The organism is Maribacter aurantiacus (assembly GCF_005780245.1).
Lineage (GTDB): Bacteria > Bacteroidota > Bacteroidia > Flavobacteriales > Flavobacteriaceae > Maribacter > Maribacter flavus.
Genome location: NZ_VBUK01000013.1, coordinates 57,043 through 114,713, shown reverse-complemented (window position 1 = coordinate 114,713; position 57,671 = coordinate 57,043). Strand labels below are relative to the sequence as shown.

The 57,671-nt window shown below is 41.0% G+C and carries 52 protein-coding genes and 5 tRNA genes (2 of these 57 only partly in view); 20 read left to right on the top strand and 37 right to left on the bottom strand.

Annotation, left to right across the window (positions count from 1 at the left end; all coding sequences use genetic code 11):
* From FEK29_RS16680 to FEK29_RS16665, 4 genes are all read right to left on the bottom strand, one after another.
* Positions 1-1,232: the 5' end (the start) of a Calx-beta domain-containing protein gene (locus tag FEK29_RS16680; RefSeq protein WP_138259572.1), read on the bottom strand. 2,506 nt of this gene lie to the left of the window's left edge; 1,232 of the gene's 3,738 nt are visible here — the first part of the coding sequence; the start codon lies at positions 1,230-1,232; the stop codon falls past the left edge of the window.
* Between the two features lie 189 nt (positions 1,233-1,421).
* A complete protein-coding gene (locus FEK29_RS16675) occupies positions 1,422-3,368 on the bottom strand; it encodes an OmpA family protein (protein ID WP_138259571.1) in 1,947 nt (648 codons plus the stop codon).
* Between the two features lie 9 nt (positions 3,369-3,377).
* Positions 3,378-4,331 carry a PorP/SprF family type IX secretion system membrane protein gene (locus FEK29_RS16670; RefSeq protein WP_138259570.1) on the bottom strand — a complete coding sequence of 318 codons (954 nt, stop codon included), beginning with the start codon at positions 4,329-4,331 and terminating at the stop codon, positions 3,378-3,380.
* Positions 4,332-4,343: 12 nt separating this feature from the next.
* Positions 4,344-8,222 (bottom strand): Ig-like domain-containing protein, encoded by a 3,879-nt coding sequence (locus FEK29_RS16665; protein WP_138259569.1) that lies wholly within the window; start codon positions 8,220-8,222, stop codon positions 4,344-4,346.
* 299 nt (positions 8,223-8,521) lie between these two features.
* Here FEK29_RS16665 and FEK29_RS16660 point away from each other — a divergent pair, with 299 nt between their 5' ends.
* On the top strand, positions 8,522-10,111 hold the full coding sequence (locus FEK29_RS16660) for a peptide chain release factor 3 (protein WP_138259568.1): 1,590 nt from the start codon (positions 8,522-8,524) through the stop codon (positions 10,109-10,111).
* A 26-nt stretch (positions 10,112-10,137) separates the two neighbouring features.
* Here FEK29_RS16660 and FEK29_RS16655 read toward each other — a convergent pair whose 3' ends face one another.
* From FEK29_RS16655 to FEK29_RS16535, 25 genes are all read right to left on the bottom strand, one after another.
* Entirely contained in the window at positions 10,138-10,452 is a 315-nt protein-coding gene (locus FEK29_RS16655) for a DUF3467 domain-containing protein (protein ID WP_138259567.1), read from the bottom strand.
* A 59-nt stretch (positions 10,453-10,511) separates the two neighbouring features.
* Positions 10,512-14,810 (bottom strand): DNA-directed RNA polymerase subunit beta', encoded by a 4,299-nt coding sequence (gene rpoC / locus FEK29_RS16650; protein ID WP_138259566.1) that lies wholly within the window; start codon positions 14,808-14,810, stop codon positions 10,512-10,514.
* A 57-nt stretch (positions 14,811-14,867) separates the two neighbouring features.
* Positions 14,868-18,677, bottom strand: a complete 3,810-nt coding sequence (gene rpoB, locus FEK29_RS16645) for a DNA-directed RNA polymerase subunit beta (RefSeq protein WP_138259565.1) — start codon at positions 18,675-18,677, stop codon at positions 14,868-14,870.
* A gap of 132 nt (positions 18,678-18,809) precedes the next feature.
* Complete coding sequence (gene rplL, locus FEK29_RS16640) at positions 18,810-19,190, bottom strand: 50S ribosomal protein L7/L12 (RefSeq protein ID WP_138259564.1); 381 nt, start codon at positions 19,188-19,190, stop codon at positions 18,810-18,812.
* Positions 19,191-19,240: 50 nt separating this feature from the next.
* Entirely contained in the window at positions 19,241-19,756 is a 516-nt protein-coding gene (gene rplJ, locus FEK29_RS16635) for a 50S ribosomal protein L10 (RefSeq protein ID WP_138259563.1), read from the bottom strand.
* 25 nt (positions 19,757-19,781) lie between these two features.
* The gene (rplA, locus tag FEK29_RS16630; protein ID WP_138259562.1) at positions 19,782-20,471 is read right to left on the bottom strand and encodes a 50S ribosomal protein L1; all 690 of its coding nucleotides are present in this window, start codon (positions 20,469-20,471) and stop codon (positions 19,782-19,784) included.
* A gap of 19 nt (positions 20,472-20,490) precedes the next feature.
* Complete coding sequence (gene rplK, locus FEK29_RS16625; RefSeq protein WP_138259561.1) at positions 20,491-20,928, bottom strand: 50S ribosomal protein L11; 438 nt, start codon at positions 20,926-20,928, stop codon at positions 20,491-20,493.
* Between the two features lie 66 nt (positions 20,929-20,994).
* On the bottom strand, positions 20,995-21,546 hold the full coding sequence (gene nusG / locus FEK29_RS16620; RefSeq protein ID WP_138259560.1) for a transcription termination/antitermination protein NusG: 552 nt from the start codon (positions 21,544-21,546) through the stop codon (positions 20,995-20,997).
* A 10-nt stretch (positions 21,547-21,556) separates the two neighbouring features.
* Positions 21,557-21,745, bottom strand: a complete 189-nt coding sequence (gene secE / locus FEK29_RS16615) for a preprotein translocase subunit SecE (protein ID WP_138259559.1) — start codon at positions 21,743-21,745, stop codon at positions 21,557-21,559.
* Between the two features lie 127 nt (positions 21,746-21,872).
* Positions 21,873-21,945, bottom strand: a tRNA-Trp gene (locus FEK29_RS16610).
* A 107-nt stretch (positions 21,946-22,052) separates the two neighbouring features.
* Entirely contained in the window at positions 22,053-23,240 is a 1,188-nt protein-coding gene (tuf, locus tag FEK29_RS16605; RefSeq protein WP_138259558.1) for an elongation factor Tu, read from the bottom strand.
* A gap of 55 nt (positions 23,241-23,295) precedes the next feature.
* A tRNA-Thr gene (locus tag FEK29_RS16600) sits at positions 23,296-23,367 on the bottom strand.
* Between the two features lie 148 nt (positions 23,368-23,515).
* Positions 23,516-23,588, bottom strand: a tRNA-Gly gene (locus FEK29_RS16595).
* Positions 23,589-23,634: 46 nt separating this feature from the next.
* A tRNA-Tyr gene (locus FEK29_RS16590) sits at positions 23,635-23,716 on the bottom strand.
* Positions 23,717-23,857: 141 nt separating this feature from the next.
* A tRNA-Thr gene (locus tag FEK29_RS16585) sits at positions 23,858-23,931 on the bottom strand.
* A 102-nt stretch (positions 23,932-24,033) separates the two neighbouring features.
* Positions 24,034-24,336 (bottom strand): ribosome hibernation-promoting factor, HPF/YfiA family, encoded by a 303-nt coding sequence (gene hpf, locus FEK29_RS16580; RefSeq protein WP_138259557.1) that lies wholly within the window; start codon positions 24,334-24,336, stop codon positions 24,034-24,036.
* Positions 24,337-24,389: 53 nt separating this feature from the next.
* Positions 24,390-25,283, bottom strand: a complete 894-nt coding sequence (locus tag FEK29_RS16575; protein ID WP_138259556.1) for a tyrosine-type recombinase/integrase — start codon at positions 25,281-25,283, stop codon at positions 24,390-24,392.
* 87 nt (positions 25,284-25,370) lie between these two features.
* Positions 25,371-25,565, bottom strand: coding sequence for a 30S ribosomal protein S21 (rpsU, locus tag FEK29_RS16570; RefSeq protein WP_138259555.1), 195 nt, complete (start codon positions 25,563-25,565; stop codon positions 25,371-25,373).
* Between the two features lie 97 nt (positions 25,566-25,662).
* Positions 25,663-26,832 carry an acyl-CoA dehydrogenase family protein gene (locus tag FEK29_RS16565; RefSeq protein ID WP_138259554.1) on the bottom strand — a complete coding sequence of 390 codons (1,170 nt, stop codon included), beginning with the start codon at positions 26,830-26,832 and terminating at the stop codon, positions 25,663-25,665.
* 4 nt (positions 26,833-26,836) lie between these two features.
* Positions 26,837-27,712: a helix-hairpin-helix domain-containing protein gene (locus FEK29_RS16560; RefSeq protein WP_240042774.1), complete on the bottom strand. Its 876-nt coding sequence runs from the start codon at positions 27,710-27,712 to the stop codon at positions 26,837-26,839.
* A 17-nt stretch (positions 27,713-27,729) separates the two neighbouring features.
* Positions 27,730-29,403: an alanine/glycine:cation symporter family protein gene (locus FEK29_RS16555; RefSeq protein WP_138259552.1), complete on the bottom strand. Its 1,674-nt coding sequence runs from the start codon at positions 29,401-29,403 to the stop codon at positions 27,730-27,732.
* A gap of 78 nt (positions 29,404-29,481) precedes the next feature.
* The gene (locus FEK29_RS16550) at positions 29,482-30,495 is read right to left on the bottom strand and encodes a potassium channel family protein (protein WP_138259551.1); all 1,014 of its coding nucleotides are present in this window, start codon (positions 30,493-30,495) and stop codon (positions 29,482-29,484) included.
* A gap of 2 nt (positions 30,496-30,497) precedes the next feature.
* Entirely contained in the window at positions 30,498-30,725 is a 228-nt protein-coding gene (locus FEK29_RS16545; protein ID WP_138259550.1) for a PspC domain-containing protein, read from the bottom strand.
* Positions 30,726-30,735: 10 nt separating this feature from the next.
* Positions 30,736-32,016 carry a DUF2851 family protein gene (locus FEK29_RS16540; RefSeq protein WP_138259549.1) on the bottom strand — a complete coding sequence of 427 codons (1,281 nt, stop codon included), beginning with the start codon at positions 32,014-32,016 and terminating at the stop codon, positions 30,736-30,738.
* A gap of 58 nt (positions 32,017-32,074) precedes the next feature.
* On the bottom strand, positions 32,075-32,386 hold the full coding sequence (locus FEK29_RS16535; RefSeq protein ID WP_138259548.1) for a rhodanese-like domain-containing protein: 312 nt from the start codon (positions 32,384-32,386) through the stop codon (positions 32,075-32,077).
* A gap of 132 nt (positions 32,387-32,518) precedes the next feature.
* Between FEK29_RS16535 and FEK29_RS16530 the strand changes: the two genes are divergently transcribed.
* The 11 genes from FEK29_RS16530 (at position 32,519) to FEK29_RS16475 (ending at position 43,019) form a co-directional block, all read left to right on the top strand.
* Entirely contained in the window at positions 32,519-32,965 is a 447-nt protein-coding gene (locus tag FEK29_RS16530) for a MarR family winged helix-turn-helix transcriptional regulator (RefSeq protein ID WP_138259547.1), read from the top strand.
* Positions 32,966-32,969: 4 nt separating this feature from the next.
* A complete protein-coding gene (locus tag FEK29_RS16525; RefSeq protein WP_138259546.1) occupies positions 32,970-33,602 on the top strand; it encodes an NAD(P)H-dependent oxidoreductase in 633 nt (210 codons plus the stop codon).
* A gap of 35 nt (positions 33,603-33,637) precedes the next feature.
* Complete coding sequence (locus tag FEK29_RS16520; RefSeq protein ID WP_138259545.1) at positions 33,638-34,219, top strand: YceI family protein; 582 nt, start codon at positions 33,638-33,640, stop codon at positions 34,217-34,219.
* A gap of 231 nt (positions 34,220-34,450) precedes the next feature.
* Complete coding sequence (locus FEK29_RS16515) at positions 34,451-35,848, top strand: anthranilate synthase component I family protein (RefSeq protein ID WP_138259544.1); 1,398 nt, start codon at positions 34,451-34,453, stop codon at positions 35,846-35,848.
* Positions 35,849-36,436, top strand: coding sequence for an anthranilate synthase component II (locus tag FEK29_RS16510; protein ID WP_138259543.1), 588 nt, complete (start codon positions 35,849-35,851; stop codon positions 36,434-36,436). It begins immediately after the preceding gene.
* An 87-nt stretch (positions 36,437-36,523) separates the two neighbouring features.
* On the top strand, positions 36,524-37,519 hold the full coding sequence (trpD, locus tag FEK29_RS16505) for an anthranilate phosphoribosyltransferase (RefSeq protein WP_138259542.1): 996 nt from the start codon (positions 36,524-36,526) through the stop codon (positions 37,517-37,519).
* A 106-nt stretch (positions 37,520-37,625) separates the two neighbouring features.
* Positions 37,626-38,408 carry an indole-3-glycerol phosphate synthase TrpC gene (gene trpC, locus FEK29_RS16500; protein WP_138259541.1) on the top strand — a complete coding sequence of 261 codons (783 nt, stop codon included), beginning with the start codon at positions 37,626-37,628 and terminating at the stop codon, positions 38,406-38,408.
* Positions 38,409-38,416: 8 nt separating this feature from the next.
* Positions 38,417-39,157: a phosphoribosylanthranilate isomerase gene (locus FEK29_RS16495; protein ID WP_394347777.1), complete on the top strand. Its 741-nt coding sequence runs from the start codon at positions 38,417-38,419 to the stop codon at positions 39,155-39,157.
* Between the two features lie 3 nt (positions 39,158-39,160).
* Positions 39,161-40,381, top strand: a complete 1,221-nt coding sequence (trpB, locus tag FEK29_RS16490; protein ID WP_138259540.1) for a tryptophan synthase subunit beta — start codon at positions 39,161-39,163, stop codon at positions 40,379-40,381.
* 98 nt (positions 40,382-40,479) lie between these two features.
* A complete protein-coding gene (trpA, locus tag FEK29_RS16485; protein ID WP_138259539.1) occupies positions 40,480-41,241 on the top strand; it encodes a tryptophan synthase subunit alpha in 762 nt (253 codons plus the stop codon).
* A 275-nt stretch (positions 41,242-41,516) separates the two neighbouring features.
* Positions 41,517-43,019 carry a M20/M25/M40 family metallo-hydrolase gene (locus FEK29_RS16475; RefSeq protein ID WP_138259537.1) on the top strand — a complete coding sequence of 501 codons (1,503 nt, stop codon included), beginning with the start codon at positions 41,517-41,519 and terminating at the stop codon, positions 43,017-43,019.
* 3 nt (positions 43,020-43,022) lie between these two features.
* On the opposite strand, the gene FEK29_RS16470 is transcribed toward FEK29_RS16475, so the two are convergent.
* Positions 43,023-43,667 carry a TonB-dependent receptor plug domain-containing protein gene (locus FEK29_RS16470; RefSeq protein WP_138259536.1) on the bottom strand — a complete coding sequence of 215 codons (645 nt, stop codon included), beginning with the start codon at positions 43,665-43,667 and terminating at the stop codon, positions 43,023-43,025.
* Between the two features lie 281 nt (positions 43,668-43,948).
* On the opposite strand from FEK29_RS16470, the gene FEK29_RS18070 reads away from it, so the two are divergent.
* Complete coding sequence (locus FEK29_RS18070) at positions 43,949-44,092, top strand: hypothetical protein (protein ID WP_162850221.1); 144 nt, start codon at positions 43,949-43,951, stop codon at positions 44,090-44,092.
* A 72-nt stretch (positions 44,093-44,164) separates the two neighbouring features.
* Here FEK29_RS18070 and FEK29_RS16465 read toward each other — a convergent pair whose 3' ends face one another.
* Both FEK29_RS16465 and FEK29_RS16460 read right to left on the bottom strand, forming a co-directional pair.
* Positions 44,165-46,711, bottom strand: coding sequence for a phosphoenolpyruvate carboxylase (locus FEK29_RS16465; protein ID WP_138259535.1), 2,547 nt, complete (start codon positions 46,709-46,711; stop codon positions 44,165-44,167).
* Positions 46,712-46,988: 277 nt separating this feature from the next.
* On the bottom strand, positions 46,989-47,648 hold the full coding sequence (locus tag FEK29_RS16460; RefSeq protein WP_138259534.1) for a uracil-DNA glycosylase family protein: 660 nt from the start codon (positions 47,646-47,648) through the stop codon (positions 46,989-46,991).
* 281 nt (positions 47,649-47,929) lie between these two features.
* Between FEK29_RS16460 and FEK29_RS16455 the strand changes: the two genes are divergently transcribed.
* The gene (locus FEK29_RS16455; protein ID WP_138259533.1) at positions 47,930-48,058 is read left to right on the top strand and encodes a 30S ribosomal protein THX; all 129 of its coding nucleotides are present in this window, start codon (positions 47,930-47,932) and stop codon (positions 48,056-48,058) included.
* Between the two features lie 2 nt (positions 48,059-48,060).
* Here FEK29_RS16455 and FEK29_RS16450 read toward each other — a convergent pair whose 3' ends face one another.
* The 4 genes from FEK29_RS16450 to FEK29_RS16435 form a co-directional block, all read right to left on the bottom strand.
* Positions 48,061-48,426, bottom strand: a complete 366-nt coding sequence (locus FEK29_RS16450; RefSeq protein ID WP_138259532.1) for a hypothetical protein — start codon at positions 48,424-48,426, stop codon at positions 48,061-48,063.
* A 57-nt stretch (positions 48,427-48,483) separates the two neighbouring features.
* Positions 48,484-49,245 (bottom strand): peroxide stress protein YaaA, encoded by a 762-nt coding sequence (gene yaaA / locus FEK29_RS16445; protein ID WP_138259531.1) that lies wholly within the window; start codon positions 49,243-49,245, stop codon positions 48,484-48,486.
* Positions 49,246-49,454: 209 nt separating this feature from the next.
* Positions 49,455-50,483 carry an RluA family pseudouridine synthase gene (locus FEK29_RS16440; protein ID WP_138259530.1) on the bottom strand — a complete coding sequence of 343 codons (1,029 nt, stop codon included), beginning with the start codon at positions 50,481-50,483 and terminating at the stop codon, positions 49,455-49,457.
* Positions 50,484-50,485: 2 nt separating this feature from the next.
* Positions 50,486-51,073: a PASTA domain-containing protein gene (locus FEK29_RS16435; protein ID WP_138259529.1), complete on the bottom strand. Its 588-nt coding sequence runs from the start codon at positions 51,071-51,073 to the stop codon at positions 50,486-50,488.
* A 149-nt stretch (positions 51,074-51,222) separates the two neighbouring features.
* Between FEK29_RS16435 and FEK29_RS16430 the strand changes: the two genes are divergently transcribed.
* The 5 genes from FEK29_RS16430 (at position 51,223) to FEK29_RS16410 (ending at position 57,021) form a co-directional block, all read left to right on the top strand.
* Positions 51,223-52,197 carry a D-alanine--D-alanine ligase gene (locus FEK29_RS16430; protein ID WP_138259528.1) on the top strand — a complete coding sequence of 325 codons (975 nt, stop codon included), beginning with the start codon at positions 51,223-51,225 and terminating at the stop codon, positions 52,195-52,197.
* Between the two features lie 129 nt (positions 52,198-52,326).
* Positions 52,327-52,785 carry a pantetheine-phosphate adenylyltransferase gene (gene coaD / locus FEK29_RS16425; RefSeq protein WP_138259527.1) on the top strand — a complete coding sequence of 153 codons (459 nt, stop codon included), beginning with the start codon at positions 52,327-52,329 and terminating at the stop codon, positions 52,783-52,785.
* 168 nt (positions 52,786-52,953) lie between these two features.
* The gene (locus FEK29_RS16420; protein ID WP_138259526.1) at positions 52,954-54,804 is read left to right on the top strand and encodes a PAS domain-containing sensor histidine kinase; all 1,851 of its coding nucleotides are present in this window, start codon (positions 52,954-52,956) and stop codon (positions 54,802-54,804) included.
* Positions 54,791-55,195 carry a response regulator gene (locus FEK29_RS16415; RefSeq protein WP_138259525.1) on the top strand — a complete coding sequence of 135 codons (405 nt, stop codon included), beginning with the start codon at positions 54,791-54,793 and terminating at the stop codon, positions 55,193-55,195. Before FEK29_RS16420 ends, FEK29_RS16415 begins: the two co-directional genes overlap by 14 nt.
* Before the next feature lie 77 nt (positions 55,196-55,272).
* A complete protein-coding gene (locus tag FEK29_RS16410; protein WP_138259524.1) occupies positions 55,273-57,021 on the top strand; it encodes a M14 family metallopeptidase in 1,749 nt (582 codons plus the stop codon).
* Positions 57,022-57,053: 32 nt separating this feature from the next.
* Here the strand turns inward: FEK29_RS16410 and FEK29_RS16405 are convergent, their stop codons facing one another.
* A complete protein-coding gene (locus FEK29_RS16405; protein WP_138259523.1) occupies positions 57,054-57,644 on the bottom strand; it encodes an NUDIX hydrolase in 591 nt (196 codons plus the stop codon).
* 7 nt (positions 57,645-57,651) lie between these two features.
* On the opposite strand from FEK29_RS16405, the gene pyrE reads away from it, so the two are divergent.
* Positions 57,652-57,671, top strand: the start of a protein-coding gene (gene pyrE, locus FEK29_RS16400) for an orotate phosphoribosyltransferase (RefSeq protein WP_138259522.1). Its footprint extends 622 nt past the window's final position; 20 of the gene's 642 nt are visible here — the first part of the coding sequence; the start codon lies at positions 57,652-57,654; the stop codon falls past the right edge of the window.

The following is a 57,671-nucleotide window of genomic DNA, read 5'->3' as shown; positions in this document are numbered from 1 at the left end:
ATATCTAAATCCGTAAACGTGAAATCAGCCGTGTTTAAATTTGCCTTTGCCTGTACAATGGAAGTTACATCACTTACATAGCCGTTAAACTGCCTTGTAGTAATGAAGGAAGTATAGGCCTGGTCCGCTGTAACGTTTTGTCCTTCAAAGGTCACATTTGTATCCAATGTACCATTGGAATGGGCCCAATACAGATATGCCTTTTCAATAGTGGCACCTACAGGAACATCAACCAAAAGGGGTGCCTGAGAAGTTGCTTGTATCTGACAAGCATCGTTGTTGGAATTATTATTAGGAAGGGTTCTTAATGATCCTCCCGTGGAAGTGTAGTCAAAGTTACCATTGAACTCTCGAACCAGTACTAAAGGAGGGTTAACTTGAACTTCATCATCGTTAATAGTAATCGTTCCGTTATCAGTAATATCAACCGAAGGATTACTTGAGCCAGTTAGGTCCAAAATGAAACTTTCCGGCCCCTCAAGTAAACTATCATCCAATATTGTAACCGTCACCGTTTCAGTATCTCCAACGGTACCAGAAAAATTTAGAGTTCCAGAATTAAAGTTATAGTCCGACCCACTTACAGCAGTATTGTCAACAGTTTGAAAGTTAACGCTAAAACTACCTGTATTAGTTGCTGTATGGGTCACCGTAATGTCAACAGTACCAGCAGTTTCATCTACGGAAACATCGGTGATTTCAACTACTGGGTCATAAAATGCCGTAAATAACACATTATCGATAAAAATAGTATCTCCATTTTGCCAGTCAGTATCCCTGGGATAAAAAATGATTGCTGGATTGGAATCGATTTCGGCAGCGGTGAGATTGTATGTTATGGTACCAGTAGTATTACTGTCTACACTCCCTACCAAATTCCAAAACGCCGTATTACTGTTATAAATGTATACATCCATGATTTCTCCACCCCTAGATGTACCGTCAAAATCCAAGGTCAGTTGAACACTTGATGCTCCTGCCAATGGTACAAATCGATAAATCCAATCATCATCACTATTAGAAAAGCGCAAACGCCCTGAAGTAATTCTTGTAGAACCACTACCGGGATTGTTATTATCATTGTTCTCAATCCAATTAGAACTAAAATTCTGACTACCATCATTATTTGAATATGAAGCAGAACTAAAATTATCCCTAAAGGTCTCCTGACTCCAGGAAACATCAGCAGCTACCATTAAAGAGATAATCAAAAGCAGTTTAAAGAACTTCATTTCTATACAACTTTTTGCAATTAAACGAAGTTAAAGCTTGAAAAAGGTATCAATAAACAATTGTTGTGAAAGGGCTAATCGATGAAGTGTGGCCCTTAAAAAACGTTATTGGGTTATATTCAAAGCGGCACCCAAACAGAAAAAGGCAGCCAATTTGGCTCCCTTTTCGTATTAGTATTATTGTTCACTTTATTCAAAAATAATGAATTCAGATCTTCTATTGACGTCATGATTGGCCGCAGAGCATGGAACTCCATCGGCGCATTCGTTCAAAAGCTTGGATTCACCGAATCCTTCGCTCAATAATCGGTCTTTGGAAATACCCTTCTTGATCATGTAATTTACCGTAGATTCCGCCCTTTTCTGTGACAGCCATAAATTATAGGCCGCAGGCCCCCTACTGTCCGTATGGGAATTGACCTTGATTTTTAGACTGGGATATTTTTCCATGGCCGCGATTACCTTTTCAATCTCGACTTCGGAGTCTTTTCTAATATTGTACTTATCGAAGTCGAAATAGATGGTACTCAATTGTAGGAGTTTTGCCAAATCATCGCCGTAACCTGCTGTCACCCTATCCCTTTCCAAATAAAAGTCGATGATTTTTGGTTTGCCATCGGATACGCCAATATACTCCTCATGGGGAGTATATCCTTCCATCAAAGCCCGTACAAAGTTGCCTTGGTTACAATCCAATACCAAACTATAAGTACCCTTGGAATCCGTAATCGTGGACAAAAGTTCTTCGTTGTCCTCATTGATCACTTTTACCGTGGCTCCCACCAGAACCTGATTTGAAATTTTGTCCCTAACCGTACCTGTAACCTGTTGTATGCAATCAAAAACCAAGGGTTCGTTTTCAATAAAGGCGTAGATATCGTCATAGCCCATTCCGTCATCCCTATTGGACGCAAAATAGCCTTCTCTGTTCTCCTCATTAAAGATAAACGTAAAATCGTCCTTAACGCTATTTACGGGTTCACCCACGTTCATTATGTTCCCGTTGAAGTCCTTCCTTTTTATTTTTGTTCCGAAAACATCCAAGCCACCTAAGCCCGGGTGGCCATCCGATGAAAAATAGAGAATTTCCTCCTCAGTCACGAACGGAAATGTTTCTCTAGCCTCCGTATTTATGTTACTCCCTAAATTTACGGGGGTACCAAAAGTACCGTCCTTATTGATTTCTACCATGAAAATGTCCGAGGCGCCGAGGGTACCTGGCATGTCCGAAGCAAAATACAATGTTTTTTCATCCGGACTCAGCGCAGGGTGCGCCACAGAATAGGAGTCGCTATTAAAAGGAAGTTCCTCCACCTCGCCCCAAATGCCATCATCCATCATTTGGGCCCTAAAAATTTTTAGCCGAATAATACCCTCCTCATCCTTTTTATATTTTCCCTCCACGATATTGTTTCGGGTAAAATAAAGGGTTTGGCCATCTTTAGTGGTTATGGAAGTGGATTCATGTAGCCGGGTATTCACATAGTCGTCCAATTTTACCACCTTGCTCCGTGTAGCACTATCGGCATTCACTTTATACAAATCCAAAAAATCCTTGCCGTTCCAGGTGTGCCTGTTTCGGGCAAAGTTTCCTGTATCCCTATCCGAAGAAAAAATTAAGCCTTCCTTGTAAAAAGATGGGGCAAAATCCGAATAGGGCGAATTATATTCAAAAGTTTTCAATTCATACCTTCCCGAGTTCTTTCTTATTTCTGCAAGGTAATCTTCCGCGCTCTTAAATTGCTGGGCCCTGACATCGTTGCCCGTTATTTGGGTAAATTTGTTCATTATCTCACCCGCCTTTTCATATTCTTCCAAGGATTTTAAGGTTTGGGCGTATTTGAAATAATCCTCAGCACTCACTTCAGATTCAAATTCATTCACCAATCTGTCAAAGGTTTCCCCGGCTTCTTTGTAGTCTGCATTGTAATAATAGGAATTCCCCAATTTTCGCAGCAAATCTGCCGAAACAAAACCTTTGTCCAAGACTTTTTTATAAATATCTATGGCAGGACTAAAGGAATATTCATCGTACTTTTCATTTCCTTTTTTTAAAAACCGTTCCTGGGCAACCGCAGTTCCCGAAACAAATTGGGCCATTATTAGCAAAAAAAGGATATGTACTTTTTTAAACATGTGCATATTTTAAAAGAATCGGGGTGATACCAAACGTTGAAAAGATCTGACCAATTCAAATCTTAAAAAGACCTCAAAAGAACCGTCATTGAACTGGGTTCCACCAAGTTCCGTCGTTTCCCTATCATAGGCCAATCCTAACATAAATTGTTCGGAAACTTGAAACCCTACCAAGGCACTAAGCGCAGCGTCCCAGCGATAGGCCGCACCAAAGGTAAACTTATCGTTGAACATGAAATTGGCGGACAGGTCCACTTGTAATGGGGCTCCTCCCACCATCTTGGTCAATAAAGCGGGTTTGAACTTTAAGTTGCCGTTCAGGTCAAAAACGTAACCTGTTATAAAGTAAAAGTTGATTCTTTCCTGTGAAACAAATTGAACGGAACTTGCGTCCCTGTTGGTATTATCAAAATATTCCGTCTGCAACAAGTTGGGGGCGGATAATCCAGCATAAAAACTATTGGTGTGGTAATACATTCCCAATCCGAAATTTGGAGAAAATCTACTGTCAATATTATCGGTACGAACCACCTCGTTGTCAAAATTTCTAAGCTTGGCAAAATCTAGACTTAAAATGTTTCCTCCAGCCTTTAATCCAAATGAAAGTTTTGCATCCCTGGAAACATCAATGGTATAGGAAACCATAGCATCCAGATAGGTTTCTTGAACGGTTCCATCACCAATTTCGTCATTGACAATGGACACCCCATAACCCAGTTTACTATTTCGTATGGGGGAATGAAGGTTTAGTGTAAAGGTACTTGGGGCACCTTCCAATCCCACCCATTGGGAACGGTACAGACCCGCCATACTCAATTGACCCCGAGATCCCACATACCCCGGATTCACGGTCATGGTATTATACATGTATTGGGTGTACTGCGCATCCTGCTGCGCACTTGCTTCCGCTAGAAAGATAAAAGTAATAGCTAAAAAAGTTAGTATCCTGTATCTGATATTCATATAGTTATGCTTTTATCTGCTGATGTAAATATACTCACTATCCACAACATTCTCTCCGTCCATAGTGGTGTAATTAAAAATGTAAAAATAGACTCCCGATGGCAAATATTCCTCCACACTTAAGGTTGACCTACCTCTTGAACGCCCATCAAAAACGTTGGTCTGATTGTTATAGTTTTCCCCTTCGTAGACCGATACGCCCCATCTGTTAAAAATTCGCAAGGTACTCTGTCTGATATTTTCGGTACCACGGATGAATAGAAAATCATTGCGTCCATCCCCATTGGGAGTCAGCATTTGATTAACTTCCACTTTTAGGCTCGTAATTTCCTCCACGGTAATACTGACTGTTGCCGTGTCGCAGTTCCCATCCGTATCGCAAACGGTATATTCGAAACTGTCGGTTCCGTTAAAACCTTCCCGTGGAGTATAGGTTACCGTATCATCTGAAATATCATCCGGGGTTCCGCCGTCGTTTATTTCTACTGTTCCATTTGAAGGGGCAGTCACCGTTAATTCTCCATCCAGAGGTATTGCGGAATCATTGTTTAGAATGTCAATTTGAATGGATGTATCCTGTGGAGTGGAAACTTCATCGTCCACAAGATCCAATACTGGTGGTGTCCCCACGGTTATGGTTACCGTAGCCGTGTCGCAGTTCCCCTCCGTGTCGCAAACGGTATACTCGAAGCTATCGGTTCCGTTGAACCCGGCATCCGGGGTGTAGATAAGTACATCATCCGTGATGTCGTCCGGAGTTCCATTATTGTCAATCGCTACAGTTCCGTTGGTGGGTTCGGTGACGGTCAACTCCCCATCCGACGGAATTCCCGTGTCATTGGCCAACACATCGATATCAATAACCGTATCCTGTGGGGTGGAAACTTCATCGTCCACCGCATCCAACATTTCTGGTGTGCCCACCGTTACGGTTACAGTAGCCGTGTCGCAGTTCCCTTCCGTGTCGCAAACGGTATACTCGAAACTATCAGTTCCGTTGAAACCATCTTCTGGAGTATAGATCAATACATCATCCGTGATATCGTCCGGAGTTCCTCCATCATTCATCTCTACTATTCCATTGGTCGGTTGGGTCACAGTAAGTTCCCCGTCTGATGGTATGTTCATGTCATTTGCTAATACATCGATATCGACAACCGTATCCTGTGGCGTGGAAACTTGATCGTCCACCGCATCCAGCATCTGAGGTGTTCCCACCGTAACGGTTACAGTTGCCGTGTCGCAGTTACCGTTGGTGTCGCAAACGGTATACTCGAAACTATCAGTTCCATTGAAACCATCTTCTGGAGTATAGATCAATACATCATCAGTGATATCGTCTGGAGTTCCTCCATCATCTATCGCTACTGTTCCATTGGTCGGTTGGGTCACAGTAAGTTCCCCTTCTGATGGTATGTTCATGTCATTCTCCAATACATCAATCTCCGTTACAGTATTCTCAGGGATTGAGACCTCATCGTCTACAACATCAACTATCTCTGTCTTTGGATCTAAATAATCAGGCGTACCATCACTATCGGTGTCGTCATTGGTTGGGTCGCCATCCCCGTCCGCATCCTCATCTGGCGTGTCGATACCGTCCCCATCGTCATCAAGGTCACGGTAGTTCACGTCCTCGGTCCCGTCCGTGTCCGGAAGGTCATTGGCCGGGTCGTCGATTTCGTCGTTCACATCAAAACCGTCGTTTACATCGCTGCCCTCGTAACCATTATCCAGACCGTCGCCATCGGTATCGACACCGGTAAATGTCTGGTCCGGGATACCGTCGAAATTGAAGTCGTTGCCTTCATTGTTGTCCGGCACGGAATCATTGTCCGAATCGTTATCCAGATAGTCCACCTCGTCAGTACCGTCCGTGTTCACAGGGGTAAGACCATCTGGATAGGCACTGTTTACGCCATCGTTGCTTGCATAGGTAGCCGCGTCGTCGTCGTTCGGTACTATGTAACCGTCCGTGGTCTGCGCCTCCACATTGTCCGGGATGCCGTCGTTGTCGCTATCGATGTCCAAATGATTTGGGTATCCGTCACCATCGGAATCCAAAGGATCTGTCAGCGGGTCGTTGTCACCGTCGAGGTTTGGGTCTTCAACGGTATCCAAAATCCCGTCATTGTCATCGTCCAAATCGGCGCTATCAGGGACCCCATCACCATCTGTGTCCGTACCTGGGGAATCGGGGTCAAGATAATCGGGCGTACCATCACTATCGGTGTCGTCATTGGTTGGGTCGCCATCCCCGTCCGCATCCTCATCTGGCGTGTCGATACCGTCCCCATCGTCATCAAGGTCACGGTAGTTCACGTCCTCGGTCCCGTCCGTGTCCGGAAGGTCATTGGCCGGGTCGTCGATTTCGTCGTTCACATCAAAACCGTCGTTTACATCGCTGCCCTCGTAACCATTATCCAGACCGTCGCCATCGGTATCGACACCGGTAAATGTCTGGTCCGGGATACCGTCGAAATTGAAGTCGTTGCCTTCATTGTTGTCCGGCACGGAATCATTGTCCGAATCGTTATCCAGATAGTCCACCTCGTCAGTACCGTCCGTGTTCACAGGGGTAAGACCATCTGGATAGGCACTGTTTACGCCATCGTTGCTTGCATAGGTAGCCGCGTCGTCGTCGTTCGGTACTATGTAACCGTCCGTGGTCTGCGCCTCCACATTGTCCGGGATGCCGTCGTTGTCGCTATCGATGTCCAAATGATTTGGGTATCCGTCACCATCGGAATCCAAAGGATCTGTCAGCGGGTCGTTGTCACCGTCGAGGTTTGGGTCTTCAACGGTATCCAAAATCCCGTCATTGTCATCGTCCAAATCGGCGCTATCAGGGACCCCATCACCATCTGTGTCCGGTCCTTGATTATTGTCCACATCCAAATAATTTGGCCTGCCATCATTATCTGTGTCGTCATCGGTAGGATCGTTGTTACCGTTAACATCTTCTTCAGGCGTTGTCAATCCGTCATTATCATCGTCCAAATCCCTAAAGTTCACGTCGTCAGAGGAGTCAGTATTTGGAAGGTCATTGGCCGGGTCGTTAATTTCATCGTTCACGTCGAATCCGTCGTTGACATCGCTGCCCTCGTAGCCATCGTCCAATCCGTCGCCATCGGTATCGGTACCGGTAAATGTCTGGTCAGGGATACCGTCGAAATTGAAGTCGTTCCCTTCATTGTTATCAGGCACCAAATCATCATCACTATCAAAATCTTGATAATCTGGCTTGTCAGGTGGCGGTGTACCATCGGTATTTACAGCTGTCAATCCACCAATATATGCGCTATTGACTCCTTGGTTTGAAATGTAGGTAGCAGGTTCGTCGGCATTAGGAGCAATATAACCCATGGTTGATTGCGCCTCCACATTGTCAGGGATACCGTCATTATCCGTATCAATATCCAAATGGTTGGGATATCCGTCATTATCCCTATCATTAACCGCTATCCCTTCTCCAGCACCCGGATATGATTCATAAACATCATCCAATCCATTCCCGTCTGAATCGACTCCCGATTTTGGTCTGTAGGTATGGAAATTTTGACCTTCCAGATTGTCTAGTATACCATCATTATCTGAATCCAAATCCAAATAATCCGGTACCCCGTCACTGTCCGTATCCGTAGGGTTGGTTGCAGGGTTATTATCCCCATCATGATTTTTATCTTCTACCGAATCAAGAATTCCATCCCCATCATCGTCAATATCTTCATGGTCGTACACCCCATCACCATCATAATCAGTGAAATATGGTGAATAACTAGAACCCCTGTTTGCGCGAATGGCACCAATTAAAAAAGTTCCAATTAATAATAGGATAAAGTATTTATGGGAAAGGGCAGTTATTTCAATTTTGTAAAGTCTAGTTTTCATAATGACAGTTTATTAAAACAATCACCATGACAAGTATGAAATTCAGGATAGGATTTGGGATTTCCTTGATGAAAATTATGCGCAAGATACTTTATAAATATTCAGTTGTTGGGTAATTCGGTCAAGTTGTTAATAATTCTCCATAAACTGTGAAAAAGTTTATTTTCCTAGTATTTATAGTATTGATTAAGACACCTTTAACCTTTTTAAGGTCACAAAAATTCGCATTATTTTTTACTACAAATACTATTGTCACCTAGATGTATAAATTAGCTTATTTTTGCGCCAAATTTTAATGCATGAGCTTTAAGAAAGAGATAGAAAGAAGGAGGACATTTGGCATTATTTCGCATCCGGATGCGGGAAAAACTACCCTTACTGAAAAGTTGCTCCTTTTTGGAGGGGCTATTCAAGAAGCCGGTGCCGTAAAGAACAATAAAATAAAGAAAACTGCCACCAGTGATTTCATGGAAATCGAACGACAGCGGGGTATTTCCGTGGCAACTTCTGTCTTGGCATTCATATACAAGGATAAAAAAATCAATATCCTGGATACCCCCGGTCATAAGGACTTTGCAGAGGATACTTTTAGGACCCTAACCGCAGTAGACAGTGTAATCGTAGTAATCGATGTTGCCAAAGGTGTTGAGGAGCAAACCGTTAAATTGGTAGAGGTTTGCCAAATGCGGAAAATTCCAATGTTGGTATTCATAAATAAGCTCGATAGGGAGGGACAAGATGCCTTTGACCTTTTGGATGAACTTGAGCAAAAACTAGGGCTTTCCGTTACCCCTCTCAGTTTTCCCATTGGCATGGGATATGACTTTAAGGGCATTTACAATATATACGAAAAGAACATCAATCTCTTTAGCGGCGATAGTAAGAAAAATATAGAAGAGACAATTGCCTTTGATGATATTGAAAGTCCTGAACTGGAAAAAATCATTGGAACCAAAGCAGCTGAGAACCTTAGGAGCAACTTAGAATTGGTATGGGGCGTATATCCAGATTTTGACAAAGATCTTTACCTAAAAGGAGAACAGCAACCGGTGTTTTTCGGTTCAGCCCTGAATAACTTTGGGGTGCGTGAATTGTTGGATTGTTTTATAGAAATCGCACCCTCGCCAAAATCAAAAATGGCGGAGGAACGTCTAGTGAATGCCGATGAAAAATCCTTGACAGGATTTGTATTCAAAATACATGCGAACATGGATCCCAAACACCGGGACCGATTGGCTTTTGTTAAGGTGGTATCCGGAACTTTTGAAAGAAACAAACCTTACTTACACGTTAGACTGGATAAAAATCTGAAGTTTTCTAGTCCGAATGCCTTTTTTGCCGAAAAAAAGGAAATTGTGGATATTTCTTATCCAGGGGATATCGTAGGGCTCCACGACACAGGAAATTTTAAAATTGGGGATACCTTGACCGAAGGTGAAGTTCTCCATTATAAAGGCATCCCAAGCTTTTCACCGGAACATTTTAGATATATAAATAATGCGGACCCAATGAAATCCAAACAACTAAATAAAGGTATAGACCAGTTGATGGATGAAGGCGTCGCACAGCTTTTCACTTTGGAGATGAACGGCCGTAAAGTTATTGGGACCGTAGGTGCCCTACAGTTTGAGGTCATTCAATATCGACTGGAGCATGAATATGGTGCCAAGTGTAGCTACGAAAATTTTCCGGTCTACAAGGCTTGTTGGATAGGCACGGAGAATAGGAAAAGTGAAGAGTTCAAGGAGTTTATCCGAGTAAAACAGAAGTTTTTGGCTAAGGACAAGCGAGGGCAATTAGTTTTCTTGGCAGATTCACAATTCTCGCTTCAGATGGCGCAGCAAAAATATCCCTCCGTAAAACTGTATTTTACTTCCGAGTTCGAATAAAAAAATCCACCAAAAGGTGGATTTTTTTATGCTTCTCCCGTGGGCCCAAAATTCATCGGTATTGCTGGCTGTTCGTAATCCCTAATGGTTCCGTGGGCCTTCTCAAAGCGCTGTACATTTTCATTGAGCGCCTTTAAGAACTTTTTGGCATGTTGTGGCGTCAAAATAATTCTACTTTTGACCTTGGCCTTTGGAGCACCCGGCATCATACTTATGAAATCTACAACAAATTCAGAAACAGAATGATTTATAATGGCCAAATTGGAATATGTCCCTTCGGCGGTCTTTTCATCCAGCTCTATATTGATTTGCTTTTGTTTTTGATTTTTAGTTTCACTCATACTTGTAAGTAAAAAAATAACAATTAAAAAAGCCCTCGCATTAACGAGGGCTCTTAACTTTAAAATCTCAAGGCCTCTTTTCTGGCCATTATCTCATCATATTCTTCCTTAGATCCAACTATGATGTTCTCATAGTCCCTCATACCTGTACCTGCTGGTATTTTATGTCCTACAATTACATTTTCCTTCAATCCTTCTAAGGTGTCCACCTTACCACTTACAGCAGCTTCGTTCAGTACCTTGGTCGTTTCCTGGAAGGAAGCAGCGGATATAAACGATTTAGTTTGTAGGGAAGCACGGGTAATACCCTGCAAAATTGGCGTTGCGGTTGCCGCGATGGCATCCCTAGCCTCTACCAACGCCTTGTCGCCACGTTTTAAAATGGAATTCTCGTCACGTAGTTCGCGAAGCGTAACGATTTGACCTGGTTTAAGGTTTTCGGAATCACCGGCATCCATCACCACTTTCTTACCAAAAATCTCATCGTTCTCAATAATGAAATCATCTTTGTGAATCAATTGGTTTTCCAAGAAAATAGTATCTCCCGGATCTTCGATTCTTACCTTACGCATCATCTGCCGTACGACGACCTCAAAGTGTTTATCGTTGATTTTTACACCTTGCAAACGATATACCTCTTGTACCTCATTTACCAGGTATTGCTGTACTGCGGATGGTCCTTTGATAGCCAAGATATCCTCTGGTGTAATAGATCCATCGGATAATGGCATACCAGCTCTAACGTAGTCATTTTCCTGAACAAGAATCTGGTTAGAAAGTTTCACAAGATATTTTTTTATCTCGCCCAATTTTGATTCGATAATGATTTCTCGGTTACCCCTTTTTATCTTACCGAAAGAAACAACACCGTCTATCTCAGAAACTACTGCTGGATTCGATGGGTTACGCGCCTCGAACAATTCCGTTACCCTTGGAAGTCCACCCGTAATATCCCCCGCTTTGGCCGATTTACGCGGTATTTTAACCAAGATCTTACCTTCTTTTATCTTATCGCCATTGTCCACCATAATGTGCGAACCAACAGGTAAGTTATAGGAACGTAGCGTCTCTCCTTTAGTATCCTGAATAAGAAGCGTTGGAATCAACTTTTTGTTTCTTGATTCGGAAATTACCTTCTCCTGGAAACCTGTTTGTTCGTCGATCTCTACTTGATAGGTAACACCTTGCTCAATGTTTTCGTACGCAATTTTTCCTGGAAATTCAGAAACGATAACACCATTATAGGGATCCCAAGAACAAATCACATCACCTTTTTGAACTTTGGCACCATCCTCCACAAAGAGTTGTGAACCGTATGGGATATTGTTCGTACTTAAGGTAATTCCAGTTTTGGCATCCACTACCTTGATTTCGGTTGTTCTGGAAATTACGATATCTACGGGCTTACCTTCAGAGTTTTCACCTTTTACGGTTCTCAAATCCTCAATCTCGGCAATACCGGAGAATCTAGCTTCTAATTTATTATCCTCTGAAATGTTTCCGGCGATACCACCCACGTGGAAAGTACGAAGCGTTAACTGTGTACCTGGTTCACCAATGGACTGCGCAGCGACAACACCAACGGCCTCACCCCTTTGAACCATCTTATTCGTAGAAAGGTTCCTTCCATAACATTTGGCACATATACCTTGTTGCGCCTCACAAGTCAGTGCAGAACGAACCTCAACCGTTTCTATAGGCGAAGCTTCAATTTTCTTGACATCGGACTCCATGATTTCCTGACCGGCCTTCAATAACATCTCCTCAGAAATTGGGTCATACACATCGTGCAAGGATACACGACCAAGTATTCTTTCTCCCAAGGACTCCACTATTTCCTCGTTTTTCTTCAATGCCTGAACCTCTACGCCTCGTAAGGTTTCACAATCCTCGATATTGATAATAACATCTTGGGAAACATCCACCAAACGACGCGTTAGATAACCGGCATCAGCTGTTTTAAGAGCCGTATCCGCAAGTCCCTTACGTGCACCGTGCGTAGAAATAAAGTATTCAAGAATTGAAAGACCTTCCTTAAAGTTGGAAAGAATCGGGTTTTCAATAATCTCTCCACCACCTGCAGTCGATTTCTTCGGCTTCGCCATCAATCCTCGCATACCTGTCAACTGACGAATCTGTTCCTTGGAACCCCTAGCTCCCGAATCAAGCATCATGTACACAGAGTTAAAGCCTTGCTGATCTTCCCTGATACGCTTCATGGCCAATTCGGTCAACATTGCGTTCGTGGACGTCCACACATCGATTACCTGATTGTAACGTTCGTTATTGGTTATAAGACCCATGTTATAGTTGGCCATAATACCATCAACCTGACCATTGGCATCATTGATCATATCGTGCTTTTCTTCGGGGATAATGATATCCCCCAAGCTAAAGGACAATCCGCCTTTAAAAGCGAACTCGTATCCCATAGTCTTGATCTTGTCCAAGAAATCCGCAGTAGTTGGCACATCGGTAACGGAAAGAATGTCACCAATGATATCCCTTAGAGATTTCTTGTTCAATACCTTATTGATATAACCGGCAGCTTCGGGCACTTCCATGTTGAACAATACCCTTCCCACGGTAGTTGGAATAATCTGGTATACCAATTCTCCTGCTTCATTAAAATCCTTCGCCCTAACTTTAATACCGGCGTTCAACGCGACTTTTCCTTCGTTGAAAGCGATTTCCACTTCTTCTGCGGAATAGAAAGTCAAACCTTCACCTTTTACTGGAACTTCCGGCGTAGATTTACGCTCTTTTGTCATATAATACAGACCCAAGACCATATCCTGGGAAGGTACCGTAATTGGCGAACCATTTGCCGGGTTCAAGATATTATGGGAAGCCAACATCAAAAGTTGTGCTTCCAAAATGGCCTCAGGGCCCAACGGAAGGTGAACCGCCATCTGGTCACCATCAAAATCCGCGTTAAAGGCGGTACAAACCAATGGGTGCAAACGAATAGCCTTACCTTCAATCAATTTGGGCTGAAATGCCTGAATACCCAATCTGTGTAATGTAGGGGCACGGTTCAGCAATACCGGATGTCCTTTCAGGACATTTTCCAAAATATCCCAAACAACAGGCTCTTTCTTATCTATTATTTTCTTGGCGGACTTCACCGTTTTTACAATACCCCTTTCAATCAATTTCCTAATTACGAAAGGCTTGTATAGCTCGGCAGCCATATCTTTTGGAAGACCACATTCGAACAATTTCATTTCAGGTCCTACAACGATAACCGAACGTGCGGAGTAATCCACCCGCTTACCAAGAAGGTTTTGACGGAAACGACCTTGTTTACCCTTCAAAGAATCCGAAAGGGATTTTAAAGGTCTATTTGATTCCGTTTTAACCGCCGATGCTTTTCTTGTATTGTCAAAAAGAGAATCCACGGCTTCCTGAAGCATACGTTTCTCGTTTCTTAGAATAACTTCCGGTGCCTTTATCTCAACCAACCTCTTTAAACGATTGTTTCTGATAATAACCCTTCTGTAAAGGTCGTTCAAATCGGAAGTTGCGAAACGACCACCATCCAAAGGAACCAACGGTCTTAATTCTGGCGGAATAACCGGAATAACCTTCATGATCATCCACTCTGGAAGGTTCTCACGATTGTCCTGGGACTCCCTTAAGGCCTCAACAACTTGAAGTCTCTTTAGAGCCTCGGTTTTTCTTTGTTTGGAAGTCTCCGTATTTGCCTTGTGCCTCAATTCAAAAGATAGTTCCTTTAAATTGATTCTGCCCAAAAGATCTATCAAACATTCCGCACCCATCTTGGCGATAAACTTGTTCGGATCGGTATCCTCCAAGTATTGATTCTCTTGTGGAATGGACTCCAAAATGTTCAGATATTCCTCTTCAGTCAAGAAATCCATTTTTTGGATTTCCTCTCCCTCTGGACCTTTGGCGATACCAGGCTGAATTACTACATACCTTTCGTAGTAGATGATCATATCCAATTTCTTGGAAGGCAGCCCTAACAAGTACCCGATTTTATTCGGTAAGGAACGGAAATACCAAATATGTGCGACAGGAACCACTAAATTGATATGACCTACCCTATCCCTACGTACCTTTTTCTCGGTAACTTCAACACCACATCGGTCACAAACAATACCTCGGTAACGGATTCTCTTATACTTTCCACACGCACATTCGTAGTCCTTCACAGGTCCGAATATACGCTCACAGAACAATCCGTCACGTTCCGGTTTGTGGGTTCTATAATTGATTGTTTCAGGCTTTAAAACCTCACCTCTGGACTCTGCCAAAATTGCTTCGGGCGAAGCCAATCCGATTGAAATTTTATCAAACCTTTTTACTTGGTTATTATCTTTTAATCTAGCCATAATAGCGTACTGATAATGATTTTAAATGTGTTTAAAACAGCCTCTTAAAGACCATCGTTATTCTTCCAACCTGATATCCAAGCCTAATCCCTTAAGCTCGTGCATCAATACGTTGAAAGATTCTGGCAAACCAGGTTCCGGCATCGTCTCACCTTTTACGATGGATTCGTAGGTCTTGGCCCTTCCGATAACATCATCCGATTTAACAGTCAATATTTCACGTAAGGTTGCCGATGCACCGTATGCCTCCAAGGCCCAAACTTCCATCTCCCCAAAACGCTGACCACCAAATTGTGCTTTACCACCCAATGGCTGTTGCGTAATCAAAGAGTAAGGTCCTATGGAACGTGCATGCATCTTATCATCTACCATGTGACCTAATTTCAGCATGTAGATAACACCAACTGTTGCCGGCTGGTCAAAACGCTGCCCTGTACCACCATCATAAAGATGTGTATGTCCAAATCTAGGGATACCGGCCTCATCCGTATAGGCGTTGATTTCATCCAAGGATGCACCATCAAAAATTGGGGTAGCGAATTTTCTACCTAATTTCAATCCGGCCCAACCTAACACGGTTTCATATATCTGACCAATGTTCATACGGGAAGGTACACCTAACGGGTTCAATACAATATCAACCGGTGTTCCGTCCTCTAAGAAAGGCATATCCTCCTGACGCACGATTCTGGATACGATACCTTTGTTACCGTGACGGCCCGCCATTTTATCACCTACTTTAAGCTTACGTTTTTTGGCAATATAGACTTTGGCCAATTTCATAATACCCGCTGGTAATTCATCCCCAACGGAAATCGTAAACTTATCCCTTCTCAAGTTTCCTTGAAGATCGTTCAACTTGATCTTATAGTTGTGAAGCAAATCGGCAACAGAATTGTTGGTATCCGTATCCGTAGTCCAGCTTCCGCTCACCAAGTGTGCGAAATCGTCCACGGAGTTCAACATCTTCATGGTATATTTCTTACCCTTTGGTAATACCTCCTCACCCAAATCATTCAATACACCTTGGGAAGTTTTTCCATTTACCAGGGTAAACAACTTCTCTACCAGAATATCCTTTAATTCCTGGAATTTTACTTCGTATTCCAATTCCAATTTGGAAAGTTCCTCCTTGTCCTCTGAACGTTTTCTCTTATCCTTCACAGATCTTGAGAAAAGTTTTTTATCGATTACTACACCGCTTAAGGATGGTGAAGCCTTCAAAGAGGCATCTTTCACATCACCCGCCTTATCCCCAAAGATGGCACGTAGCAATTTCTCCTCTGGTGTAGGATCGGATTCTCCTTTTGGCGTAATCTTACCGATAAGAATATCGCCTGGCTTTACTTCAGCTCCAATACGGATCATACCGTTTTCATCCAAATCCTTTGTGGCCTCTTCTGAGACGTTTGGAATATCATGGGTAAGTTCCTCTGCACCTAATTTAGTATCGCGAACTTCCAAGGAATACTCGTCCACGTGGATGGACGTAAAAATATCCTCGCGTACCACTTTTTCGGAAATCACAATAGCATCCTCAAAGTTATATCCCTTCCAAGGCATGAATGCAACGGTAAGGTTTCTTCCCAAGGCCAATTCACCTTTTTCGGTGGCATATCCTTCGCATAATACTTGGCCTTTTTTGACCCTATCCCCTTTCTTTACGATGGGCTTCAGGTTAATACTAGTACCTTGGTTCGTTTTTCTGAACTTCACCAAGTAGTATGTTTTTTCATCCTCGTCAAAAGAAATCAATCTTTCTTCGTCCGTTCTATCGTACTTTATGGTGATTTTTTCAGCATCCACATATTCAATGGTACCATCACCTTCGGCATTGATCAATACCCTGGAATCTGATGCTACCTGTCTTTCCAGACCGGTACCAACAATGGGTGATTGAGGCTTTAGAAGGGGAACAGCCTGACGCATCATGTTTGAGCCCATCAAGGCACGGTTCGCATCATCATGCTCCAAGAACGGAATCAAGGAAGCGGAAATGGATGCAATCTGGTTTGGTGCAACGTCCGTGTAGTGAATCTCTGCCGGATCTACTACTGGGAAGTCACCCTCCTCCCTTGCAATAACCTTATCCGTATCAATCTGTCCATTTTCCTTCAAAGGAATGTTTGCCTGGGCAATTTTCATTCCTTCCTCTTCCTCTGCACTTAAATAGGTGTAATTTTCCAAATCGACTTTGGAATCTTCTACCTTTCTGTAAGGTGTTTCCAAGAAGCCCATAGGGTTTACTTTGGCGAATACCGATAAAGAGGATATCAAACCAATGTTTGGACCTTCAGGAGTTTCGATAGGACATAAACGTCCGTAATGCGTGTAATGAACGTCACGAACCTCGAAGCCTGCCCTTTCCCTGGAAAGACCGCCTGGTCCAAGAGCCGATAACCTTCTTTTGTGCGTAATCTCCGCCAACGGATTCGTCTGGTCCATGAACTGCGATAACTGGTTGGTACCAAAGAAGGAGTTGATTACAGAAGATAAGGTCTTCGCATTGATCAAATCGATCGGTGTAAATACCTCATTGTCCCTTACGTTCATTCGCTCACGGATGGTCCTTGCCATACGGGCAAGACCTACACCAAATTGTTGCGACAATTGCTCACCCACGGTACGTACACGACGGTTTGAAAGGTGGTCAATGTCATCGATCTCCGCTTTGGAGTTGATCAGCTCAATCAAATATTTTATGATGGTAATGATATCCTCTTTGGTCAAGACCTGCTTGTCCATTCCAATATCAAGACCTAACTTCTTGTTCATTCTGTAACGACCCACCTCACCTAGGTTGTAACGTTGATCAGAGAAGAACAATTTGTCAATAATACCCCTTGCCGTTTCCTCATCGGGCGGCTCGGCGTTACGTAATTGTCTGTAAATATGCTCAACAGCCTCCTTTTCAGAGTTTGTTGGGTCCTTTTGTAAGGTATTGTGGATAATAGCATAATCCGACTGTGCATTGTTTTCTTTGTGCAAAAGAATGGTCTTCACATCAGCCTCCAAAATTTCGGCAATATGCTCTTTTTCCAAAACAGTATCACGGTCCAAAATGATTTCGTTCCTTTCAATGGAAACTACTTCACCCGTATCTTCATCCACAAAATCCTCGTGCCAAGTGTTCAAAACCCTTGCAGCGAGTTTACGACCCAATACTTTTTTAAGTCCGGCATTGGAAACCTTTACCTCTTCAGAAAGGTCAAAAATTTCCAAAATATCCTTATCCCTTTCAAAACCAATGGCCCTGAATAAGGTGGTAACCGGTAATTTTTTCTTTCTATCGATATAGGCGTACATAACACCATTGATATCGGTAGCAAATTCAATCCAAGAACCTTTGAAAGGAATTACCCTGGCAGAATACAATTTTGTTCCGTTGGCGTGAAAAGATTGCCCAAAGAATACACCAGGAGAACGGTGCAACTGTGATACAACAACTCTTTCCGCTCCATTTATAACAAAAGTACCACTAGGTGTCATGTAAGGAATGGTCCCCAGATAAACATCCTGTACTATAGTTTCAAAATCTTCGTGTTCAGGATCGGTACAATACAATTTCAACCTTGCCTTTAAGGGAACACTATAAGTAAGTCCACGCTCGATACATTCTTGGATGGAATATCTTGGCGGGTCAATAAAATAATCTAAAAATTCCAGTACGAACTGATTACGGGTATCAGTGATAGGAAAGTTTTCCATGAAGGTATTGTACAATCCCTCATCACCTCTCTGGTCAGATTTGGTTTCAAGTTGAAAAAAATCTTGAAAGGATTTAATCTGAATGTCCAAGAAATCCGGATATTGCGGAGTATTCTTAGCGGATGCAAAATTTATTCTTTCAGTCTGATTTGTGAACATCTACGGACAGTGTTTTGATCGTGAGTACTATTTGGGTGGTATACCCCTTGATATACCTAATTCTATAAAAAGGCTTAGGTCTAACCGCAAAAAGCGAAAAGACCTAAACCAAAAGTAATATGGTTAAAGCTATTATTTAAGCTCAACTTCCGCTCCTGCTTCTTCCAATGATTTTTTGATACCTTCCGCTTCGTCTTTAGCGATACCTTCCTTAACAGCTTTTGGTGCGCTATCAACGATATCCTTAGCGTCTTTCAAGCCAAGTCCGGTCAATTCCTTAACCAATTTAACTACAGCTAGTTTGGAAGCACCTGCTGATTTCAAAATTACATCGAATTCTGATTTTTCCTCAGCGGCCTCACCAGCTTCAGCGGCACCACCACCAGCAGCAACAGCTACTGCAGCAGCAGCGGGCTCAATACCGTATTCTTCTTTTAATATATTGGCTAGTTCGTTTACTTCCTTAACAGTAAGGTTAACCAATTGTTCTGCGAAATCTTTTAAATCTGCCATTTTCTATCGTTTAATAAAATTTTAAAATATACTTAGTTTTTAGTGCGTACTTATTTTTCTGATAATGTCTTAAGGATACCGGCAAGTTTTCCACCGCCAGATTTAAGTCCGGAAATAACGTTTTTCGCTGGAGATTGTAACAATCCAATTACTTCTCCAATCATTTCCTCTTTAGACTTAATGCTTACTAAAGCATCCAAAGTTTCATCACCCACATAAATTGCTTCCTCAACAAAAGCACCTTTCAATAAAGGTTTATTGGATTTTTTCCTGAAATTCTTAATAAGTTTTGCCGGAGCATTACCTACTTCAGAGAACATTAAAGAGGTATTACCCTTTAATACTTCTGGAAGCTCACCAAATTCCTTTTCGGAAGCTTGCATTGCTTTCGCAAGCAATGTATTCTTAACTACTGCCAGTTTGATATTTGCCTTGAAACAAGCTCTCCTCAAATCGGAAGTTGCTCCAGCGTCCATTCCGGAAATATCCGCTAGATATATTATGGAATTTTCACCCAACTGCGTAGTTAAATCCTGTATAACCGTTGCTTTTTCTTCTCTTGTCATAATTGATATTTTTAACCAGCAGTGCTTAAACTGACTTTGGGTCTAATTGAACACTTGGGCTCATGGTGCTGGACAAGAAAATACTTTTCATGTAAACACCTTTAGCAGCGGTTGGTTTCATCTTGTTCAAGGTTTCCAACAACTCCTTTGCATTTCCTGCAATCTTATCTGGAGAGAAAGAAACTTTCCCAATTGCAGCATGTACGATACCAGTTTTGTCAACCTTAAAGTCGATTTTACCCGCTTTAACCTCAGATACGGCTTTGGCAATATCCATAGTCACAGTACCTGTTTTTGGATTGGGCATTAAACCTCTTGGTCCAAGAACACGTCCTAAAGGTCCAAGTTTTCCCATAACGCTTGGCATCGTGATGATAACATCAACATCTGTCCAACCATTTTTTATTCTATCCAAATATTCGTCCAATCCAACATAGTCAGCACCTGCTTCTATAGCTTCGGCTTCCTTGTCAGGAGTAACCAAAGCCAATACTTTTACATCTTTACCGGTTCCATGGGGAAGTGTAACCACCCCTCGTACCATTTGATTCGCCTTACGTGGATCTACACCCAAGCGCACGGCTATATCAACAGATGCGTCAAACTTAGTGCTTGTTATTTCTTTTACTAAAGCAGAAGCCTCTTCCAAGGAATAAAGTTTATCCTTTTCTATTTTAGAGTGCGCTTCCTTTTGCTTCTTTGTCAACTTTGCCATTTAATTGCTTTTAAAGATTTTAAAAAGGTCTTTTACCTGCAACCTTCATACCCATGGAACGAGCGGTACCAGCAATCATACTCATTGCTGATTCGATCGTAAATGCGTTAAGGTCTGCCATCTTATCCTCGGCGATTGCCTTGATTTGATCCCAGGTTACACTACCCAATTTTACTCTGTTAGGTTCGCCAGATCCCTTTTTAATCTTAGCCGCTTCCAATAGCTGAACTGCCGCTGGTGGTGTTTTAACGACAAAGTCGAAAGACTTGTCCTTATAAACGGTGATAACAACAGGTAATACCTTACCTTGTTTGTCCTGGGTCCGGGCATTGAACTGCTTACAGAACTCCATGATGTTAACACCGGCAGCACCTAAGGCGGGTCCAACCGGTGGCGATGGATTCGCTGCACCTCCCCTAACTTGTAGTTTAACTACTTTACCTACTTCTTTTGCCATTGTTTAAAATTAAATTGAAAGTGTGTTAATGGAAGCAACACTACTTTTAAATATGTAACAATTATCTTAAATCTTTTCTACTTGCATATAGCTCAATTCCAATGGTGTCTTTCTTCCGAAAATCTTCACCATAACTTCAAGCTTACGCTTTTCCTCGTTAATTTTTTCTACGGTACCGTTAAACCCATTAAATGGCCCATCGATAACCTTTACAGTCTCACCAAAAACGAATGGTATGGCCACACTGTCCGTATTCACGGTCAATTCATCAACCTTACCAAGCATCCTATTGACTTCAGACTTTCTAAGAGGAACAGGGTCACCGCCTTTAGTTTCACCTAAAAAACCAATTACATTGGTTATGGAACGGATTATATGGACCATTTCACCTCCTAAATTGGCCTTAACCATTATATAACCAGGAAAATAAACCCTTTCCTTGTTAATTTTCTTTCCATTTCTAATTTGAATCACCTTTTCGGTTGGAACAAGAACCTCCTCCAGATAATCCGAAAAACCATGGCGCTCTACCTCACTCTCGATGTAGCCCTTAATTTTGTTTTCCTGACCACTTACAGCCCTAACTACGTACCATTTCTTTTCCAATACTTCTGACATAGAGCTCAAATTAGTTTAATACATAATCAAAATACAGCTGAACGACTTTACTAAAGACCGTATCCACACCCCAAGTTGCCAAAGCGAACAATATGGAAAAAACAGCAACCACTACCATAAGGTTAGAGGCTTCCGCCCTAGAAGGAAGGGTAACATTATTCCTCAATTCTTCAACGGATTCTTTTATGTATGTAAGCATTTCTACTGTATTAGATTTCAAAAATTAGGATTTGTTTACACGACCAACTTCTTAAAACACGGAAAGGAAAATTGCCCTCAACTTCGCTCAGGCAAAACGTCACTTATCCTGATTTTTCTTTGTTCAGCACGGGAGGAGAGACTCGAACTCCCGACACCTGGTTTTGGAGACCAGTGCTCTACCAACTGAGCTACACCCGTATTTGCGTACCACCAAAACTTTGGATGACACGCCTTTATATTTACATTTAAAGGTATCCGTCAATAGACGGACACCCTTAAAATATATAGTACCTTAAAATATTGGATTAATCCAAAATCTTAGTTACCTGACCAGCACCTACTGTTCTACCTCCTTCACGGATAGCGAAGCGTAGACCTACGCTAAGAGCGATGGGCTGAATCAAATCAACAGTAATTGTAAGGTTATCACCAGGCATTACCATTTCTACTCCCGAAGGAAGGGAAATGTTACCGGTAACGTCAGTAGTTCTTACATAGAACTGTGGACGGTAGTTATTATGGAATGGCGTGTGACGTCCACCTTCTTCTTTTTTCAAAATATAGACTTCAGCCTCGAATTTAGCATGTGGCTTAACAGAACCTGGCTTACAGATAACCATACCTCTTTTGATATCTGACTTCTCAATACCTCTCAACAAGATACCAACGTTATCACCAGCTTCACCTCTATCCAAAATCTTACGGAACATCTCAACCCCAGTAATGGTAGAGGACAATTTCTCAGCTCCCATACCAATGATGTCAACAGCATCACCAGTGTTGGCAACACCTGTTTCAATCCTACCGGTTGCCACAGTACCACGACCAGTGATCGTAAATACGTCTTCAACAGGCATCAAGAAAGGTTTATCCACATCCCTAGTAGGCAATTCGATCCACTCATCAACAGCATCCATCAAAGCCATAACGGTATCAACCCATTTTTGCTCACCGTTCAAAGCACCTAGGGCAGAACCAGAAATTACAGGTCCATTATCACCATCGTACTCGTAGAAAGAAAGCAATTCCCTAACTTCCATTTCAACCAACTCCAATAATTCCTCATCGTCAACCATGTCAACCTTGTTCAAGAAAACAACGATTCTAGGAATACCTACCTGACGACCTAATAGGATGTGCTCACGAGTTTGTGGCATAGGACCATCCGTAGCGGCAACCACCAAAATAGCACCATCCATCTGGGCGGCACCAGTAACCATGTTCTTCACGTAATCCGCGTGACCAGGACAGTCAACGTGCGCATAGTGACGGTTAGCTGTTTGATACTCTACGTGCGATGTATTGATTGTGATACCTCTTTCTTTTTCCTCTGGAGCGTTGTCGATAGAATCGAAACTTCTCTTTTCAGAAAGACCTGCGTTAGACAGAACTTCTGTGATAGCAGCAGTCAATGTAGTTTTACCGTGATCCACGTGTCCAATAGTACCAATATTTAAGTGCGGTTTGGAACGATCGAAAGTTTCCTTTGCCATGTTTATTGAATTTTAATCTTAGTTTATATTAGTGTACAAATTTATACCTTAATTGAGCCAATGACGAGATTTGAACTCGTGACCTCTTCCTTACCAAGGAAACGCTCTACCCCTGAGCTACACCGGCGTAAAGTGTCGAATCTACCTAAATGGTAAATTCCTGCCTTCGCAGGAATGACTATAAAGTCAAGAAAACAGGGCCAGGACAAAATTCCGTCCCAACATAACCCTGTATAAACTTAAGACCTATTAAAAAGGGCTTCCAGTTTATTTTGAGCGGGAGACCGGGTTCGAACCGGCGACATTCAGCTTGGAAGGCTGACGCTCTACCAACTGAGCTACTCCCGCTTGTTTAATTTCAAAATTTCAATTTAATACCGATGCTAAAGCTATGTGGGGAGAGCAGGATTCGAACCTGCGAAGACATAGTCAGCAGATTTACAGTCTGCCCTCGTTGGCCGCTTGAGTATCTCCCCGCCTTATCAGTATTTTAAGAACTTTGGAGCCGATGGAGGGACTTCCTTCGACTTCGCTCAGGATAAACTTCTCGCCCCCACAAACAAAAGCGTATTTATTCACTTTTTGGTTGCATCCTGATGCTTTTTCACTATTTCAAGAGCCGATGGAGGGACTCGAACCCACGACCTGCTGATTACAAATCAGCTGCTCTAGCCAGCTGAGCTACATCGGCACTTTTAATGCTTTTTTCGGCACAAAAAAGTCCGCTATTTCTAACGGACTGCAAATGTATAGATTTATTTGTTTTTTCAAAATAAATTTCGAAAAATTTTAATCAAGCATGTGCCCTTAATTTTTGCTTGTTCTTGATCAATTTACGCTCCAAGGAATTACATGCAGTATCTACCGCTTCCTCAAAGGATTTGCACTGCTTTTTTACTACGAAATGGTTCTTTGGAACATTTAACTTAATTTCCACAATCTTGTTCTCTTTAGAACTAGTATTCTCCACCTTTAAATAAACATCGGAACTTATGACCTTATCATAAAACGTCTCCAACTTATCCAAACGGGTTTGCAGAAAATTTATCAGTTTAATATCTGCATTAAAATTCACGGATTGTGCGTTTACTTTCATAAGCTAAAAAATTTGAACGCCCCTTTATCTAGACCAGGGACCGGATTTAACAATCATTTGTTTTTCCCTCTAGGGTGGGAAGAAGCATGTATTCTTTTGAGTTCCGCTATGCTGTTATGCGTGTAAACCTGAGTTGAGGCCAAACTTGCATGCCCCAGTAATTCCTTCACCGAATTTAAATCGGCTCCCTTATTCAATAGATGGGTTGCAAAGGTATGCCTAAGAACATGAGGGCTTTTTTTAACCTTAGCGGAAACCTTTCTAAAATACTTATTTATAATTCTATAAACAAGGGTTTCATATATTTTATTGCCCTTATTGGTCAAGAATAGATAGTCGGTATTTTTAGCTTCGGCGATTGTGTTTCGTTCAGCTAGATAATCGTCAATAAAACGTATCGTCTCCGGTAATAGGGGAATGATCCGTTCCTTGTTTCTTTTTCCCAAAACCTTTACTGTTTTCTCCCCAAGATCTATATCCTTTACTTTAATATTTACCAATTCTGCCCTTCGGATACCCGAAATATAAAGAATATGGATAATGAGCTGATCCCGCAAACCGTCAAAATCCTTGGAATACGGAATTTCGTTCAAAACTTGTTGCATCTCATTTTCAGAAAAAGGCGTCTCTAATTTTTTAGGGGTTTTCAAGGCCTTGTGCTTCAAAAGAGGACTCACCTGTAGTATGTCAATCTTTTGAAGGAATTTATAATAAGCTTTTAAAGAAGCAACTTTTCGATTGATCGTACGGTTTGAAATGCCGATATCGGACATGGACACGATCCAACTCCTTATTATGGTATAGGCGACATCATCGATATCCCCAATGGAATATTCCGATTCACAAAAATCCCGAAATTCAATAAGATCGGTTCCGTAGGCCTGTACCGTATGAACGGAATACTTTTTTTCCAGGGCGAGATAGTCCGTGAATTGATTTAAGTGCATATACCAAAGTTAGGAATTACCGAGAAGAAAACGTCAAAAACAAAAAATCCCGCAAAGTGCGGGATTTGATGCTGTATGTATAAAAGTCTAAATTTCCTCTTGGTCCCTTAGACTTTGAATATACTGTGCTTTCTGTATTTGGGCTCTGCGCTCTACGGAAGGCTTGGTAAACTGCTGACGTTTTCTCAACTGCCTCATTGTACCTGTCTTGTCAAACTTTCTTTTGAAACGTTTTAAAGCTCTATCTATGTTTTCTCCTTCTTTAACTGGTATTATTAACATGGGCTACAACCTCCTTTCTTTTGTGATTAAGGCCGCAAAGATAATAACTAATTTCACATGGACAACATTAATGCCTAATTTGAACAGGAAATTGTCATTAATTCGTTGTAGGCCGATATTCTTTTTTATCTATGATGATCTTTGCAATAATTTCCCGCAATATCTCAGAGGTTCCACCACCAATAGGGCCCAATCTACTATCCCGTAACAAACGGGCCATGGGGTAATCCTCAATGTATCCGTAACCACCCAGAAATTGCAGGCATTCATAAGCGACCTCATCGGCCATTTTTGTGGATTTAAGCTTAGAAATGGTCGCCTCCTTTACAACGTATTCCCCTTTGTCCAATCGGCCTGCCACAAAATAATTATAATGTTTACAAATTTCCATATCGGCATGAAGGTCCACGATCCTATGACGCAAAGCCTGAAATTGATCGATGGTCTTGCCAAACGCCTCCCGTTCGGACATATATTGCAAGGCATATTCCAAGGCATATTCCGCCCTAGCATGTGCGTTGATTCCCATAACAAGACGTTCCAGAGCGAACGCTTCCATGATATATGAGAATCCCATACCTTCCTCGCCCAATAAATTTTCTTCCGGGATTTCAACATTGTCGAATGCAAGTTCGGCAGTATCCGAAGCCCTCCATCCTAGTTTGTTCAGCTTATTTGCAGTTACGCCCTCCGCTTTTCTGTCGACGACAAAAATACTGATTCCTTTATTCCCTGCCGAAGCGTCCGTTTTGGCCGCCAGAATAATATAGTCTCCATAAACACCATTTGTAATGAAGGTTTTTGAACCATTGATTACATAGGTATTGCCCCTTTTTACCGCCGTGGTTCTCATACCTGCGACATCACTTCCGCCATAAGGTTCCGTAACACCAAGGCAACCAATCAATTTACCAACCGCACTTGGCTCAAGATATTTTTTCCTGATATCACCCTTTGCCCTCTTGTTCAAATACGTCATGGCCAGATAAGCGTGTGCCCACATCGCGGCCGCGAAACCACCGGAATTTATCTTTTGTAGTTCCTCCAAAAAAATAACCGTGTAAAAAAGATCCAGACCTAAACCGCCATCTTCTTCCGGTGTAGCGAGGCCAAAATAACCCATCTCCCCAAACTTTTCCCAAATAAACCTTTCGATGGTACCGGTCTGCTCCCATTTTTCAATATGGGGTACTACTTCTTTCTGTAAAAAATCCTTTAGGCTTTGCCTAAATAAAAGATGTTCTTCAGTGAAGTACATATTCTCCATAGCTTTATTTTTTGAGCGACAAATATAAAGGAAATCTATTTATCCGATTGGTTGGAAAATTCTCGATTTGCCGCAATTCATCGAAGGAAGTTATTTCGCCGTTCTCTTCCCGAAACCTGACAATTCCCTCTGCAAGACTTCTAGAAATATAGCCTATTTTAGATAATTCCTTTGCGCTGGCGGTATTAATGTTGACCTTTTCAATTGCTGGTGCCTTCAATACTTTATATCTTTCAAGGACACGTGCGGCAACTTCGGGTTCCAGTCCAAAAACATCGTACAATTGCTCATCCAACAAAAACCCGCCCAATCTGTCCCTGAACTTTATGATTCTTTCGGAAAGTACATTTCCTATACCACGGATTTCCATTAATTCTTGAACGGTAACTTGGTTGAGGTCCTTCAGTGGAATATCAAGGGGCCTCTTGCTTTTTTCGCCAACCTGGGGATTCCTATCAGTGATGCCACTATTTTTGACCCACTCCGGAAACTTGAAATATGGTGACAGCCTATTCAAAAGAGAATCCGAAACTCCTGTTACCTCTTGAAATTCTTCCGTGTTGTTTATAAACCGATTTTGCTCCCTGAACTCGTGAAGACGATCTATCTCCTCTACAGTCATCCCCAAGGTGTAGCCTTTATAGTCCGAAATAAAATTTGGATTGAAGGGGAATATCACCAAATTATCCCGCTTTTTGGTTTCCTCTTTAAGCGCATCTATCTTACCTTGGATTTCCTTATCCAGATGTAAAGAATGGGTAGCCACACTGGAAGACCGCTTGTAAAACCAAAAGGCACCTTGAACAATGATGATGATCAACAACAAAAAGAAAATCCCACTTCGCTCTTGTTTTGTAAACTTTATGTGGGATTTTCTCAATGTTATTCAATTAATCACTATTCCGTAACTGCTTTTACTTTGAGCCTTATTGCGTCCATGTATCTTTTTAACTCTCCTTTTACTTTTGGCGCCAAGATTACTATCCCTATCATATTAGGCACCATCATACCAAAAATCATGGCATCTGAAAACCCAATTACGGAACTCATACTCGCGGATGCTCCCACGATAACGAATAAACAAAAAATGATTTTATAAGTGTACTCCGTTTTCTTCGTTCTCCCAAAAAGATATGCCCACGCCTGATAACCATAATAAGACCAAGAAATTTGCGTACTAAAGGCAAAAAGGACCACGGCCACCGTTAATACATAGGGGAACCAACTAATAACGGAACCAAAAGCACCGGAAGTCAATAAGATAGCATCTGCATCGTTCAACCCAGCATTACCTGGATCTACATTTCCAGTAATGATAAGTACCAAAGCGGTCATTGTACATACTACCACAGTATCTATGAAAGGCTCCAAAAGAGCAACAAGGCCTTCGGAGGCAGGGTATTTTGTCCTAACTGCAGAGTGGGCAATTGAAGCTGACCCAACACCCGCCTCATTGGAAAAGGCGGCCCGTCTAAATCCTTGGATCATAACACCCACTGCCCCACCAACAATTCCTACAGGTGCAAAGGCCCCTTGGATAATTTCATTAAAGGCCCAACCGATCATATCAAATTTGGCCACAAGGACGAAAATAGATGCACCCACATAAATAATGACCATAAACGGAACGATTTTATCCGTAACCTTGGCAATGGATTTGATACCTCCTATTATTACAATACCGACCAAGATGGCCATAACAACACCGAAGGCCCATCTGTAGCCATATAAGAAAGATTCCGTACCTCCGGTCATATTTTCAAAGAGCTGTACCGCTTGATTCACTTGAAACATATTTCCCCCACCAAATGAACCACCAATGCACATTATAGCGAAAGCACCAGCCAATATTTTTCCTAAAGTTTTGTTTTTTAAACCTTTATTTAAATAATACATAGGACCACCAAATATGGTTCCATCCTTACCTACGTCCCTGTACTTAACTCCCAAGGTACATTCCACAAATTTGGAGGCCATTCCCAAAAGTCCGGCTATAATCATCCAAAAAGTCGCACCTGCACCGCCTATTGAAACTGCCACGGCAACACCAGCTATATTTCCCAAACCTACTGTTGCAGATAGCGCCGCAGTAAGTGCTTGAAAATGGGAAACTTCCCCACTCGAACTCTCATCCCTTATGGTATCCAGAATATCTCCGTCAACCACAATTTCATCCTTGTTGTCTGCCAAGTGCTTGTCCAAACTTTCCACTTTGTTCATATCTACACCTGCGGCAATACCCTCTTCCCCATATAATTCCTTGGCACCGTATTTTTCAATATCCTCATACTTACCCATTACCACCTTTATGGCAGTCCACACACCAGTGAAATTGATAAATTTGAAGTAAAATGTAAAAAAACCTGCACCAAGAATAAGTGGAAACAATACCCAATAAATTTTTATGTTCTCAGAAAAAGGTATTTGATAAAAAATAAAGTTTACGAACCAACCAGTAAGATCTCCGAAAACTTGATCAATTTTTTCATCTATTCCAATTTCTTGGGCCTCTTGGGCCATGGATATAAGTGGTAATAGGAACGTACAAAAACTCAGAAGTCTATACTTCATATTCTTTTTTGGATTTTTTAGTTAGTTAGTTTGGCAATATCACAAAAAAAATGAACCCAATCAAATTATAACGTTGAATTAACTCAACTCAATATGGAACATTTCGTTCAACTTTCGAATTTGCTCTGGCCGGCCCAAAACAATCACCTTACTTTTTGGCTGTAACGGAAGGTCTGCTTCCGGATTTATTATATATTCGCCATCAGGTGCGATGTATCCAATGATGGTACACCCGGTTTTTCTGCGCAAATCCAAATCTCTTAAGGAGCTACAATCCATCTGATCGGAAAAATCCTCGATGGCAACTTCCTCCAGATTCGTTGTATGCTCCCCTTCCACGGAGAGTTTATCCATAAACGTTATAAGATCGGGCATAACGACCAATGAGGCCATATGGTCCCCCCCTATTTTATCCGGCATTATCACTTTATTGGCTCCTGCCAACTGTAGTTTCCGTTGAGAGGTTACCTGGGAAGCCCTGCTAATTATAAAAAGGGTGGTATTTAATTGCCGTGCCGAAAGCACCACGAACAGATTGGCCGCATCGTCCGGCAATGTGACAATCAAGTATTTTGCCCTATCAATTCCTGCCGCTAGCAAAACCTCATCTTCGTTGGCATCTCCCTCCATAAAAAGAATATCGTCATCGTATTTTTCCAAAAGCTCCTTGTCCCGTTCGATTACTACGAACGGCTTTTTGTAGGCTTTTAGCCTTTCTGCCGCCTGCATTCCGTTTCGACCAAAACCACAGACTACTACATGGTTTGATAATTTATCGATCGTATTTTTCACTTTTTTCAATTTTAATTTTTGCGGACTGTTTCTACTCAAAAGATATTCCGTTATAACGGAAATGGCAAAACCAAAGATAAAAACACTGGTGACTATCAGGACGACGGTGAAAATCTTTCCTTCGATATCCATGGGGCGTACTTCGGAAAAGCCAACTGTCGTCACCGTAATTATGGTCATGTAGAGAGCATCTATCCATGAATAATCGGCTATATACCGGTATCCCAAAACCCCAAAAAATAGGACCACTACCATTAATAATAGGGCTACATATAGTTTGGAACGAAAGAGCTTTATCATGATTATAAATCAAATACGGAAGTTCTTTTGGTATAGATCAAATCCTTAATCTTTAACCAAAATGCCAAAAACAAGTACAGGGCAAATCCAAATCCAAGGGTTACGAAGGTCAGGTAAATGAAGGAAGTTCGTACCACCCTTGCCCTAATTCCAAGTCGGTCCGCAATCCTTCTACATACCTCAAAACCCCTTTTCTGAAGATAATGCAACAAATTATATAAAATGTCCATAAAAGTAAAATTAGGATTTTAAATTCAATAATCTGTTCCCAACGGCACAGTCAAGACATTTATTCTTGGTACAATAATTAGTGTACAGTTGTAGGATTGCCTGACTTTCAAAAGCCGTACCCACATGAACGCCCAAAAGTTTGAAATTCCCAATGACACCATTTTTTTCTTCGCCTAAATCTTTCATTATGGAAAGTAAGGAATCTGAATTGTAGTTGCCCTTATGTCTGAAATAACAGAACCGTAAGGGAATAATCGTATTTATAATCAAAAGGTCCACAAAACTTTTCGATATAATTTTGGGCGACTTTTGGGATTCCTTGCCAAAATTGTAATGGGTATCCCAATAGGAACTGGCCTTTACCTTGAAGAGGCCATAAAGTTCGATTTCAGGAATATGTATTAGGTCTTGGAACAAATTATGGGAAGAGGCATACAACATCGCAAATTGGGACAAGCGTATGGTTGGAAAATTTGGCGGTCTTAATTTAAAGAAGGAAACGTTTGAAATTGGAATATTCCCCAATTCATATTTGGCATTTAAAAACCTGTATGTAGTCTGCAGTTCCTTATAATAAAAGTCTAGCCCTTCTTCAGATTCCAATAGCCCTGCCATCCCAAATAACAAGCTTTCCAATTCCAAGGGTTTACCCAGTAAGTGCCTTACCTTGGCAAAATCCAAATTCTGGCCTAACTGGAAAAAGGCGTCTCCATTTATTTTTGAGCCGAAGTTTTTCAACAACAAGGTAAACAATACTTTTTCCCAGTCATTTTTAAAGGTTTGAAGAAGATTCTCGATTACCTTGGATTTTTCCTCCAAGCGTTCCAGAAACATACGCTCCAGCCAATTATTGAATTCGAATTCCGGGATTTCTGCAATGTTCTTTTCGCAATTGATAAATTTCCCTGAATTGGCCTTCATCAGTTCCCGATATGTTGCCATCAAATGGGTATCTATTTGATTTTTTAGTTCTAAGGTAGGTATTTCCGTACCATCTTTACGGTATACCGATATATCATCGTTCCAAACAACATGTAGTATAACATTATCATAATTCGAATCCTTCTCATGATGGTGCGCGTACCAGTCCGATGCATTTATATGGATTTCAACGTTCCCCGCCCAAAGCTGATCTCCAATCCGTACCTGGGCATTAAAAAAATCGGGGCCACGCAAATGATTGTGGGAACCTGTATTGATTATGGAGAGATTATCCCCATTCGTGGTCCTTAATCCCTGTTGGGGATACTTTTTAAAATTCCAGATGTAGTGCAACAGGTCTTCGCGCATGATAGAATAAAAAAGACCCGCTAGATGCGGGTCTCCAAGTTAAGAATTTAAATCCATTTTACTCGGCCACTTCGCCTTCCCAATTCATAAATCCTCCCTCCAGATTAAAGGCGTTTTCAAAACCGAGACTGTTCATTATGGCACATGCCTGACCAGATCTGTTGCCGGACCTGCAATAAACGTAGTAGTTCTTTGATTTGTCCATCTTTTCAAGTTCATCTATAAATCCTTGACCTTTGTAAATATCGATATTGACCGAATTGGGTATAAACCCTTCCTCAACTTCGGTATCGGTACGTACATCCAAAATGATTGCATTGTCGTCCTTCTCTAGCCTAGAGGCCCATTCCTCTTGCGATAAGTCTGCCATAATAGTTTTTTTCAAAAATAACGGATCTATTTGAAATCGGTCAAAAATAATTTTAACAAAAAATTAAATCGGTTGGATTAGGATAATTCCTTTGAATCAACATACATTTGTATATACAAATATTGTTTGTACATGAACGTTGAGAAAATCATAAAAACAAAAAAAGAAATTCCCTTGGAAGCAAGGACCATCATTCATCTGACATTGGTTACCAACAAGATCAATGAAATGATGTCGGCCTCGTTAAAACCCTTTGGAATTTCCATTCAACAGTTCAATGTATTGCGCATTTTAAGGGGCCAGGAAAATAAGCCTGCCAACCTATCCACCATAAATGAAAGGATGGTCACGAAAATGAGCAATACTACAAGGTTGGTTGACAAATTGTTGGCCAAAGATTATGTCATCAGAAAAATATGTCCGCAGAACAGAAGGAAAGTAGAAATCAAAATCACTACAAAGGGTTTGGATGTTTTAAATGAAATCGATGGCATAAAATTTGAAATGGAAAAGGACATTCTTAAGAACTTTTCTACGACAGAGTTAAAAGAGTTAAATAGTCTATTGGATAAATTTTAAGGAAATGAAGGACATTATACATGATTTGAATTGGCGCTATGCTACCAAAAAATTCGATACAACCAAGAAGGTTAATTCGGAGGATTTGGAAACACTTTTGGAAGCAACTAGACTGAGCGCCTCATCCTATGGCCTCCAACCTTACCATATTTTCGTAATCGAAAATAAAGAACTCAGGGAAAAATTAAAACCTGTCACATGGAACCAATCACAAATAACGGATGCCTCCCATGTCATCGTGTTTGCCAACAAAAATTCCTTTGGTGAGGATTTGGTAGACGACTATTTGGACAATGTGGTTCAGACCCGGGGCATTACCCACGAAGCCGTTAAAGGGTATTCGGATTTTATGAAGTCGAAACTAATGGGACTCCCCAATGAACACAAAAATAGCTGGACGGCCAGGCAGGTATATTTGGCCCTTGGTAATTTAATGACCGTGGCCGCCTCCATGAAAATTGATACTTGCCCCATTGAAGGTTTTGAGAATGAAAAGTACAATGAAATATTGGGGCTGAAGGAAGCCAACCTAAATGCTTCGGTCGTATTGGCCATTGGCTACAGGGCGTCATCCGATGAAACCCAGCACCTGCCAAAAGTTCTTTACCCAAAAGAAAGATTATTCACCCATTTATAAACAAAAATTAGTATTCAAACATTTAAATTAGAAACATGAAAAAATCAGTTTTAAGCATTGCATTGGCTCTAGTATTCGGATTTTCCGCAACGGCCAACTCCCCAATTGAAAAAGAGAAGAAAGAAGTGAACGTTAGCGAAAGTAAGATTACTTGGAAAGGGTATAAAGTGACCGGTTCCCACGAAGGAACGATCAACCTTAAATCCGGCCATTTGGAAATGGACGGCAACAAACTTACAGGCGGTGAGTTTGTGGTGGATATGACTTCCATTACCAACTTAGACATGGCCGCAGGTGAAGGAAAGGAAAAATTGGAAGGACACTTAAAATCAGACGATTTCTTTGGTGTTGAAAACCACCCGACCGCAAAATTGGTAATCACTTCCGCAGAATCCATGAACAAGAACTCCTATTCCGTGAAGGGAGACTTGACCATCAAAGGAAAGACAAATCCAGTAACCTTTGTGGTTTCCATTTACGAAAATAAGGCCACCGCTACCCTTAAGGTAGACAGGGCAAAGTACGATGTTCGCTATGGTTCTGGAAGCTTTTTTGACAATCTTGGGGACAAAGCGATTTACGATGAGTTTGACTTGGTCGTTGATTTAGCCTTATAAAAGGTAATACACCCATTTTAAATTAAAGTCCCTTGGAAAGTTTTTCTAGAGGGATTTTTTTTGAAAGAAAATTTGAGACTTTCATTTTCCTTTCTATATTTACACCCATGTTAGTAGTAAAAAATATCTGGTGGTGGAACAACTTACGACGGTATTCGTGAGCTGGTTCTCCATGTAAAAAATATAGAGGCTTGTCATCACGACAGGCCTTTTTTAATTTTCAATCGTATCATGTCATTTAAAATTCAGACATTCTCAAAAAAAATTCTTGCGGATACCATAACCCCCGTAAGCGTCTACTTAAAAATAAGGGATAAGTTTCCCAACAGCATCTTGCTGGAAAGTAGCGACTATCATGCCAACGATAACAGTTTTTCCTATATCTGCTGTAATCCCATTGCTTCCATCAAGGTTCAAAATGAATGTATTTCAAAAGAGTTTCCAGATGGTTCCAAGGAAAAGGTTGAAATCGATGCCCATGTGGATGTCATCCATGAAATGGACACATTCGCAAAAAGTTTCAACACCACAAAACAGGATTTTAAGTTCATTACAAACGGTCTTTTTGGTTTTATGGCCTACGACGCCGTTCGCTATTTTGAGGATGTTGAAATTTCCAAAAAACCAGATTCCGTTGAAATTCCGGATATTTTTTATGCCGTTTACAAGAATGTAATCGCCATCAACCATTTTAAGAACGAGGCCTACATCTTTGCCCACTGTTTTGAATCCGAAAACAACATTGCCGAGATTGAGAGACTATTGAACGTTCGCACATTTGCATCCTATAATTTTTCCAAGGAAGGCGATGCCAAAACCAACCTGAAGGATGAAGAGTACAAGGAACATGTGGAACTGGCCAAAAAGCATTGTAAACGGGGCGATGTTTTTCAGTTGGTACTTTCCAGAAGGTTCTCCCAAAAATTCAAAGGGGACGAGTTTAACGTTTACAGGGCTTTACGCTCTATAAACCCTTCACCCTATCTGTTCTTTTTTGATTATGGCGATTTCAAGATTTTTGGAAGCTCCCCTGAAGCCCAACTTATTGTTAAGGAGGGAAAGGCCGAGATACATCCCATTGCCGGTACCTACAAACGTACCGGAAACGACGAAAAGGATGCGGAACTCGCCAAAAAATTAGCCCAGGATGATAAGGAGAACAGTGAACATGTCATGTTAGTGGATTTGGCCAGAAATGACTTGAGCAGAAATGGAAACTTGGTCCAAGTAGACACCTACCGGGAAGTACAATATTTTTCACATGTAATCCATTTGGTTTCAAAGGTAACTGGGATGAAAAAACCGGATATTTCAACGTTGAAAATAGTTGCCGATACCTTTCCGGCCGGCACTTTGAGCGGTGCGCCAAAACATATGGCCATGCAACTGATAGAAAAGTATGAAAAAACCAGTCGGTGTTATTACGGCGGAGCCATTGGTTTTATGGATTTTAACGGAAACTTTAACCACGCCATTATGATCAGAACCTTCCTCAGTAAAAACCATGAACTTCATTTCCAAGCCGGTGCAGGGCTCGTAGCCGCGTCCGATGCGAATGATGAACTTCAAGAAACCTATAACAAATTGGGCGCATTAAACAAGGCCCTAGAAATTGCTGAAACTATCTAAATGGCACGGAAGATTTTAATGATAGACAATTACGATAGTTTTACCTTCAACCTTGTACACTATCTTGAGGATTTGGGCCGCGAAGTAATCGTAAAAAGAAATGACCAACTTAGCTTGGAGGAAGTGGATAACTATCAGGAAATAGTACTTTCACCCGGTCCGGGTATCCCGGATGAAGCAGGGCTATTAAAACCCATTATTGAAAAATATGGCCCCTCCAAACGGATTTTTGGGGTATGCCTAGGTCAACAGGCTATAGGGGAGGTTTATGGGGGATCCCTTATAAATTTGGACCAGGTTTACCATGGAGTGGCTACTCAAATAAATATTATAGTTGATGACTATATTTTCGATGGACTTGAAACGGAAATAGAAATAGGAAGGTATCATTCTTGGGTGGTGAACCCTAAATTACCCGAATGTTTGGAAGCAACCTCCCTTGATGAAACTGGACAAATTATGTCCCTACGGCATAAAGATTACGACATAAGGGCCGTACAGTTTCACCCAGAGTCGGTTTTAACTCCAAACGGAAAGAAGATATTGGAAAACTGGTTAAACGGCCAGAAAAAGAAAAAAGATTTTTAGACCTGTCAGGTTTTAAAACCTGACAGGTCTAACCAACATAAAACAATAAAAAAATCCCTCCTCCTTGGGGAGGGTTGGGAGGGGCTTATGAAAGAAACACTAAATAGACTCATCAATCACGAAATCCTTGAAAAAGAGGATGCCAAGCAAATATTGGTCAACATCGCCAAGGGCGATTACAACACCAGTCAGATCGCGGCCTTTCTGACAGTGTACATGATGCGAAGCGTCACTATTGAAGAGTTGGAGGGATTCCGTGATGCGCTGCTGGACCTTTGTTTGGCCGTCGATTTATCAGAATACAACCCGATCGATCTTTGTGGAACCGGAGGAGATGGCAAGGACACCTTCAATATTTCCACTCTGGCCTCCTTTGTTACCGCAGGGGCCGGTGTAAAAGTGACCAAACACGGGAATTATGGGGTATCTTCTAAATGTGGCAGCAGCAATGTCATGGAATTCTTGGGCATCAAATTCAGTAACGAGCCAGACTTCCTTCGAAAATCCATCGATGAGGCCGGAATCTGTGTGCTTCATGCACCACTCTTTCATCCGGCAATGAAAAATGTGGCCCCAATTCGAAGGGAATTGGCGGTAAAGACCTTTTTCAACATGTTGGGGCCCATGGTAAATCCGGCCTTTCCAAAGAACCAAATGGTGGGGGTATTCAATTTGGAATTGGCTAGAATGTACGGCTATCTATATCAGAATACTGACAAGAACTTTACGGTTTTACATGCCTTGGACGGGTATGATGAAATAAGCCTGACCGGCGAAACAAAGACCATATCAAATGGTTCCGAGAATATTCTAAAGCCTTCGGACTTTGGTGTATCTGAAGTGAAAGCTACGGAAATTGAAGGAGGCGAGGACATGCCGGAATCGGCACAAATATTTTTGAACGTTCTAAACGGCAAGGGAACGGAAGCACAAAACAATGTGGTATGTGCCAATGCGGGAATCGCTATAAGTACGGTCAATGGGGTATCCCCAAAACAGGGATTTGAATTGGCCATGGAATCCCTAAAAAGTGGCAAAGGACTATCGGCATTAAAGAAATTACAGGAAATAAGCCGATGCTAGATGTTAGATGTTAGATGTTAGATGTTAGATGTTAGATGTTAGATGTTAGATGTTAGAATATATACTTTTCTAATCGATTTTTAAACCATGTATCAAAAATGTATTAATGAATATTCTGGATAAAGTAGTGGCGGATAAACGCAAGGAAGTCGCTTTGAAAAAATCGGTACTACCTAAAGCACAGTTTGAAAAATCGGTTCTTTTTGATAGAAACTGCAATTCTTTGGCTGAAGCTTTACGTAACAGTGAAACCGGTATTATAGCGGAACACAAAAGACGTTCTCCTTCAAAATCCACCATCAACCAGAATACCAATGTGGGACAAGTAGCACAAGGTTATCAAAGGGCTGGTGTGTGCGGAATGAGCGTACTAACGGATATAAAATATTTTGGAGGTTCTATTGAGGATCTTTTGTTGGCCAGGGCCTCGGTGGATATCCCGCTCTTGCGGAAGGAATTTATTATCGATGAATATCAGCTCATGGAGGCCAAGGCCTATGGTGCCGATGTTATTTTATTGATTGCCGCCGTTCTCTCAAGAGAAGAAATCAAGAACCTATCCGAATTTGCCAAGTCCCTAGGGCTCGAGGTCCTTTTGGAAGTGCATGACCAGGAGGAATTGGAGAAATCGGTCATGCCCAGTTTGGACATGTTGGGGGTCAACAACAGAAATCTAAAAACATTTGAAGTTAGTTTGGAAACAAGCAAGGCACTATCGGTATTGATACCTGATGACTTTGTAAAGGTTTCGGAAAGTGGCATTAGCTCCATCGAAGCAATAAAAACGTTAAAGGAGTTTGGATACCAAGGTTTTTTAATCGGTGAAAATTTTATGAAGACCGATAATCCAGGAAAGAGTGCCGAAATGTTTATAAAAAGCCTCCTCTAAATCCTTCAATGAAAGAGAATCACAAAAATATGGATACCAGCAAATACAACACAAGCAAAACTTCCTCCCCTTTGGGGAGGGCCGGGGTGGGGCTTAAAATTTGCGGTATGAAATACAATCCTATGGAGGTTGCCACCTTACGACCCGATTATCTGGGATTCATATTCTGGGAACCATCGGCGAGATATTTTGATGGGGAAATCAAAGCTATACCACCGGACATAGAAAAAATTGGGGTGTTTGTAGATGCGGATATATCCTATGTTTTGGACCAAATTGAAAAGTATGACCTTCAAGGGGTGCAATTGCATGGAAATGAGACCCCGGAATATTGTAAGGAGCTTGTAGAATACACCGGAAGACCTGACAGGTTTTTAAAACCTGTCAGGTGTATCAAGGTTTTTTCGGTAAAAGAGAAGTTTGACTTTTCAGTTCTAAAAGAATATGAAGAGGTTTGCGATTATTTTTTATTTGACACCAAAGGAAAACTTCCGGGCGGAAACGGGTATACTTTTGACTGGTCTTTATTGAAAAACTATCCATCCCAAAAACCCTATTTTTTAAGTGGAGGGATTGGGCCGGAAAATGTGGAAGAAATTAAAAAGTTTTTGCAAACACCCGAGTCAAAATATTGTCATGTCCTTGACGTAAACAGCAAATTCGAGGACAGGCCAGGGTTGAAAAATATTGAGAAATTAGAGGAATTTATAAAGGCGTTAGGCATTAGGCAAAAAAGAAATAAAAATTAGCTCATGAAAAAATCTGGATATGATTCCCTATTTGGGAGCGGAGGGAAGTTTCACGTAAATGAAAAAGGCTATTACGGAGAATTTGGAGGCGCGTTCATCCCCGAAATGTTATACCCCAACGTAGAAGAACTACGCCAAAAATATTTGGAAATCATGAACGAGGAATCCTTTCAAAAAGAATTCCATCAGCTCTTAAAGGATTATGTGGGGCGGCCCTCACCATTATATCTTGCCAAAAGACTTTCGGAGAAGCATGGTGCAAAAATCTACCTAAAACGAGAGGACCTCAACCATACCGGGGCCCATAAAGTGAACAATACCGTTGGCCAGATATTGATGGCCAAAAGACTGGGAAAGACCCGTATTATTGCGGAAACGGGAGCGGGGCAACACGGTGTGGCCACGGCAACCGTTTGTGCCCTAATGGGTATACACTGTGTGGTATATATGGGCGAAATCGACATTGCCAGGCAAGCTCCCAACGTGGCCCGTATGAAAATGCTCGGCGCCGAAGTTAGACCGGCTACTTCCGGGAGCAAGACCTTGAAGGATGCCACGAACGAGGCCATTCGCGACTGGATCAACAACCCCGTGGATACCCATTACATTATTGGATCGGCCATTGGGCCACACCCCTACCCAGACATGGTAACCCGTTTCCAATCGGTTATTTCCGAAGAAATAAAATGGCAGTTAAAGGAAAAGGAAGGCCGGGAAAACCCGGATTATGTGGTAGCTTGTATAGGTGGTGGCAGTAATGCCGCCGGGACCTATTACCACTTTTTGGATGAACCTGAAGTAGGCATTATTGCCGTAGAGGCGGCCGGAAAGGGTATCGATTCCGGGGAAAGTGCCGCTACATCGGCCTTGGGGAAAATCGGGATTATACATGGTTGTAAGACCATGCTCATGCAGACCGCGGATGGTCAGATTACGGAGCCCTATTCCATATCAGCAGGTCTGGACTATCCCGGGGTTGGCCCCATGCATTCGCATTTGTATGTATCGGGGAGGGCGGAATTTTATTCCGCCACCGATGACGAGGCTATGACGGCAGGTCTGGAACTCTCGCAATTGGAAGGAATCATTCCTGCCATCGAATCCGGGCATGCATTTGCCATTTTTCAGCACAAAAAATTCAAGCCGGACGATGTGGTAGTCATGAGTTTATCCGGAAGGGGCGATAAGGATTTACAGACGTATATAGATTATTTTAAAATATAGATGTTAGACATAAGATATTAGAAGTAAGACCCATAATGCCGGTCAAACAATATCCACAAAGCTAACATATCATTTCTAGCATCTCATATCTCTTATTCATGAACAGAATACAACAAAAATTAAGGGAAGACAAGAAACTATTGTCCATCTATTTTACCGCTGGATATCCAGCGCTAGACGATACAGTAGAAATCATCGAGGATTTGGAAAAGAACGGCGTGGACATGATAGAAATTGGTCTACCGTTCAGCGATCCATTGGCGGACGGACCCACTATCCAGGAGAGCTCCACCGCAGCTTTAAACAACGGAATTACAACGGATGTTCTGTTCGATCAATTAAAGGATATCAGAAAAACTGTGTCCATACCCCTTATCATCATGGGCTATTTTAACCCGGTACTTCAATATGGCGTTGAGAAATTTTGCAAGAAATGCCAGGAAATTGGTATCGACGGACTCATTTTGCCCGATTTACCTTTGGATGTCTATGATTCCGATTACAAAGCGATTTTTGAAAAATATGGATTGTTGAATACGTTTCTCATTACCCCGCAAACGAGCGACGATAGAATCCGCCAAATTGACAAAGCCTCCAAAGGGTTTATCTATATGGTAAGTTCCGCAAGTGTTACGGGTTCAAAATCCGGATTTGGTAAAGAACAAGAAGCTTATTTTGAGCGGATAGCTGCGCTTAAGCTCGCTAATCCACAAATTGTAGGCTTTGGCATCAAGGATGCCGAAACATTTGAAAAGGCCACTCGCAAGGCCAAGGGAGCGATTATTGGGTCGGCCTTTATTAAATTCCTAACGGAAAATGGCACAGGAAATATCCATAGTTTTATACATAAAATACGATGAGCTTCATAAACGATTGGCGAGTCATTATACTCTTATGTTTGACCCTTGGCCTGGCCCCCTTTTTTCCTGAACCACATCTTTGGGGCAAAATACGGTGGATACTGGGAGGGGCCAAAGGAATGGCAATTATGGATTGGTTCGATGTACTTTTACATGGTTTTCCTTATGTATTGTTGCTTCGGAAAATTGTACTTTCTCTACTAAAAAAGTAGTTTCATTTCAATTGGTAGCCCTATCTTTAGGCTTCACTTTTTCAATTAGTCAGCTACTACTATATGATAAGAAGCGTTATAACCCTCGTATTTTTCATTGCCACCATAACCAATATTCTGGGGCAGGATTCCATCAAATTAAAATCCCAGGTGCGTAAAACCATCGATGAACTAAAGGATTTTGTGGCCCTACCCAATGATGCCCTAAATCCGGAAGATATAGATAATAACATTATTTGGCTTCGGAATAAATTCAATGCCCGTGGTTTTAATACGAGTATTCTAGAAACGGAAGGACTGCCCCTATTCTTCGCAGCGCTCCCCATGGACGATGCCAAACCCACCATACTTTTTTACATGCATTTTGACGGCCAATCCGTTGATGCGTCCAAATGGAATCAGAAAAACCCCTACGTTCTGGAATTAATGTCCAATAAGGAAGGGCAATGGCAGAAAGAATCCTTTGATGCCTTGGATACCGATATCAATTACGACTGGCGCCTTTTTGGCCGTTCCACTTCAGATGACAAAGGGCCAATTGTAATGTTTTTGAATACGATAGACCTGTTAAAGGAAAATGGTGTTACCCTTCCTTTTAACGTAAAGGTGATCTTGGATAGTGAGGAGGAAAAAAGTAGTGCCCCTTTACCAAAAGCGGTGAAAACCTATCGCGAACTTTTGGAGGCCGATTTTCTGGTAATAAATGATGGGCCGGTACACGCATCGGGCAGACCTACGGTGGTTTATGGATGCCGAGGTATCACCACCTTGTCACTTACAGCATTTGGCCCAATTCATCCGCAGCATAGCGGGCATTATGGGAATTATGCCCCAAACCCGGGTTTTATACTCTCCAAATTATTGGCTTCCTTTAAGGACGACGCAGGTAGGGTTATCATTCCAGGATATTACGATGGGATAGTTTTGGACGAAGACACCCAGACTATTTTAAAAAGTGTTCCGGATAATGATACCGAAATTAGAGAAAGACTTCAATTTAATTCTGCCGATAAAGTGGGGGCATTCTACCAAGAATCCTTACAATATCCTAGTTTGAACATCCGAGGACTGGGCTCCGGTTGGGTAGGTGCCGAAGCGCGGACCATAGTACCAGCATTGGCCACGGTGGAATTGGATTTGAGATTGGTACCGGAATCGGATGGAAACCGACTCAAAAAATTGGTGAAGGATTTTATCAGGGATCAAGGTTTTTACGTAACGGACACGGTACCAACGAAGGAAGAACGTTTAAAGCATGAAAAAGTAATCATGGTAACCGAAGGTTCCGTTACCGATGCCTTTCGCACAGATTTGAGCGATCCTTATGGAAACCACATTGTAAACACCTTAAAGGACACTTTTGAACAGGATGTAGTGCAGATCAGAATCATGGGGGGAACGGTACCCATTGCACCTTTTGTGAACGAACTTCAGATTCCCGCATTCCTAGTGCCCTTGGTGAATCCTGATAACAACCAACACAGTCCCAACGAAAATCTAAAAATCGGTCAGATTGCCTACGGAATTCAAGCCTTTTATGCGCTGTTGAGCACACCCATGAATTAACGGCTATTTTTTTAAATATATTAGAAATACACCATTGGCTCCCCTTGAGCCATATAACGTCGCATCTTCACCTTTCAATAATTTTATGGATTTGACTTCCGCTGGATTTATAAAGGATATGCTTTGCACAAAACTATCATCTACCAAAAACAACGGTGTAGTATCCCCAAAAGAACCTTTACCCCTAACGACAATATCCGATCCATTGACCACAATACCCGTGAACATTTCCCTTATCAATTGGTAGATGTCTGCATAATCCTCAAATCTTGAAGGGTCAATGGTTCCCTTTCTATAAGCGGTAGTATTGAATCCTAAATCCTCCAATTGACGCTCCGTTAAGACAATATGCTCCTTGGGAAAAACAAATTCTACACGCTCTTCCCCATTATAAAACAGGGTAGCCATTCCATGCTCAGTTGAATATATAGAAAGCGTTTTGGTTTGATTTGAAATCTTTGTTTTGAAAACACCCTTTTTATTGGTTTGGACAAAAGTCTTAACCGAATCCTTATAAAGAATGGCCCTTTTTATAGGAGAGCCAAATCCGTCCAGTATAATACCCTCTATATGTATTTTATCGGATGAGCGCCGTTGTGATTGTAAGAAACCTGAAATCAATAGGAAAAAGATAAATAGATATTTCATATAAAACTTATTAAGATACTGGTTCAAAGACTAGTAAACAATTCAAGTAATTCCAAAACAACTAGATTCAAAAAAAATGGAAAGCAATGATGACTATTTGGTCGTTCTAAAGAATAAGATACAAATTTGTACCATATTAGGAGAAATAATAATTATTATCCAATTGAATTAGAACCTATTTCTCAAGACTTTAACATCCAATAACAAAGGTTTAATGGGGCATTAACGGAGTTCCCGACCCATATTTCTTACCTTAAAATGGAATCAAGAAAACAAAAAATATGGGAATTATTAAGGATAAAAGAAAATTTAAACGAACAAAGGAACAGGAAAATCCTACAAATCCGACTGGCAATACAAGAATCGATACCAATAAATTCGATATCGAAGAAAAGACAATAAAAGACCAGCAGAACAAAAAATAATTGTCTGAATAATCATAATACAAAATCCCGGCTGCTATGCCGGGATTTTGTATTATGAATTTAAACCTAGTTTTATGCAGAATTCCTACTCGCGTTGATATTCCCGTAAAGTGACCGGGTTACAATCTTTTCATAGAGTTCCTTTTGCTCCGCCCCTTGGCTTATTTTCTGAAGCGCATATTGCTGGATGACCAATAATGGCAATACGATATCTTCCCTGATTTTTATGGATTCCCTGGATATGGCCTCCTTCTCCATGAGGACTTCCATACCGGAAAGTTGCAATAGCATCTTTTTGGAAAGCTCGTACTCCTGCAATAAAATCTCCCAAAAAGCCCCATATTCCTTATCCTCCTTCATGTAGCTTGTCAGTTCAAAATAACACTTGGAAAGGCTCATCATACTGTTCATCATCAACGCCTGAAAAAATGGGACCTCGTCATATAGTTTTTTGGCCTCATCGAATCGGCCTTCATCCTCCAATTTTTTAAGGGCCGTACCTATTCCAAAATATCCGGGAACATTTTGTTTCAATTGGCTCCAAGAACCCACAAAGGAAATCGCCCTTAAATCTGACAGTTCCAATTTTGCCTTGTTCCCACGTTTGCCCGGCCTACTCCCAATATTGGCCTTAGTATAGTATTTCAAGGTACTCATGTTTTCCAAATAAGGCATGAATTTATCATGGTGCTTCAAGGCGTCGTACTTCTCAAAACTTAAATCGGATAGTTCCTCGATCAACTCCCTAGATGCATCGGAAATCGTAATCTCCTTACCTAAAATGGAATTGGAAAGTCCGGCTGTCAACAATTGTTCGCTGTTATAAATAAACTGCTCCTTGGTGCCATAGGTACTGGTTATCGTCTGCCCTTGGATCGTCAATTGAATTTCATTATTGGCCACTTTGCTGGTCTGTGCCGCATAAAAACGATGTGTCTTACCACCACCCCTAGCCGGTGGACCTCCCCTACCATCAAAGAATATGGCATCTACTCCATTACTTTCACAAACCCCGGACAAAGACTCTTTGGTCTTTAAAATGGACCAGTTTGCCTTGAGGTACCCGCCGTCCTTGGTTCCATCGGAAAACCCGAGCATAATGGTTTGCTTGTCTCCCCTGCTGGCAACATGTTCCCGGTATTCCTTTAAACCGAACAACTTCTGCATGGTGGCTTCGGAATTGTCCATACCTGCCATGGTCTCAAATAAGGGTACGATATCAAAGGATATTTTTTTATCGGCCCAACCACACCATCTGAATAATCCATAAACGAACAGCACACTGAAAATATCCTCGGAGTTACTTATGATATATCTATTGCATCCTTCCTCCCCATTTTTTTCCTGAATCGTCTTCAATTGGGAAATATTGACTATGGTATCCTTTACGATATCCTCGGAGAAATCCTTTGCCGAAAGTTCAAAATCCTCATGAAGCAAAATCTTGACCAGTTCATCTTCGGACAATTCGTTCAAGTCCTCCTTAATAAATTCTTTTTGTTTCAGCACTTCTGTCATTACCTTGGTGTGCATGCTGTGATCTTGACGGATATCGATGGTCGCAAAATGGGTCTTAAAGATTTTTACCTTATCGATAAACTTATCCAAGTCCTTTAAATACAAACTGTTGTATTTGTCGATCAAGGCTTCGCGTATTTGGATTAATGGATTTATAATTTCTTCATAACCAACATCCTTGGTACTATCGAACATGGCCGTATAGAGATTGGAACGTAGTTGGTTCAACGGGTCTTGGACGGCTTTAAACGTCAATTTATGCTGCAATCGCTTTAGGTCATTATAGTAGCACTTCATTAAGTTTAAACGAAGTTCGTTCATGACATCCTTGGTAATTTCCGCGGTTACAAAGGGATTACCGTCCCTGTCGCCCCCAGGCCAAAACCCGAGTTTTACTATATTGTGGTTCTCGAACTTCTTTGAACCTGTACTTCCCTTTATATAGGAATAAAGGTCACCTATGGCATCATAATACACATGTCTCAAGGTGTAAATGATGTTCTTGGCCTCATCCAACGGGGTAGGTTTTTTTGCATTTATCAAAGAGGTAAGGCCCAATTGCTGTAAGGCCACATCGATTTCATCGATACGATCCTCGAGAATCAGCGTCCGTAAATTTGTAATGATATCAAGAACCGCCGGTGTGTAAAATTGGGTAGGGTGCGCCGTCAATACAATGCGTGCACTGAAATTATCCAGTTTTTCACCAATTTGGTCCCAGGCCCCATTGCGTTCCACCAATTGAAAATAATCCTTCAAGGACAATGAACTGGAATGTTTGTGCAATTTTGGAAAAGCGGCATCCTCCACACTGTCGTACAGTACTACTTGGCGTTCCACATACTGGATTACACGGAACATAAAATCGATTTTTTCCTTTTCCGTTTCCAAACTACCAAACTTTTCGAAAAACATATCCAATATTTCCTTTGGATTGAGACCCTGTTTTAGACCTTTTTCAGATTGGTCCATCAGTAAAGGAATCAACATGCCCACATTATCGATATTACTGTATGGCAAGTTTAGAAATAGACTATTGTAAACATTGAACTTATTTTCAACGGATTTTTTAAATTCTTCCAATCTTTCCGACTGCTGCATATTTCAAATAATTTTTTCAATTAATAAGATTGCCTTCCCTCCTTACTACATCCATAAAGATCGATATTCTATGGAAATTGAAAGCACGAAAATGCTTAAATAACAAAATAGATTTCCTTCACCACAAAAACAACAGTTTTGACAACAATAATTAATCCAAGCCAAAAAACCGACTTAATTTTACATCGTAATCAAGTAAATAATTTTTTCATTTTCATATAGTGTTCTCGTAAAAGAGTCTTGCCGCAAAAGCAAGGCTCTTTTTAGTTTTAAGGGTTTAGAAATGTTTGGCGTACTGGAGCACCCTAAAATCTACCGTATTAAAATTGGGGTTGGCCGCTTTCATTTCTTTGTATTCTGGAATACTGCCCACTGCGCGATTTGCAGCGCCGGATGGTGCGATCAAGGATACCGTTTTAATTGCATTGTTGGTTTTAGGATGCACAAATTCATGTATCCTTGGAACTTCATTCGATTTCACCTTCAATTGCAATCCATGGTCCTTCAAGTGTTTTCTAAAAAAGTACTCCGGGCCGTTCTTACTGTTGCCCCCCGTGAATAGCAATGTTTCCACGGTAGGGTATTTTTCCAAATAAAAGAGAAGGTTTCTAAGTTTGATATTTTGCATTCCCAAATCAGAAGCATCTACTTTTTCACGTTCCGCCGATGCAACAATATCACAAATCCCTATTCTGTTCCTGATCAAAAATTCCTTTCGTTGCACAATAGCCCTTTCAGAGGTTTCAAAAAGTAGGTCCAGTTTAAAGATTTCGTTCAAAATAGGCCATAACTGTCCATCTCTGCTTCCATAACAGAAATTCACATCGCCCTCCCTTAGGGCTCCTGTAGTGAATCTTGGTGGCGGTAGGGTACCAACGATCAATTTTTTTACGCCTTCAAAAAGAAAAGGTTCATAGGGATGTGTATGTAGAAACATACTATTGGATATTGAGATTAGGAAGCCAAATCTATTGAAATAGGCGTTTAACTCCAATTTTGTAACTTTAGGAAGTAATACCATTTCTGGCCTAAGCGACCAAAAACATTTGGAGCTAGGCATCCATGTGCGTGGAAGCACAACAGGAGTTTTAAATTTTATAAATAAGTAAAGTTCCTTGGAGCACGTCCGCAAGGCGTTCGATGGAAACGAACTTTTAATCTTGAGTTAAACATCAGGGTACAATACCCGTTGGCGTTGCCAATAAAAACGAAAATGATATGGGAAAAGGGGACAAAAAAACAAAGCGCGGAAAAATTGCCAATAATTCATACGGGGCAAGAAGACCTAGAAAAATAAAGAGAAAACCCTCCGTTGAGGAGAAAATTAAAGTCGGGAAGAAGAAATAGGTTTAATAGTCTATCCTAAAGTTAAAATCAATTTGGTTTTCATCATCAAGACCCAATTCGTAGGTATAAAAGCCTACTGGCAATGAATCTATAATGAGAACCCTAGGGGTATATTCGAAAGTTGCTGAATCTGACACAATGGTCAAGCCCATTTCTTCCGGAGCCGAATCAAAAGCATAATATTCTGAGAATTCACCTGCCAGTACATTGTCGTAAATCGTATCCTTTTCGGTCACCCTGACTTCGCTGAAATTGAAATCCGTATCGTTCTTTATACGGATGTTTACCTTGTTCACATCATCGTCGCGATCGGTACATGATAAAAGGACTGCGGAAAATATAGCGAAAACCAGTAGGAGCCTTTTCATTTTTTTTAGAGTAAGAATAAACTATACTAGCAGAACGAAAAGAAGGAAAATATATTATTACCGGATAAAGACAGGTTCGTTTTCCTTAACTGTATGTTCCTGACTGAATTGATAATCATCCAAATCGAATCCTTTGATATCTTCTAGAGTCGATGCCTTGGAGTCCAGAATATAACGTACCATGGAACCACGGGCTTTTTTGGCAAAAAAGCTTATGACCTTTAATTTATCGTTTTTCCAATCCTTAAAAACGGGACTGATGACAGGAACTTTTAACTTCTTGGTGTCCAGTACGCTAAAATATTCGTTGCTGGCCAGATTCACGAACAGCTCCCCATCTTCCAATTCATTGTTCAAGTGTTCCGTAACCTCCTTTTTCCAAAAATCATAGAGGTTCTTTTTCCTACCTACTTTTAAGGAGGTACCCATTTCCAATCGGTACGGCTGAATTAAATCGAGGGGTTTGAGAATACCATAGAGTCCGGATAATATGCGTAGGGTATTCTGTAGGTCATCAAGCTTTTCATCCCTGATGGTATACGCATCCAGCCCTTGATACACATCACCATTGAAGGCAAATACTGCTGGTCTAGCATTTTCTTTGGTGAAGGGAACGGAAAAATTTTGATTGCGCTCCCAGTTCAATTGGGCCAGATTATCGGAAATTGACATCAATTCTGACAGGACCTTAGGTTTTTTCTTGGCCAGCACTTTATTCAGCTGCTGGGCTTGCTTTAAAAAATAGGGTTGGGAAAATCTATCGGTAGGCAAGGTACTTTCAAAATCCAGTGATTTTGCAGGAGATATTACTATCTTCATAAGTTTAAAATTAGGTAAATAAATTGATTTTCAAACACTTAATTACGTATAGATATTTTACTTTCCACAACAAATCCCTCGATGAGGGTTTCATTTGTTTCTGTTGTTTCCGATGGCAAACATCAATTTCTCAGCTTCAAAAATATGTGATTTTTGTCCGTTCAAAAACCGATATCAAAAAAGAGTTTTGATAGTCCTATCGACTTACTCTATAAACCGGATTTAGCGTAGCTGCGCCACTTTTCTATGCACGTCTGCATATCCTCAGGGATAACGGAATCAAAGCGCATTTGCTGGCCCGTCACCGGATGGACAAATCCCAATGTTTTGGCATGTAGTGCCTGTCTGGGTAAAACCTTAAAGGCATTTTCTACAAACTGTTTATACTTGGTAAAGGTGGTCCCTTTCATGATTTTGTCGCCCCCGTAGCGCTCGTCGTTAAAGAGGGTATGGCCTATGTACTTCATATGGACCCTTATTTGATGGGTCCTACCGGTCTCCAATTTGCAGGATACCAAGGTTACATAGCCAAGACGTTCCAACACCTTATAGTGGGTGATTGCCTCCTTGCCATCGGAACCATCAGGAAAAACGTGCATCTGGAGTCGGTTTTTGGGATTCCTGCCAATATTTCCACGAATCGTTCCTTCATCATCCTCCACATTTCCCCATACCAATGCGATGTATTCACGCTCAGAAGTCTTGTCAAAAAACTGTTTTGCCAAATGGGCCATTGCCGTTTCGGTCTTGGCGATTACCAATAACCCCGAAGTGTCCTTGTCGATCCTATGAACCAATCCCGGTCGTTCACTGCTGTTGGTAGGTAAATTTTCAAAATGATAGATCAGAGCATTTATGAGCGTACCGGAATAATTCCCGTGCCCGGGATGTACCACCATGCCCGCGGGCTTGTTCACCACCAAAAGGATATCGTCCTCATAGACAATATCCAAGGGAATATTTTCCGGCACCAATAATAATTCATGGGGCGGATGTTCAAAAAGTACCTTTACCTCATCCCCTGCTTTTACCTTATAGTTACTTTTTACAATCGCATCGTTTACCCAAACATGGCCGTCCTTGGCGGCTTGCTGTATCTTGTTTCGAGTGGCGTTTTCAACAAAGTTCATCAAGAATTTATCCACCCTCAATGGATCTTGTCCCTTGGAGGCTACAAACTTGTAATGCTCAAAAAGATCGTCGTTATCCTCTTGCTCCGAATTTACTATTGAAGTCATAATTATTCCGGATCTTCCTGAATGACAACACTGCCTGGCACGTTGCCGTTACCGCAAATCAACTCAATTTTAGAGGTTTTGGGCAGCTTATCCCCTGGCTTGATATCTTTTCCCTTATATTTTATGTAGTAGACCATATCCTTTCCCAATTGGTCTATATAGGTTACACGTTGGACATCCAGACCAACGGCTTTTAACATGGACGATGCGTTTCGCTTGGTTACTTGGATAATTTTGGGCACGGTCACCTTTTTATATCCGGACGGATTTACCGTAAAGTATATCTTTCTATTGCTTTTGACCTTGGTACCGGCGGATGGATTTTGCTCAATAATCGAAAATCTTGGATAATCTGGATTATAATTGGCCGAGTCCACAACTTCATAGCGCAAACCGGCACTTTCCACTTTTTGGCGCATTTCCATTACCGATAGTTTTGAAAAATCCGGTACTTCTACAAATTCCCCATGGTTGGTGGTACTGTTAAGCCATCTTAAAACCAAAAAGATCAGTATCAACAAGATACCTAAGGCGAGGCCTATTTGTATCAGGAAAGTTTTGCTCTTTAAAAACCTTAAAAAATTTCTCATGTATTTTTAAATTGGTACAAATATAGTAAATGCCGTTTTACAAATAGGGTACATCATTTTTCGATAAATAATTGGCACTCGCCGGCATACTGGTCTTTTTTCTTTTACGGGAATAATCCATCTTTGTAGCCTAAACTTCTATTTCATCCATGAAGAAAAATATAGCGATTATTATGGGCGGGTATTCAAGTGAATACAAGATTTCCTTGAAGAGCGGCAACGTGGTCTACGGTTATTTGGACAAGGAAAAATTCAACTGTTTTCCCATTCATATATTCAAGGATAAATGGGTGTATGTGGATGAAAAAAATGAAGAAACCCCGGTAAACAGACACGATTTTTCCATCGAAATAAACGGGAATAAAGTGAATTTTGATTGTGTTTTCAATGCCATCCATGGTTCACCAGGAGAAAACGGACTCTTGCAAGCCTATTTTGAACTGTTGGATATACCACAGACCTCCTGCGATTTTTACCAATCGGCACTTACCTTTAACAAGAGGGATTTATTGAGTGTTTTAAAGCCGTATGGCATTAAATGCGCCCCATCCTTTTATTTGAACAAAGGCGACGCCGTGAATGAGTATGAGATCATTGAAAAAGTAAAGCTTCCCTGTTTTGTAAAGGCAAATAAATCCGGTAGTAGCTATGGAATCTCAAAGGTTTACAAAAAGGAAGAATTGAAAAAAGCGATCGATGTGGCCTATGAGGAGGACGATGAAATAATCATTGAAGGCTTTTTGAGCGGCACTGAGGTATCCGTAGGGGTTATCAAATATCAGGGAAAGACTAAGGTACTTCCGGTTACCGAGATTATCTCAGAAAACGATTTTTTTGACTATGAGGCAAAATATGAAGGTAAATCGCAGGAAATAACACCCGCAAGAATTTCAGAAACACAGGAGGCGAATGTATCAAAATTGGCAAAAAAAATCTATGAGGTTTTGAAAATGAAAGGATTTTCAAGAAGCGAATTTATTTTTATCGGAGATGAACCGTATCTCTTGGAAGTAAATACCACACCCGGTCTTACCACGGAGAGTATTCTGCCACAACAGGCCGCCAAGGCGGGAATATCCCTTTCAGCTCTTTTTGAAAATGCCATCAATGAGGTTTTAGGATAAGCTGTTTCAGGGCAAGTCCGTTGGCTTAGGCTGAAAACTATTTTAGTTCTAGGATAAACTCCTGGGTCTTGAAACCTTTGGCGGAGGCAATAAAATGAGTATTTTTAAAATGAATCTTAGTTCCATTTTATGAGGCGCGCAATTTTTCCAGGATCTTTTGACCCACTTACACTAGGCCATCATGACATCATCATGCGTGGCATCACGTTGTTTGATGAACTTATAATAGCCATTGGAAAGAATGCCGAAAAAAAGTACATGTTCACCCTCGAAGAGCGGGTTACCTTCATTGAAAAGGCCTTCGTGAACGAACCTAAAATAAAGGTTTTGACCTATGAAGGCCTAACCGTGGATTTTTGTAAAAAAGTAAATGCAGGTTTTATTTTAAGAGGTCTAAGAAATCCGGCGGATTTTGAGTTCGAAAAGGCCATTGCGCACACCAATCGGAAACTTTCCGAAATTGAGACCGTATTCCTGCTAACCTCTTCCGGAAAATCCTATATCAGCTCGTCCATAGTGCGGGATGTAATCAGGAACGGGGGAGATTATACCGGCCTAGTCCCTGATTCTGTCAACGTTTCAAAATAAAGTTTGACCCTTGGTCCATTGCTTACTCTTCTAAATAAATTTTGGAATCAAGCCGCAAATCCCTTTAAATTTTTCCAATTGTAAGAAAATACCACATAATTTCATATGTTCACAACATTTATAAGATACATTTAACATCAACCGATATTTTTGTAAGAAATTACATATATGTTGAAGGACCTTAAGATTCAATCTACTTCGTATTTAATAAAGCAACTACCTACACTAACAGTATTTGTTGATACGGATTTTAATATCATCCATGCTTCGGACAAATGGCTTTTTACTTTTGGAGAGAAAAGCACCAGTACCATAGGTGATAGTCTTTTTAGCGTTTTTTCTGAACTAAATTCTAAATGGAAGAAGGTATTGATGGGGTGCTTTGAAGGAAAATGTAGTCCCATTGGAATTCAAAAATATACAGATATATCCAATCATGTTAAGTGGTACAAGTGGTCCAACACTTGCTGGTATGATGAGAATGAGAATATTATTGGCGCTATCATTCAGATGAACGATGTAACTGATGCCGTAGAAAATGAACGAGAATTAAGAAAAACAAAAGTACAGTTAAAGCAACATTCAGAAATTTCCAAAACCGGTAGATGGGAGTACGATATTGAAAAGGACGAAATAACTTGGTGCGATACTACAAAGGCAATCCATGAAGTACCCTCAAGTTTTGTCCCCAGATTGGATACCAGTATTCAATTCTACAAAGAGGGTTATAGTAGAAATGCTATTTCCATGGCCGTTTTTGAAGGTCAGGAAAAAGGAAGGGCATGGAGCCTAAAATTACAGATCATTACAGCAACAGGAAAAGAAAAATGGGTGTTGGCTACCGGAAAACCATACTATGAAAAAGGAAAACTTATAGGTTTCACCGGAACCTTCCAAGATATAGACGAACAGGTATTAGCCAACAATGAGATCAAGAAAAGTGAAAAACTATTAAGAACATTAATAGATAATCTTCCATTGAATGTCTATGTAAAGGATATCAACTCCAAAAAGATATTGGTCAATAAAGCGGAGTGCATCTATTTAGGGGCCAAAAATGAATCAGAACTTATTGGGAAAGATAATTTCGACATTTATGATATTGAGACGGCAAAGAAATTTACGGAGCAGGATATGAAGGTAATGTCTGATTTAGTGCCTATCCTAGGAGAAGAAATGGTAAGTATTGATAAGAAAGGAGTCGAAACGACCTTTTTGACATCTAAAATTCCCTTGCTAGATGAAAGGGGACGGGCAAATGGACTTATAGGTATCAGTGTTGATATAACATCCATAAAACAAAAGGAAAAAGAATTAAGAAATCTCATAGACGTAACTTCCTTGCAAAATAAAAAAATTATAAATTTTGCCCATATTGTCTCTCATAACCTTAGGTCCCATAGTGCTAATTTTTCGATGCTCCTTGACTTTTTACGTCATGAAAACGATGAAGATGAAAAACAAAAAATTCTGGGAATGCTCAACAATGCATCAGGTAATCTCTTAGAAACTATTGAAAATCTTAATGAGGTATTGGCGATAAACACCAACATTAATGTTGAAAAAAAGGTAATCAACCTTTTTGAAAAATTAAAATCAGTTGAGAAAAATTTGGCCAATGTTATTTTCGAAAACCAGGCGCAAATTGAATCGGATTTTCATTTAGATCAAACCATAAAGACAGTACCTGCATATTTGGAAAGTATTTTAATGAACTTTATTACCAATGGGATAAAGTATAAACACCCAGAAAGAAAACCCGTTATTTCACTGAGTTTGGAAAAAGGCAAACTGGTTTCCATATTAACAATCAAAGATAATGGACTGGGAATAGATCTAATGAAATATGGAAATAAGCTTTTTGGAATGTACAAAACCTTCCATGCTCATGAAAACGCTAGGGGTATGGGACTTTATATTACAAAAAATCAAGTTGAGGCTATGGGTGGTAAAATAGAAGTTGAAAGTAACGTTGGGGTTGGAACCACATTTAAGATTTTTTTTAATGAGGAAATTTAAATTTATAAGCATAATAGATGACGATCCAATAACTATATTTGGTATTAAAAAATTGCTAAGCTGTGTTGTGGATTGTGATAGTATTGAAGCGTATAAGGATGGTAAAATAGCCTTTGATACAATTAGAAAAAAGTTCGAGCATGATGAGGATATTCCAGAGGTAATTTTTTTGGATATTAATATGCCCATTATGGATGGATGGCAATTCTTAGAAGAATTTATTAAGTTACCGATTAAAAAAAGGATAAGGATTAATATCGTAACATCTTCAATTGATCCATTTGACAAAGAAAAATGGAGTTACTTCAAGGATAGCACACACCACGTTATAACTTATAATAACAAACCGATAAACCGGGAGGAAATAGCAGAAATGACCAAAGAAGCTTAATTCTGAAGTTGGATGTTTTTGGCTATTTTTGCAAGAAATCCATTGAATTATAGTAATTAGTGATGTAGTTTTTTGCTATGAAGAAGCGTTTTATACTACCTATCTTATCCCTTATATTTCTTGCCTGTGAAACCAAGACAACAAATGTTGCCCTAGACCTCCCTACTACATTTGAAACATCCAATGGCACAGAAACGCCTACTTATGAAGAAGTAATTGATTTTTACTTGAAGTTGGCGAAGGAATTTCCTGAAATAAATATCCAGACTATTGGTAAAACGGATAGTGATCGGCCGCTGCACTTGGTTACCTACAATAACGATAGAGATTTCAATTTCAGTAAAATAAACAAGGAAAAAACAGTTTTATTCATCAATAACGGAATCCATCCAGGAGAAAGTGATGGCATTGATGCCACGATGTTGTTGTATCGGGATTTGGCGAGCGGGAAACTATCCCCACCCAAAAATACCGTATTGGTAACAATACCCATATACAATGTTGGCGGCGCGTTAAACAGAAATTCCACTTCTAGGGCCAATCAGAACGGCCCTAAATCCTATGGCTTTCGGGGAAATGCTCTCAATTATGACCTAAATAGGGATTTTATTAAGTCCGATACAAAAAATGCAAGAACTTTTGCCCATATTTTCCATTTGGTAAAGCCCGATGTATTTATTGACAACCATGTTAGTAACGGGGCAGATTACCAATACACCCTGACCCATCTGTTTACACAGCATAACAAACTTGGGGGCAAATTGGGCCCCTATCTCCATGAGCGGTTCATGCCGGCCCTCGTGGACTCTTTGGCCAGCGATAATTGGGACATTACACCTTACGTAAACGTTTTCAACAAGCCGCCAGAGGTTGGTTTTGGGCAATTTATGGACCATCCTAGATACTCCACAGGCTATACGACCCTATGGAACACTTTGGGCATGATGGTGGAAACGCACATGTTAAAACCGTACAAAACAAGGGTAGAAGGCACCTATGCGCTAATGACAAAAATGCTTGCCCTAAGCGAAATGGAAGGCGCCAAGATCAAGGAATTAAAGAGCAAATCCAATGCGGCTTTTTTAGGGAAAGACCATTATCCCATTCAATGGGTTATTGATAGTACAAAAACCACCACGATCGACTTTAAAGGCTTTCAAGCGGATACGGTGACCAGTGGGGTAACCGGATTTGAACGATTGAAGTTCGATCGGGAAAAACCCATTACAAAGGAGGTTACTTACTACGATTATTACAAGGCAGCGGACTCCATAGAAATCCCCGAAGCCTATATTATTAAAAAACAATGGAAAGAGGTTATTGACCTTTTAAGCGCAAACGCAATTAAGTTTAGTGTTGTCGAAAAGGATACGGTCAAAAATGTGGAATCCTATACCATTGAAAGCTTTGAGACCCGGAACCGACCTTATGAAGGGCACTATCTACACTACAACACAAAAGTATTGGCCACAATTGAAAATATTTCATTTGAAGCCGGGGATGTATTGGTACCTACACAGCAGGAGGGCATAAGGTATCTATTGGAAACCCTGGAACCAGAAGCTGTGGATTCCTTTTTCAATTGGAACTTTTTTGACACCATATTACAGCAAAAAGAAGGGTTTTCACCGTATGTTTTTGAAGATACCGCCCTCTTAATGCTACAAAACGATTCGGTTCTAAGACAGGAATTTGATTTCAAAAAACAGAATGATATTGCATTTTCAGAAAATTGGTACGCGCAACTCGACTGGTTGTTCAAGAAATCCGAGCTCTACGAAAAAGCCCATAATCGATATCCAGTATATAGGGTCTTGAAGAAGTGATGTAGATTACAATTCGTTCGAACAGCATTGGCCTAATCCCCTTCGAACAAAATTTTAATGTTCACATAGGAGTTCTGTAAGGCCTTTTGAATCTTCTTTGGGCCTTTCCACTTGACCTTTACGATACCTTCCTTTTTCTCTGGTTTGAGTTTTCCGGAATAATCTGTCTTCATGGCATACCAATGCACCTGTTTGAGCGTAGTAGTGCCATTGTTCTTAAATATGTGGTAGGTAGTCCTAAGGAAATTCTCAACCCGTAGACCCTTAACCCCTGTTTCTTCCATAACTTCCCGCACGGCACAGTCCTCAATGGATTCTCCCTTGTCCAGCCTACCTTTGGGCAGGTCCCACTTATCGTTCCTGTAGATGAAGAGCACCCTCCCTTCCGAATTGGTAACCACTCCGCCTGCTGCAACCACCATAGGAATCTCTTGTGTGAACTTTTTTAGGATTTCCTCTGAATTGGGATGATATATGTAGGCCTCCGTTAGCTTTTTCTTTTTTAAGGCCTTTATTGCGCTGCTGATGGATTCTTGGTTCAAAAGAAAATACTCGCCGCCAGCTGTTTCGGAGAGTTTATTTGTTAAAATCAGAGGCAGTTCATTTACAAAAACTTTATACATTTGCGACATGGTTTTAAACAAAAACAC

Excerpts from the sequence above, each read along its gene's own strand:
- FEK29_RS16665 (WP_138259569.1), bottom strand. The coding sequence starts at position 8,222 with ATGAAAACTAGACTTTACAAAATTGAAATAACTGCCCTTTCCCATAAA.
- FEK29_RS16555 (WP_138259552.1), bottom strand. The coding sequence starts at position 29,403 with ATGAAGTATAGACTTCTGAGTTTTTGTACGTTCCTATTACCACTTATA.
- FEK29_RS16520 (WP_138259545.1), top strand. The coding sequence starts at position 33,638 with ATGAAAAAATCAGTTTTAAGCATTGCATTGGCTCTAGTATTCGGATTT.
- FEK29_RS16675 (WP_138259571.1), bottom strand. The coding sequence starts at position 3,368 with ATGTTTAAAAAAGTACATATCCTTTTTTTGCTAATAATGGCCCAATTT.
- rplK (WP_138259561.1), bottom strand. The coding sequence starts at position 20,928 with ATGGCAAAAGAAGTAGGTAAAGTAGTTAAACTACAAGTTAGGGGAGGT.
- rplA (WP_138259562.1), bottom strand. The coding sequence starts at position 20,471 with ATGGCAAAGTTGACAAAGAAGCAAAAGGAAGCGCACTCTAAAATAGAA.
- FEK29_RS16435 (WP_138259529.1), bottom strand. The coding sequence starts at position 51,073 with ATGAGAAATTTTTTAAGGTTTTTAAAGAGCAAAACTTTCCTGATACAA.
- FEK29_RS16550 (WP_138259551.1), bottom strand. The coding sequence starts at position 30,495 with ATGATAAAGCTCTTTCGTTCCAAACTATATGTAGCCCTATTATTAATG.
- trpB (WP_138259540.1), top strand. The coding sequence starts at position 39,161 with ATGAAAAAATCTGGATATGATTCCCTATTTGGGAGCGGAGGGAAGTTT.
- yaaA (WP_138259531.1), bottom strand. The coding sequence starts at position 49,245 with ATGAAGATAGTAATATCTCCTGCAAAATCACTGGATTTTGAAAGTACC.
- FEK29_RS16525 (WP_138259546.1), top strand. The coding sequence starts at position 32,970 with ATGAAGGACATTATACATGATTTGAATTGGCGCTATGCTACCAAAAAA.
- FEK29_RS16510 (WP_138259543.1), top strand. The coding sequence starts at position 35,849 with ATGGCACGGAAGATTTTAATGATAGACAATTACGATAGTTTTACCTTC.
- secE (WP_138259559.1), bottom strand. The coding sequence starts at position 21,745 with ATGCTTACATACATAAAAGAATCCGTTGAAGAATTGAGGAATAATGTT.
- rplL (WP_138259564.1), bottom strand. The coding sequence starts at position 19,190 with ATGGCAGATTTAAAAGATTTCGCAGAACAATTGGTTAACCTTACTGTT.
- FEK29_RS16420 (WP_138259526.1), top strand. The coding sequence starts at position 52,954 with ATGTTGAAGGACCTTAAGATTCAATCTACTTCGTATTTAATAAAGCAA.
- FEK29_RS16575 (WP_138259556.1), bottom strand. The coding sequence starts at position 25,283 with ATGCACTTAAATCAATTCACGGACTATCTCGCCCTGGAAAAAAAGTAT.
- FEK29_RS18070 (WP_162850221.1), top strand. The coding sequence starts at position 43,949 with ATGGGAATTATTAAGGATAAAAGAAAATTTAAACGAACAAAGGAACAG.
- FEK29_RS16535 (WP_138259548.1), bottom strand. The coding sequence starts at position 32,386 with ATGGCAGACTTATCGCAAGAGGAATGGGCCTCTAGGCTAGAGAAGGAC.
- FEK29_RS16565 (WP_138259554.1), bottom strand. The coding sequence starts at position 26,832 with ATGGAGAATATGTACTTCACTGAAGAACATCTTTTATTTAGGCAAAGC.
- FEK29_RS16540 (WP_138259549.1), bottom strand. The coding sequence starts at position 32,016 with ATGCGCGAAGACCTGTTGCACTACATCTGGAATTTTAAAAAGTATCCC.
- rpoB (WP_138259565.1), bottom strand. The coding sequence starts at position 18,677 with ATGTTCACAAATCAGACTGAAAGAATAAATTTTGCATCCGCTAAGAAT.
- FEK29_RS16405 (WP_138259523.1), bottom strand. The coding sequence starts at position 57,644 with ATGTATAAAGTTTTTGTAAATGAACTGCCTCTGATTTTAACAAATAAA.
- FEK29_RS16450 (WP_138259532.1), bottom strand. The coding sequence starts at position 48,426 with ATGAAAAGGCTCCTACTGGTTTTCGCTATATTTTCCGCAGTCCTTTTA.
- trpA (WP_138259539.1), top strand. The coding sequence starts at position 40,480 with ATGAACAGAATACAACAAAAATTAAGGGAAGACAAGAAACTATTGTCC.
- hpf (WP_138259557.1), bottom strand. The coding sequence starts at position 24,336 with ATGAAAGTAAACGCACAATCCGTGAATTTTAATGCAGATATTAAACTG.
- rplJ (WP_138259563.1), bottom strand. The coding sequence starts at position 19,756 with ATGACAAGAGAAGAAAAAGCAACGGTTATACAGGATTTAACTACGCAG.
- FEK29_RS16515 (WP_138259544.1), top strand. The coding sequence starts at position 34,451 with ATGTCATTTAAAATTCAGACATTCTCAAAAAAAATTCTTGCGGATACC.
- trpD (WP_138259542.1), top strand. The coding sequence starts at position 36,524 with ATGAAAGAAACACTAAATAGACTCATCAATCACGAAATCCTTGAAAAA.
- FEK29_RS16495 (WP_394347777.1), top strand. The coding sequence starts at position 38,417 with ATGAAAGAGAATCACAAAAATATGGATACCAGCAAATACAACACAAGC.
- trpC (WP_138259541.1), top strand. The coding sequence starts at position 37,626 with ATGAATATTCTGGATAAAGTAGTGGCGGATAAACGCAAGGAAGTCGCT.
- FEK29_RS16460 (WP_138259534.1), bottom strand. The coding sequence starts at position 47,648 with ATGTTTCTACATACACATCCCTATGAACCTTTTCTTTTTGAAGGCGTA.
- FEK29_RS16465 (WP_138259535.1), bottom strand. The coding sequence starts at position 46,711 with ATGCAGCAGTCGGAAAGATTGGAAGAATTTAAAAAATCCGTTGAAAAT.
- nusG (WP_138259560.1), bottom strand. The coding sequence starts at position 21,546 with ATGTCAGAAGTATTGGAAAAGAAATGGTACGTAGTTAGGGCTGTAAGT.
- FEK29_RS16410 (WP_138259524.1), top strand. The coding sequence starts at position 55,273 with ATGAAGAAGCGTTTTATACTACCTATCTTATCCCTTATATTTCTTGCC.
- FEK29_RS16470 (WP_138259536.1), bottom strand. The coding sequence starts at position 43,667 with ATGAAATATCTATTTATCTTTTTCCTATTGATTTCAGGTTTCTTACAA.
- FEK29_RS16660 (WP_138259568.1), top strand. The coding sequence starts at position 8,522 with ATGAGCTTTAAGAAAGAGATAGAAAGAAGGAGGACATTTGGCATTATT.
- FEK29_RS16545 (WP_138259550.1), bottom strand. The coding sequence starts at position 30,725 with ATGGACATTTTATATAATTTGTTGCATTATCTTCAGAAAAGGGGTTTT.
- coaD (WP_138259527.1), top strand. The coding sequence starts at position 52,327 with ATGAGGCGCGCAATTTTTCCAGGATCTTTTGACCCACTTACACTAGGC.
- FEK29_RS16430 (WP_138259528.1), top strand. The coding sequence starts at position 51,223 with ATGAAGAAAAATATAGCGATTATTATGGGCGGGTATTCAAGTGAATAC.
- FEK29_RS16455 (WP_138259533.1), top strand. The coding sequence starts at position 47,930 with ATGGGAAAAGGGGACAAAAAAACAAAGCGCGGAAAAATTGCCAATAAT.
- FEK29_RS16475 (WP_138259537.1), top strand. The coding sequence starts at position 41,517 with ATGATAAGAAGCGTTATAACCCTCGTATTTTTCATTGCCACCATAACC.
- FEK29_RS16670 (WP_138259570.1), bottom strand. The coding sequence starts at position 4,331 with ATGAATATCAGATACAGGATACTAACTTTTTTAGCTATTACTTTTATC.
- rpoC (WP_138259566.1), bottom strand. The coding sequence starts at position 14,810 with ATGGCTAGATTAAAAGATAATAACCAAGTAAAAAGGTTTGATAAAATT.
- FEK29_RS16415 (WP_138259525.1), top strand. The coding sequence starts at position 54,791 with ATGAGGAAATTTAAATTTATAAGCATAATAGATGACGATCCAATAACT.
- tuf (WP_138259558.1), bottom strand. The coding sequence starts at position 23,240 with ATGGCAAAGGAAACTTTCGATCGTTCCAAACCGCACTTAAATATTGGT.
- FEK29_RS16440 (WP_138259530.1), bottom strand. The coding sequence starts at position 50,483 with ATGACTTCAATAGTAAATTCGGAGCAAGAGGATAACGACGATCTTTTT.
- FEK29_RS16530 (WP_138259547.1), top strand. The coding sequence starts at position 32,519 with ATGAACGTTGAGAAAATCATAAAAACAAAAAAAGAAATTCCCTTGGAA.
- rpsU (WP_138259555.1), bottom strand. The coding sequence starts at position 25,565 with ATGTTAATAATACCAGTTAAAGAAGGAGAAAACATAGATAGAGCTTTA.
- FEK29_RS16655 (WP_138259567.1), bottom strand. The coding sequence starts at position 10,452 with ATGAGTGAAACTAAAAATCAAAAACAAAAGCAAATCAATATAGAGCTG.